53 protein-coding genes and 5 tRNA genes (2 of these 58 cut by a window edge) are annotated in these 57,671 nt (G+C 31.5%); 33 read left to right on the top strand and 25 right to left on the bottom strand.

Features of this window, described 5'->3' with window-relative positions; genetic code table 11:
* Positions 1–377 carry the 5' end (the start) of a 3-hydroxyacyl-CoA dehydrogenase/enoyl-CoA hydratase family protein gene (locus ACQ629_RS11290; protein WP_483705000.1) on the bottom strand. Its footprint begins 2,029 nt before the window's first position, so the window shows 377 of its 2,406 coding nt (coding positions 1–377); its start codon is at positions 375–377; its stop codon lies off the left edge, out of view.
* Positions 378–395: 18 nt separating this feature from the next.
* Positions 396–854 (bottom strand): MarR family winged helix-turn-helix transcriptional regulator, encoded by a 459-nt coding sequence (locus ACQ629_RS11295; protein ID WP_483707221.1) that lies wholly within the window; start codon positions 852–854, stop codon positions 396–398.
* Between the two features lie 189 nt (positions 855–1,043).
* Here ACQ629_RS11295 and ACQ629_RS11300 point away from each other — a divergent pair, with 189 nt between their 5' ends.
* From ACQ629_RS11300 to ACQ629_RS11315, 4 genes are read left to right on the top strand one after another with little or no spacing between them, the layout of a single operon-like run.
* Complete coding sequence (locus tag ACQ629_RS11300) at positions 1,044–1,973, top strand: ABC transporter ATP-binding protein (RefSeq protein ID WP_483705002.1); 930 nt, start codon at positions 1,044–1,046, stop codon at positions 1,971–1,973.
* 5 nt (positions 1,974–1,978) lie between these two features.
* Positions 1,979–3,301: an ABC transporter permease gene (locus ACQ629_RS11305; RefSeq protein WP_483705004.1), complete on the top strand. Its 1,323-nt coding sequence runs from the start codon at positions 1,979–1,981 to the stop codon at positions 3,299–3,301.
* Between the two features lie 13 nt (positions 3,302–3,314).
* A complete protein-coding gene (locus tag ACQ629_RS11310; RefSeq protein WP_483705006.1) occupies positions 3,315–4,160 on the top strand; it encodes a mechanosensitive ion channel family protein in 846 nt (281 codons plus the stop codon).
* A 49-nt stretch (positions 4,161–4,209) separates the two neighbouring features.
* Positions 4,210–5,373 (top strand): sigma-54-dependent transcriptional regulator, encoded by a 1,164-nt coding sequence (locus tag ACQ629_RS11315; RefSeq protein WP_483705008.1) that lies wholly within the window; start codon positions 4,210–4,212, stop codon positions 5,371–5,373.
* Between the two features lie 102 nt (positions 5,374–5,475).
* Here the strand turns inward: ACQ629_RS11315 and ACQ629_RS11320 are convergent, their stop codons facing one another.
* From ACQ629_RS11320 to ACQ629_RS11330, 3 genes are read right to left on the bottom strand one after another with little or no spacing between them, the layout of a single operon-like run.
* Positions 5,476–5,679: a hypothetical protein gene (locus ACQ629_RS11320; RefSeq protein ID WP_483705010.1), complete on the bottom strand. Its 204-nt coding sequence runs from the start codon at positions 5,677–5,679 to the stop codon at positions 5,476–5,478.
* Positions 5,663–6,025 carry a hypothetical protein gene (locus ACQ629_RS11325; RefSeq protein WP_483705012.1) on the bottom strand — a complete coding sequence of 121 codons (363 nt, stop codon included), beginning with the start codon at positions 6,023–6,025 and terminating at the stop codon, positions 5,663–5,665. Before ACQ629_RS11325 ends, ACQ629_RS11320 begins: the two co-directional genes overlap by 17 nt.
* Positions 6,025–6,384 (bottom strand): YtxH domain-containing protein, encoded by a 360-nt coding sequence (locus ACQ629_RS11330; protein WP_483705014.1) that lies wholly within the window; start codon positions 6,382–6,384, stop codon positions 6,025–6,027. The genes ACQ629_RS11325 and ACQ629_RS11330 overlap by 1 nt, the downstream gene beginning before the upstream one ends.
* Positions 6,385–6,537: 153 nt before the next feature.
* On the opposite strand from ACQ629_RS11330, the gene ACQ629_RS11335 reads away from it, so the two are divergent.
* Positions 6,538–8,073, top strand: a complete 1,536-nt coding sequence (locus ACQ629_RS11335; protein WP_483705016.1) for a GH3 family acyl-acid amido synthetase — start codon at positions 6,538–6,540, stop codon at positions 8,071–8,073.
* Here the strand turns inward: ACQ629_RS11335 and ACQ629_RS11340 are convergent.
* Positions 8,070–8,639, bottom strand: coding sequence for a hypothetical protein (locus tag ACQ629_RS11340; protein WP_483705018.1), 570 nt, complete (start codon positions 8,637–8,639; stop codon positions 8,070–8,072). The two genes, ACQ629_RS11335 and ACQ629_RS11340, sit on opposite strands and share 4 nt — an antisense overlap.
* A gap of 264 nt (positions 8,640–8,903) precedes the next feature.
* Between ACQ629_RS11340 and ACQ629_RS11345 the strand changes: the two genes are divergently transcribed.
* The 4 genes from ACQ629_RS11345 to ACQ629_RS11360 all read left to right on the top strand — a co-directional run bounded on the left by ACQ629_RS11345 (position 8,904) and on the right by ACQ629_RS11360 (position 10,962).
* Complete coding sequence (locus ACQ629_RS11345; RefSeq protein WP_483705020.1) at positions 8,904–9,545, top strand: peroxiredoxin; 642 nt, start codon at positions 8,904–8,906, stop codon at positions 9,543–9,545.
* 78 nt (positions 9,546–9,623) lie between these two features.
* Positions 9,624–9,932: a thioredoxin family protein gene (locus ACQ629_RS11350; RefSeq protein ID WP_483705022.1), complete on the top strand. Its 309-nt coding sequence runs from the start codon at positions 9,624–9,626 to the stop codon at positions 9,930–9,932.
* 80 nt (positions 9,933–10,012) lie between these two features.
* Positions 10,013–10,270, top strand: a complete 258-nt coding sequence (locus tag ACQ629_RS11355; RefSeq protein WP_483705024.1) for a DUF6952 family protein — start codon at positions 10,013–10,015, stop codon at positions 10,268–10,270.
* A 362-nt stretch (positions 10,271–10,632) separates the two neighbouring features.
* Positions 10,633–10,962: a hypothetical protein gene (locus ACQ629_RS11360; protein ID WP_483705026.1), complete on the top strand. Its 330-nt coding sequence runs from the start codon at positions 10,633–10,635 to the stop codon at positions 10,960–10,962.
* A gap of 444 nt (positions 10,963–11,406) precedes the next feature.
* Here the strand turns inward: ACQ629_RS11360 and ACQ629_RS11365 are convergent, their stop codons facing one another.
* The 4 genes from ACQ629_RS11365 to ACQ629_RS11380 all read right to left on the bottom strand — a co-directional run bounded on the left by ACQ629_RS11365 (position 11,407) and on the right by ACQ629_RS11380 (position 14,353).
* On the bottom strand, positions 11,407–11,916 hold the full coding sequence (locus ACQ629_RS11365; protein WP_483705028.1) for a DUF3124 domain-containing protein: 510 nt from the start codon (positions 11,914–11,916) through the stop codon (positions 11,407–11,409).
* Between the two features lie 94 nt (positions 11,917–12,010).
* Complete coding sequence (locus ACQ629_RS11370; protein WP_483705031.1) at positions 12,011–12,169, bottom strand: hypothetical protein; 159 nt, start codon at positions 12,167–12,169, stop codon at positions 12,011–12,013.
* Positions 12,162–13,604, bottom strand: coding sequence for a sodium:solute symporter (locus tag ACQ629_RS11375; RefSeq protein WP_483705033.1), 1,443 nt, complete (start codon positions 13,602–13,604; stop codon positions 12,162–12,164). Before ACQ629_RS11375 ends, ACQ629_RS11370 begins: the two co-directional genes overlap by 8 nt.
* Positions 13,605–13,723: 119 nt before the next feature.
* Positions 13,724–14,353, bottom strand: a complete 630-nt coding sequence (locus ACQ629_RS11380; RefSeq protein ID WP_483705035.1) for an NAD(P)H-dependent oxidoreductase — start codon at positions 14,351–14,353, stop codon at positions 13,724–13,726.
* Positions 14,354–14,596: 243 nt separating this feature from the next.
* On the opposite strand from ACQ629_RS11380, the gene ACQ629_RS11385 reads away from it, so the two are divergent.
* On the top strand, positions 14,597–15,868 hold the full coding sequence (locus ACQ629_RS11385; RefSeq protein ID WP_483705037.1) for a DUF2851 family protein: 1,272 nt from the start codon (positions 14,597–14,599) through the stop codon (positions 15,866–15,868).
* A gap of 49 nt (positions 15,869–15,917) precedes the next feature.
* Here ACQ629_RS11385 and ACQ629_RS11390 read toward each other — a convergent pair whose 3' ends face one another.
* The 15 genes from ACQ629_RS11390 to uvrA all read right to left on the bottom strand — a co-directional run bounded on the left by ACQ629_RS11390 (position 15,918) and on the right by uvrA (position 36,662).
* Positions 15,918–18,353, bottom strand: coding sequence for a zinc-dependent metalloprotease (locus ACQ629_RS11390; RefSeq protein WP_483705039.1), 2,436 nt, complete (start codon positions 18,351–18,353; stop codon positions 15,918–15,920).
* Positions 18,354–18,486: 133 nt separating this feature from the next.
* Entirely contained in the window at positions 18,487–20,940 is a 2,454-nt protein-coding gene (locus ACQ629_RS11395) for an alpha-ketoacid dehydrogenase subunit alpha/beta (protein ID WP_483705041.1), read from the bottom strand.
* 117 nt (positions 20,941–21,057) lie between these two features.
* Positions 21,058–23,841 (bottom strand): gluzincin family metallopeptidase, encoded by a 2,784-nt coding sequence (locus ACQ629_RS11400; protein WP_483705043.1) that lies wholly within the window; start codon positions 23,839–23,841, stop codon positions 21,058–21,060.
* 91 nt (positions 23,842–23,932) lie between these two features.
* A complete protein-coding gene (locus ACQ629_RS11405) occupies positions 23,933–24,643 on the bottom strand; it encodes an LOG family protein (RefSeq protein WP_483705045.1) in 711 nt (236 codons plus the stop codon).
* A gap of 474 nt (positions 24,644–25,117) precedes the next feature.
* Complete coding sequence (locus ACQ629_RS11410) at positions 25,118–26,407, bottom strand: HlyD family secretion protein (RefSeq protein WP_483705047.1); 1,290 nt, start codon at positions 26,405–26,407, stop codon at positions 25,118–25,120.
* Positions 26,408–26,475: 68 nt separating this feature from the next.
* Entirely contained in the window at positions 26,476–26,658 is a 183-nt protein-coding gene (locus ACQ629_RS11415; RefSeq protein WP_483705049.1) for a hypothetical protein, read from the bottom strand.
* A gap of 343 nt (positions 26,659–27,001) precedes the next feature.
* Positions 27,002–27,250 (bottom strand): hypothetical protein, encoded by a 249-nt coding sequence (locus ACQ629_RS11420; RefSeq protein WP_483705051.1) that lies wholly within the window; start codon positions 27,248–27,250, stop codon positions 27,002–27,004.
* Between the two features lie 72 nt (positions 27,251–27,322).
* Positions 27,323–27,496, bottom strand: coding sequence for a hypothetical protein (locus ACQ629_RS11425; protein WP_483705053.1), 174 nt, complete (start codon positions 27,494–27,496; stop codon positions 27,323–27,325).
* A gap of 193 nt (positions 27,497–27,689) precedes the next feature.
* The gene (locus ACQ629_RS11430; RefSeq protein WP_483705055.1) at positions 27,690–27,902 is read right to left on the bottom strand and encodes a hypothetical protein; all 213 of its coding nucleotides are present in this window, start codon (positions 27,900–27,902) and stop codon (positions 27,690–27,692) included.
* 218 nt (positions 27,903–28,120) lie between these two features.
* Positions 28,121–30,307: a peptidase domain-containing ABC transporter gene (locus ACQ629_RS11435; protein WP_483705057.1), complete on the bottom strand. Its 2,187-nt coding sequence runs from the start codon at positions 30,305–30,307 to the stop codon at positions 28,121–28,123.
* Between the two features lie 258 nt (positions 30,308–30,565).
* A complete protein-coding gene (locus ACQ629_RS11440) occupies positions 30,566–30,730 on the bottom strand; it encodes a hypothetical protein (protein WP_483705059.1) in 165 nt (54 codons plus the stop codon).
* Between the two features lie 38 nt (positions 30,731–30,768).
* Positions 30,769–30,936, bottom strand: a complete 168-nt coding sequence (locus ACQ629_RS11445; RefSeq protein ID WP_483705061.1) for a hypothetical protein — start codon at positions 30,934–30,936, stop codon at positions 30,769–30,771.
* Between the two features lie 124 nt (positions 30,937–31,060).
* On the bottom strand, positions 31,061–32,647 hold the full coding sequence (locus tag ACQ629_RS11450) for a vitamin K epoxide reductase family protein (RefSeq protein ID WP_483705064.1): 1,587 nt from the start codon (positions 32,645–32,647) through the stop codon (positions 31,061–31,063).
* A gap of 106 nt (positions 32,648–32,753) precedes the next feature.
* Positions 32,754–33,434, bottom strand: coding sequence for a response regulator (locus ACQ629_RS11455; RefSeq protein WP_483705066.1), 681 nt, complete (start codon positions 33,432–33,434; stop codon positions 32,754–32,756).
* Between the two features lie 408 nt (positions 33,435–33,842).
* A complete protein-coding gene (uvrA, locus tag ACQ629_RS11460) occupies positions 33,843–36,662 on the bottom strand; it encodes an excinuclease ABC subunit UvrA (RefSeq protein WP_483705068.1) in 2,820 nt (939 codons plus the stop codon).
* A 108-nt stretch (positions 36,663–36,770) separates the two neighbouring features.
* On the opposite strand from uvrA, the gene ACQ629_RS11465 reads away from it, so the two are divergent.
* The 23 genes from ACQ629_RS11465 to rpoC form a co-directional block, all read left to right on the top strand.
* On the top strand, positions 36,771–36,998 hold the full coding sequence (locus ACQ629_RS11465; RefSeq protein WP_483705070.1) for a PspC domain-containing protein: 228 nt from the start codon (positions 36,771–36,773) through the stop codon (positions 36,996–36,998).
* Entirely contained in the window at positions 36,995–37,999 is a 1,005-nt protein-coding gene (locus tag ACQ629_RS11470) for a potassium channel family protein (protein ID WP_483705072.1), read from the top strand. Before ACQ629_RS11465 ends, ACQ629_RS11470 begins: the two co-directional genes overlap by 4 nt.
* Complete coding sequence (locus ACQ629_RS11475; protein WP_483705076.1) at positions 37,999–38,898, top strand: SDR family oxidoreductase; 900 nt, start codon at positions 37,999–38,001, stop codon at positions 38,896–38,898. The genes ACQ629_RS11470 and ACQ629_RS11475 overlap by 1 nt, the downstream gene beginning before the upstream one ends.
* 86 nt (positions 38,899–38,984) lie before the next feature.
* Positions 38,985–40,565 carry an alanine/glycine:cation symporter family protein gene (locus ACQ629_RS11480; protein WP_483705079.1) on the top strand — a complete coding sequence of 527 codons (1,581 nt, stop codon included), beginning with the start codon at positions 38,985–38,987 and terminating at the stop codon, positions 40,563–40,565.
* Between the two features lie 10 nt (positions 40,566–40,575).
* Entirely contained in the window at positions 40,576–41,475 is a 900-nt protein-coding gene (locus tag ACQ629_RS11485; protein WP_483705081.1) for a helix-hairpin-helix domain-containing protein, read from the top strand.
* A gap of 26 nt (positions 41,476–41,501) precedes the next feature.
* The gene (locus ACQ629_RS11490) at positions 41,502–42,668 is read left to right on the top strand and encodes an acyl-CoA dehydrogenase family protein (protein WP_483705083.1); all 1,167 of its coding nucleotides are present in this window, start codon (positions 41,502–41,504) and stop codon (positions 42,666–42,668) included.
* Between the two features lie 223 nt (positions 42,669–42,891).
* The gene (rpsU, locus tag ACQ629_RS11495; RefSeq protein WP_028888499.1) at positions 42,892–43,089 is read left to right on the top strand and encodes a 30S ribosomal protein S21; all 198 of its coding nucleotides are present in this window, start codon (positions 42,892–42,894) and stop codon (positions 43,087–43,089) included.
* An 87-nt stretch (positions 43,090–43,176) separates the two neighbouring features.
* Positions 43,177–44,064 (top strand): tyrosine-type recombinase/integrase, encoded by an 888-nt coding sequence (locus ACQ629_RS11500; RefSeq protein ID WP_483705087.1) that lies wholly within the window; start codon positions 43,177–43,179, stop codon positions 44,062–44,064.
* Between the two features lie 14 nt (positions 44,065–44,078).
* Complete coding sequence (gene hpf / locus ACQ629_RS11505; RefSeq protein WP_218773122.1) at positions 44,079–44,387, top strand: ribosome hibernation-promoting factor, HPF/YfiA family; 309 nt, start codon at positions 44,079–44,081, stop codon at positions 44,385–44,387.
* A gap of 100 nt (positions 44,388–44,487) precedes the next feature.
* Positions 44,488–44,561 (top strand) — tRNA-Thr (locus ACQ629_RS11510).
* Positions 44,562–44,603: 42 nt separating this feature from the next.
* Positions 44,604–44,686, top strand: a tRNA-Tyr gene (locus tag ACQ629_RS11515).
* Positions 44,687–44,757: 71 nt separating this feature from the next.
* Positions 44,758–44,830, top strand: a tRNA-Gly gene (locus ACQ629_RS11520).
* A gap of 14 nt (positions 44,831–44,844) precedes the next feature.
* A tRNA-Thr gene (locus ACQ629_RS11525) sits at positions 44,845–44,917 on the top strand.
* Positions 44,918–44,993: 76 nt separating this feature from the next.
* Positions 44,994–46,181 (top strand): elongation factor Tu, encoded by a 1,188-nt coding sequence (tuf, locus tag ACQ629_RS11530; protein ID WP_483705089.1) that lies wholly within the window; start codon positions 44,994–44,996, stop codon positions 46,179–46,181.
* Positions 46,182–46,237: 56 nt separating this feature from the next.
* Positions 46,238–46,309: transfer RNA gene (locus ACQ629_RS11535), tRNA-Trp, on the top strand.
* A 53-nt stretch (positions 46,310–46,362) separates the two neighbouring features.
* On the top strand, positions 46,363–46,554 hold the full coding sequence (gene secE, locus ACQ629_RS11540; RefSeq protein ID WP_218773120.1) for a preprotein translocase subunit SecE: 192 nt from the start codon (positions 46,363–46,365) through the stop codon (positions 46,552–46,554).
* A gap of 2 nt (positions 46,555–46,556) precedes the next feature.
* The gene (gene nusG, locus ACQ629_RS11545; protein WP_483705091.1) at positions 46,557–47,105 is read left to right on the top strand and encodes a transcription termination/antitermination protein NusG; all 549 of its coding nucleotides are present in this window, start codon (positions 46,557–46,559) and stop codon (positions 47,103–47,105) included.
* Between the two features lie 65 nt (positions 47,106–47,170).
* On the top strand, positions 47,171–47,608 hold the full coding sequence (rplK, locus tag ACQ629_RS11550) for a 50S ribosomal protein L11 (RefSeq protein WP_483705093.1): 438 nt from the start codon (positions 47,171–47,173) through the stop codon (positions 47,606–47,608).
* A 20-nt stretch (positions 47,609–47,628) separates the two neighbouring features.
* On the top strand, positions 47,629–48,318 hold the full coding sequence (gene rplA / locus ACQ629_RS11555) for a 50S ribosomal protein L1 (RefSeq protein ID WP_218773117.1): 690 nt from the start codon (positions 47,629–47,631) through the stop codon (positions 48,316–48,318).
* A 21-nt stretch (positions 48,319–48,339) separates the two neighbouring features.
* Positions 48,340–48,855, top strand: coding sequence for a 50S ribosomal protein L10 (gene rplJ, locus ACQ629_RS11560; protein WP_483705095.1), 516 nt, complete (start codon positions 48,340–48,342; stop codon positions 48,853–48,855).
* Between the two features lie 49 nt (positions 48,856–48,904).
* Positions 48,905–49,276 (top strand): 50S ribosomal protein L7/L12, encoded by a 372-nt coding sequence (gene rplL / locus ACQ629_RS11565; RefSeq protein ID WP_483705097.1) that lies wholly within the window; start codon positions 48,905–48,907, stop codon positions 49,274–49,276.
* A gap of 236 nt (positions 49,277–49,512) precedes the next feature.
* A complete protein-coding gene (gene rpoB / locus ACQ629_RS11570; protein WP_483705099.1) occupies positions 49,513–53,325 on the top strand; it encodes a DNA-directed RNA polymerase subunit beta in 3,813 nt (1,270 codons plus the stop codon).
* Between the two features lie 107 nt (positions 53,326–53,432).
* On the top strand, positions 53,433–57,671 hold the 5' portion of the coding sequence (rpoC, locus tag ACQ629_RS11575) for a DNA-directed RNA polymerase subunit beta' (protein WP_483705101.1). The gene runs 33 nt beyond the window's last position; 4,239 of the gene's 4,272 nt are visible here — the first part of the coding sequence; its start codon is at positions 53,433–53,435; the stop codon falls past the right edge of the window.

A 57,671-nucleotide genomic window follows, 5' to 3' on the forward strand; every position in this document is an offset into this window, starting at 1 on the left:
CGATATTTTTCTAATTTATCAAAAACGATTTTTTTAATATCTAATCGCTCAACAACAACTTCCATAATCCAATCTACATCGGCAACTTTAGCAATGTCATCTTCTAAATTTCCAGTAGTAATTCTACTTGCAAATTCTTTTTTATAAATAGGAGATGGCTTCGATTTTAAAGAAGCAGTTAAAGCGTCATTAACCAAACGATTACGAACAGCTTTGTCTTCTAACGTAAGTCCTTTTGCTTTTTCTTTGTCGTTAAGTTCTCTAGGAACGATGTCTAATAGTAAGACTTCAACGCCAATGTTAGCAAAATGACAAGCAATACCGCTTCCCATAATTCCAGAACCGACGATTGCTACTTTTTTAATTCTTCTTGTCATTTGTTTATAGGTTTGTTTTTATACAGCTTTTTTATCGGCATCACTATATACCGTCTTTTCTGTAATAAGTTTGTTTATAGTTGTTGTTACTTTAAAAAATAAATTCAATTCTTCTTCAGTAATATGTTTTCGTACTTCGTTGTTAAATTGATAGACATGACCTTTTGAAATCTGGCGCATTTCCTTACCGTAATCTGTCAGTTTTATAATAACACTTCTTCCATCGGTTGCACTTTTTTCTCTGCAAACAACTCCTTTATCTTCCATTGTTTTTAATAAACGAGAAAGACTTGTAGGTTCCATTCCCATTAAAGGGCCAAGAGCGGTAGAAGGTGTACCGTTTTCAAAATCTATATTCAATAAAACAAAAGCAGTTGCCATCGTACTGTCATGCTTTGCAGCCTGCTCATTGTACATTTTTGCAACAGCCTGCCATGTGGCTCTTAATTGATGATCTATCGATTTGTTTTTATCCATGTGAAGCCAAAGATACAGAAATTTATTATGCATGCATAGTATTTTTAAAAAAAGTTATGCATGCATAGTAAATTTAACACTGAGTTAATGTGTAACGTTTGCTTTAAAGATGTTACTAATCAGTATAAAAATATGTAAGTTTGTCATTGCTGGTTTTCGACAAACAGCAGTTAATCAACTATAAAATCGATGAATAATTTATTAGAAATTAATAATGTAGTAAAGCGTTACGGTGATTATACGGCGTTGAATAATGTGTCATTGAAAATTCCTAAAGGAAGCGTTTTCGGACTTTTAGGGCCAAACGGAGCAGGGAAAACGTCTTTGATTAGAATAATTAATCAAATTACGATGCCTGATAGTGGTGAAATTATTTTAGATGGAGAAAAACTAGCTCCCAATCATATAGAATACATTGGTTATTTGCCAGAAGAACGTGGTTTATATAAGTCGATGAAAGTTGGTGAGCAAGCTTTGTATTTAGCACAGTTAAAAGGATTGAGTAAAACCGAAGCAAAAAAGCGATTGAAATATTGGTTTGATAAATTCGATATTGGTGCTTGGTGGAATAAAAAAATTGAAGAGCTTTCTAAAGGAATGGCGCAAAAAATACAGTTTATAGTAACCGTATTGCACCAACCTAAATTATTAATTTTTGACGAGCCTTTTTCTGGTTTCGACCCGATTAATGCACAATTAATAGCAAAAGAAATTTTACAACTTCGCGATGAAGGAGCAACCATAATATTTTCTACACACAGAATGGAGTCTGTAGAAGAAATGTGTGATTATATTGCTTTAATAGATAAATCTAACAAGATTTTAGACGGTAAGTTAGATGATATTAAAAAAGAGTTTAGAACAAATACTTTTCAAGTAGGAGTAAATACGGCAAACCCCAAAGAGGTTGAAACGAAGCTAAAAGAGAGTTTTAATGTGTTGCCAGCTGACTTTAAGTTGTTAAACGACGGTTTAAAATTAAATGTGCAGTTAACCAATGGTAATTCAGCAAATGATTTATTATCATTTTTAACAACCCAAGGACAAGTGCAGCATTTTGTTGAATTAATACCAAGTGCCAACGATATTTTTATTCAGGCAGTAAATAAAAACAGTTAAAAGAGATGAGCAGATTACGATTAATTATAGAACGTGAGTTCATTGCCAAGGTTAGAAATAAATCATTTATAATAATGACTTTCTTAAGTCCGTTATTAATGATTGGTATGGGAGCGTTGGTTTTTTTCTTGATGAAAAAAAATGACGAAAAAGTTAAGAAAATAGTATATGTAGATGAATCTGGATTATTTTCTAAAGATATCTTTAAAGATTCGAAAACAGTTAAATATGAAGATTTTACAGCTTTAGGAATTGAAGCGTCTAAAAAGAAGGTAGAAGATGGCGATTATTATGGTGCGCTATATATTCCCGAACAAGATAGTTTAGAAGTGTTGGCAAATTCAATTGAATTTTTCTCAAAAGATTCACCTAGTATGTCAATCATGGGGAATTTAGAAAGCAAGGTTGATAAAACATTGCAAAACGAAAAATTAACAAGATTCGGAATTGATTTAGCACAAATTAAAGCATCAAAAATGTCGACAGACATAAAAATGTTTAATTTCTCAGGCGAAAAATCATCTAAATTAATAAACGGATTAAAAATTGCAATGGGTGGCTTAGCAGGTTATTTATTGATGATGTTTGTAATGATTTATGGTACTTCGGTAATGCGAAGTGTTATTGAAGAAAAAACAAGCAGAATTATAGAAATTATAGTTTCGTCAGTAAAACCTTTTCAGCTAATGTTAGGTAAAATTATAGGTAATGCATCTGCAGGTTTGTTGCAGTTTTTCATTTGGGGAATTTTATTGTTGATATTTAGTTTAGTAGCTTCATCAGTTTTTGGAGTTGATATGGTAGAAATGCAAACAGCAAAAGTGCCAGCAGAACAAATGGAGGCTATGCAGAAAGCAGCAGGAAGTAAAGGAGAAATGATTATTCAGGAAATACTTAGGTTGCCTTTGTTAAAAATGTTTTTCTTATTTATTTTCTATTTCTTAGGAGGTTATATGTTATATAGCTCATTATTTGCCGCAGTAGGAGCAGCAGTTGATAATGAAACCGATACTCAGCAATTTATGATGCCAATAATGTTACCTTTAGTTTTAGGAGTATATGTTGGTTTTGCAACAGTTATGAACGATCCTCACGGGCCTGTATCCGTAATTTTCTCATACATTCCTTTTACATCACCAATTGTAATGTTAATGCGTATTCCGTTTGGAGTAGCTTGGTGGGAAATAGCAATATCAATGTTAATTCTAATCCTTACATTTATGGTAATTGTATGGTTTGCTGCTAAAATTTACCGTGTGGGTATTTTAATGTATGGTAAGAAGCCAACGTATAGAGATTTATGGAAATGGATTCGTTATAACGGCTAAATAATTTTTTAAAATGAAAGATATATTAAAAGAGATTACAAGTTTTTTAAACCTTAAAGTTCCTTTAGGAGGAAAACAAATAGATATAACAGTAAAAACAATTTTATTGTTAATTATAGCTTTTATAATAGTAAGGTTTATACTTAAGTCTTTTAAAAAGTTTGTAAAGAATAGGTTAGAGAAGGAGGATGAAAATAAGTTTGATACAATCTTTTCTTTTGCAAGTTGGCTTCTTTATCTGATTGTTTTTTCAATAAGTTTATCTTCTGCAGGAGTTAATTTAAGTGCAATACTAGTAGCATCATCAGCATTGTTAATAGGTATTGGTTTAGCATTGCAAACCTTTTTTCAAGACATCATATCAGGTGTTTTTATCATTCTTGATAAAAGTGTTCATGTGGGTGATATTATAGAGTTAGATGACAAAGTTGGTAGGGTAGAAGAAATAAAATTACGTACCACAAGAGCAGTAACGATTGATAATAAAGTATTGGTAATACCTAATCATAAATACTTAACAAATAGTTTATATAATTGGACACAAAACGGAACCACAACTCGTGAAAGCGTAAAAGTAGGTGTAGCTTATGGAAGCGATGTACAGTTGGTTAAAAAATTATTATTAACAGCAGCAACTTCTCATCCAAAAGTTTTTAGTCATCCAGAGCCAGTAGTGTTTTTTGAGAATTTTGGAGACAGTTCTTTAGACTTTAAACTTGTTTTTACATTAAATGATAGTTTTCAGGCACAAATACCGAAGAGTGAAATGCGTTTTAAGATAGATGAATTGTTTAGAGAAAACAATATTTCAATTCCGTTTCCTCAAAGAGATATTCATATTATTGAAAAGAAAGCATAGTGGCTTGGTTCTTGCATTTTAATAATTATTAAAAAGATAATACATACATATGTCGAAAATATTAATAATAGAAGATGAAGCTGCAATTCGCAGGGTATTAAAAAAAATTATTTCAGAAGAGAATGATGCTTATCAGGTTGAAGAAGCTGAAGACGGATTATCAGGATTTGAAATGATTAAAAACAATGATTACGATTTAGTCTTATGTGATATTAAAATGCCAAAAATGGATGGTGTTGAGGTGTTAGAAAAAGCTAAAAAAATAAAACCAGAAACTTCTATAGTAATGATTTCTGGACATGGAGATTTAGATACCGCTGTAAATACGATGCGTTTAGGAGCTTTTGATTATATTTCTAAGCCACCAGATTTAAATCGTTTATTAAATACGGTTCGTAATGCTTTAGATAAAAAAGAATTGGTTGTAGAAAACAAGCGATTAAAAAAGAAAGTAAGCAAGAATTACGAAATGATTGGTGAGAGTGATGCTATTACTCACATTAAAGAAATCATTGAAAAAGTAGCAGCTACTGATGCACGCGTTTTAATTACTGGACCAAACGGAACAGGAAAAGAGTTGGTGGCACATTGGTTACACGAAAAATCAGACAGAGTAAAAGGGGCAATGATTGAGGTTAACTGTGCTGCGATTCCGTCTGAATTAATAGAAAGTGAGTTGTTTGGTCATGTAAAAGGATCTTTTACGGGAGCAAATAAAGATAGAGCAGGGAAGTTTGAAGCGGCAAATGGCGGAACTATTTTCTTAGATGAAATTGGTGATATGAGCTTATCAGCGCAAGCAAAAGTATTGCGTGCTTTACAAGAAAATAAGATTCAGCGTGTAGGTTCTGATAAAGATATAAAAGTAAATGTACGTATTGTAGCAGCTACCAATAAAGATTTAAAAGACGAAATTGCTGAAGGAAGATTTCGAGAAGATTTATACCACCGTTTAGCTGTAATTTTAATAAAAGTACCCGCATTAAACGATCGAAGAAATGACATTCCTTTATTGGTAGATTTCTTTTCTGAAAAAATATCAACAGAACAAGGAATGCCAAGAAAAAGGTTTTCGAAAAGCGCCATTAAACTGTTACAAGAATATGATTGGACAGGTAATATTAGAGAATTACGCAATGTAGTAGAGCGTTTAATAATTCTTGGAGAGAAAGAAGTGTCAGAAAATGATATAAAATTATTTGCAAGTAAATAAGTATATTAAAACTACGGTTAAATATAAATACCTAGAAAGATGTTTTAAAACATTTTCTAGGTATTTTTTCGTTAAAGAAAATTCCTATATACATATAATATGTTATTTCATTATTTTTTTAGCAAAATTATATACACCTAATTTACCAAGATTAATCGCTATTGTTTTTATCCAGTTAGCAATTGATAAATCTTCTTTTAACTGCTCTTTTATCAGCTTAATTTCTTCAATAGAAATATCACGTTTAAGACGTAGTTTTTTTAATTCGGTAGTTATTTCCTGACTGTTTTTATAATGCTTCTTCATCATCAAAATATTTTTCAGATAAACTTTTAATAACAAAGTTATCTATACGGTTTCTTAGCCAATAGGCAATAAGCCCAAAAGCAAAAAAAAGTAATGCGACTAAAATATATCCTAAAAAAGGATTGTTTAAATAATTACCGATAACAGCAGACATTGCAACGGCTAAAAAGATAAAGGCAATTAGTATAAAAATTCCTATAATAGCAAAATTAAAAATCATGCTAAGAGAAGAGGTTAAAACCTGAAAAATTTTTAGTTTATAATATTTTTCAGAATTTTTTATAAACTCTTCACCTTTTTCGATCGCTTTTTCTGAATTGGTATGTAAAGATTTTAAAACAGACATTATTTTGTTTGTAGTTTTTTATTCTTAGCTTTTAATACTTTAAGACGCTGCTCTAGATTTGAAATTACGTCCTCAGCCTTATAGCTAGCGTCTGTAATAATAGTATCTAGTTTTTCTTCTAACGTATTGCTTTTGGTATTTAAAGTATCAGAAACATTGTTTTTTAAAGATTCGGTCTTGGTAATAACTTCATCCTTAATATGGGTAGCTTCACTAACAATAGTGTCTTTTGCAGAAACAGCGCCGTCTGCTATTTTTTGCCTTGTTTTACTTCCTTTATCTGGTGCAAATAACACACCGATTCCGGCACCAACTGCCATTCCTACTAATACTCCAAAAATATTTTTATTATCACTCATTTTTTCTTTTTTTAGGTTAATAATTATTGATGTTACAAAGGTAATTGAGAGATTAAGTGAAGTTTAACTCATAAAAGATTAATGTTAACTCAATAGCTATTTTTATACTGTTTAATACTTTTTCTTGCTTATTTTTGATTAAAATTAAGGTTTATGGCAGTTTTAGGAGGTATTATAAAAGGAATTATTGATGTAGCAAACGTATTAGTAAAGAGTGATAATCATATAGAAAATCAAGAAAAGGTTTTAAATGACTTATTAACTACAGCTAAAAACACACAGTTTGGTAAGCAATATAAATTTGAAGATATTTTAAAAATACCACAATTAGCAATTCCGTTTGCTAAAGAAGTTCCTTATTTTGATTATGACACTATGAATAATAAGTGGTGGTGTAAGTTGCATGAAGGACAAGAAAATGTAACATGGCCGAATAGTCCCGATTATTTTGCGTTAAGTTCAGGTACAACAGGATCAGAAAGTAAAAGGATACCTGTTACTAACGAAATGTTAGAAGCGATAAAACAATCTGGAATTAAACAAGTGTTGGCCCTTAAAAATTTCGATTTACCTTCTGATTTTTTTGAGAAAGAAATTATGATGTTGGGTAGTTCTACCGATTTAAATCAGCGAAAAGATGATAAAGAAGAGGGTGAAATAAGCGGGATAACTGCAAGTAATATTCCTTTTTGGTTTAAGAGTTATTATAAACCAGGTGAAGATATTGCTAAAATAGGTGACTGGGATACACGTGTGCAAAAAATTGCTGAAGATGCCGAAAAATGGGATATCGGTGCTTTAAGCGGAATACCTTCTTGGATAGAATTAATGTTGCAAAAAGTAATAACATATCACAACCTTAATAATATACACGAAATATGGCCAAACCTTAAGGTATATACTTCAGGAGGTGTAGCGTTTGGCCCTTATGAAAAAAGCTTTAGAGCTTTATTAGGAAAAGAAGTTACGGTAATAGATACTTATTTAGCATCCGAAGGGTATATAGCAACGCAAGTAAGACCCGGAACTGATGCAATGCAGTTAAACACCAATGAAGGTATTTATTTTGAGTTTGTTCCTTTTAAACCTGAATATATACTTTCGGACGGATCATTAAAAAATGATGCTCCTTCTGTTACTTTAAAAGATGTAGAATTAAATCAAGACTATGTTTTAATTATAAGTACCGTAAGTGGTTTATGGAGGTACCTTATAGGTGATACAATTGAATTTACTGATATTAAGAGAGCAGAAATAAAAATTACAGGAAGAACTAAATTTTTCTTAAACACGGTTGGCTCGCAATTATCTGTTAATAAAATGGATGCAGGAATGAGACATTTAGAAGAACAGTTTAATACACAAATAACAGAATATACTATTTGTGCAAAACGCCATAAGGATGATGAGTTTTATCATACTTGGTATATCGGAACAGACTTAAAAGAAGATGAAACGCTAGTTGCCGAGAAATTAGATACGTTCTTAAAAGAAGCAAATAAAAATTATAAAGTGGCACGAAGTAAAGCCCTAGAAGGTGTAAAAGTAAACATAATACCTGCTGCTATTTTTCATAATTGGAGCGAGAGAAATAAGAAAAAAGGAGGTCAGGTAAAAATGGAAAGAGTTATGGGAAGCGAAAAATTTGCAGAATGGGAAGCCTTTGTAAAAGAGGAGCTAAAAGCTTAAGGTTTTAATGTAATCTTATTACGATCATTAACCAATTGCATAATTTCTTCAGGAGATAAATAATAGCGCTTTATTCTGTTTTTATATGTTTGTGTTATATCGGCGTGATTTAAAATGAAGTTTTTAGTTTTCATAATATAGTCCTCCATTCCTTGTTGAACAGCAAAATGATCCGCTTTTCTTTCGGCATTAATAATGTGTTTTTCAAGTAAAATATATTTAAAACCAAACCATATTAATTGAGAATTACTCATTTCTTCATAATCCATAATATGGCCAAGTTCATGACCAATCCAACCAACAAATACATCATAAGGAATATCTCTTGTTTTTAATTCTGCGCCAGATATTTTAATTTTTTCGCTGATATAAATAACATAATGCCTAGGTTTTTTATCGAATAAAACTTTTAAAAACTCAGGTTGCGCTTGCATGGTTGATTTTTTAATGTCTTTTTTAAATTTAAAAGTAATAGGTATGTTCTCTAATGAAGGAAAGTAAGAAAGAGCTTTTGCTACTTTTGTTAAAATTTCTTCAGGAATTGTTTTGTTTTTTAAGTTGCTCATAGGTATAATTAAGTTACTCCAAAAATAGTCGAATAAGGGTTGTTAAATTAACGTATTTAAAACGATGATTAACTCTTTTAAGTTTTTTTGTGTTAAAAGTGAAGTAGAATTATAAATAAAACGAATCAATAGTTAGGTTGATTAAGTATAAATAAAATTGATACAAAAATAAATAATTAGCATTAAATTTTTTCTGTTCTACTTGTTTTGCTTGGTATATTTGCACTCGTAAAAAACGAATAATAATTAATAAAAAATATAAAAATGGCAACAGCAGTAGGTAAAAAATTTCCAGATTTAAATGTAGATGCAATGAACGAAATGGGAGATACGTTCAAAATAAATGTTTTAGAAGAAGCAGTAAATAATAAGAAAAAAGTATTGTTATTCTGGTATCCAAAAGACTTTACTTTTGTTTGTCCTACCGAATTACACGCTTTTCAAGCTGCATTGGGAGAATTTGAAAAAAGAAATACAATTGTAATTGGTGCCTCTTGTGATACTCCAGAAGTTCACTTTGCATGGTTAAATCAATCTAAAGATAACGGAGGAATTGAAGGTGTAACTTACCCAATTTTAGCAGATAGCAACCGTAATTTATCATCAATCTTAGGAATTTTAGATATTTCTGATGAGGTTTTTGATGAAGCAACTCAAACAGTACAAGTTGTTGGAGATAATGTAACGTACAGAGCTACTTATTTAATTGATGAAGAAGGAACTGTTTTTCATGAAGGAATTAACCATATGCCAGTAGGTCGTAATGTAAATGAATTTTTACGTTTAATTGATGCATATACTCACGTTCAAAAAAATGGTGAAGTATGTCCTGCAAACTGGGAAGAAGGTAAAACAGCAATGAAGCCAAATGCAAAAGGAACTGCTGAATATTTAGCAGCAAACTAGTAATACTATGAAAGGAACAAGTTCGTGTACTAATTGGGGGATGAAATACACGAACCTCCTTTCTAATAAAATAAAAATATGATACAAGAATTAAATCAAGATAATTTAGCAGATTTAGTAGCAAGCAATAAAAAAGTAGCGGTACAATTTTCGGCAACTTGGTGTGGTAATTGTCGCATAATGAAACCAAAATTTAAGAAGTTAGCTTCTGAAAATGAAGTAATTACCTTTGTGATTGTTGATGCAGAAAAATTTCCTGAAAGCAGGCAATTGGCAGATGTAAGTAATTTACCAACCTTTGCTACATTTGTAGATGGTAAGTTTGTAAATCAAGCACAAACCAATAAGTTTGACGTGTTAAAGGATTTAGTAAACGAAGTAATATAATTTCTTTATCAGCTTGCACAAAGTATTGGTATTATAAAAAAGGTATCGACTTTGCTCGACCTGAAAAAACAGAAAAGCTTATGAAATTACCAGTTATAAAACACCTAACTTCTTTTATTGAAGAAAACGACCAAGACTATATATTAGAAACGATTGAAACATTAGAGGCCTTAACTGAAGTATCGTCATTAAAGGATGAAGAATTAGATGTTATTGGCGAGTTAATATCTAATATGTATGGTGCTATTGAAGTTGATAAAATGATTAAAGAAGGCATCCCTAAAAAAGAAGCGTTAAATAATTTTATGAAACGTGTTTTAGGATCAATAGATAAATAGGTTATAGAAATTTTAAACAAAAACTCCCGAGTATTAATACTCGGGAGTTTTTGTTTTTTAAGGTTTTGCTAACGGAATTTAAAACTCAAATATTTCTAGCTAGCATTAAAAATGAGTTGAATCACTAAATCATTATCACGCTTATATTTTGTTAATCCCTTTTTGGTACTCCCAATCACCTTTCTTATGAATTAAAACCTAAGCTTTATTACATTTTCTCAAAACTAAGTTTAATGTTTTCTCACTTTTGTGTTGTAATTAAAAATAAATTATTCGATTGAGTAGCTACTATCTTTTTTTGATTATAAAGGCGTAATCTGAAAAGCCAATTTTAAATAGAGTAAGAAATTAAATTATAAAATATGTCATTATTATCGACTACCTATTGTGGTTCCCAAAACAACGAAGTGAATCTTGCTATTAGATTTAATGCAAGTAATAAAAACGGACAAACTAAGATTAATGCATTGGTGTATAAAGCAGATCCAAATGATGGGGCATCGCCATTAATAACATGGGAATACGAATTTCCAAGTGGTATAATTAGTATTCCAGTAGATAATGCTCATGAAAACATTAACCTTAAGGGAACCCTTAGATTAGAGGGGAATGTAGTTTCTTTTGAAGGTGATATTGTTCTACCTAGAAAGGTTCGTATTTGTTTTCAATATGGAATTGTAGCTTCATTTTAATTGGATAAGAAAAAACTATTTAGAATGAAAGAATGTAGGCGGAAATGATTTTCGGCTACATTCTTGTTTGTATCTTTACTCTTTTTAACGTCTTTAAGAAGTCGAGTTAATGCAACTAACCGAAAGGTTTTTTTGTTTTAAGAAGCTTCTAAACCTTACATTTATAATTTTCTACTGTATACGTTTTTAGGTAATTGCATCAAGAGCTAGCGAAATTATTTAAAAATTAATTAGGGTAAACTTAGCATTATTCTACTCCATTTAGGGGGTTCATTTTTAAATGGTATTTATTGTGCTGTTTTGAAATTTCACTTTTTTTATACATTATTAAACGTATATTTTGTTTCCCTTTTTAGGTACTATCGCATTGTTATTATTGCTAATGATTCTTAGGAAGGTCTTAGTTTCTTAATAACTAAGCTGAAAAATTAAACTTACTAATAGTTATTTAATTCGTTTGGCACGTGTTGTAAAAGACAAGCCTTGTTGTCCCATAGTTGAATTCATTATTCCTTCAAATAAAGGTTCAGGAGAATTCTTTGGGGTTTTCCATTCAAATATAAAATTAGAGCCTGTTCCTCCAGATACATCAACTTCATCAATTATAATTTCTATGGTTTCCATTGGTGCTAAATAAATAGCATTATCAAAATAGCTTCTAATTGATTTTCCGTGTGTATCATAATATTCGGCTCTTAAAAGATAAATAGTGTCTAAATCACTTGTATTTCTTAAACTTACCATTGCTGTTAAGTTATGAGTTTTATGTTCTGAGCTACTGTAAATTTGAGAGTAAATAGAAAGGTATGATTTACCAAAATTAAGAGAATCTTTTGTGTTTAAATTGGCTGTTCGTTTTGACCAATTTTCAGAATTTATAGAACTAATCTCTTTTTTTTGATTACAGCTACAAATTAGAAACAATAGTACTATAGATAAATATTTTGTTTTCATTTTAGTAAGATGTTTTAAAAGAGTAATATAAGGTTAATATGATTAGGGTGGTTAAGGTATTAAAAACAATAAGAAGCATAATGAAATAATGAAGCTACTCTGTTTCTTTTTGTTCGTTCATTTTTTTTACAAGGGCTTTTAAACGCTCTTTGTTTTGTTGTTTTTCGAGCTTTATCTTATTTTCTTTCTGCTTCATTAAGCGGGTATGCTTCGCTTTGTTAGCTGTGTTTTTTGCTTTTCCTTTTTTAGGCATTTTTAGATTTTTTTATAGCTAATAATCCGAAGAAAGTAATGAATCCGTTTAATACTAATACAAAGAATCCGAAGTCGAAATTTAACTGCGACTTGCTAAAAATACTTATCAAATAAGTAAGGATTGGCGATGCAATACAAATTGCAGGAACCAATTTATCTTTTACATTTAGTTTGGTGAATAACCCGAAGGCATATAAACCTAATAACGGACCATAAGTATAACCAGCAAACTGAAATATTTTAGCGATTACACTAGCATCTGCAATAAAATATTTAAAAACTAAAATGGTAGCTATTAATATGAATGAAAATAGGATGTGTATTTTTTTTCGTGTTTTTATATTTTCTTGCTCATCTCCTTTTTTATCAATTTCTAAAATATCAATACTAAAAGAAGTTGTTAACGAGGTTAGTGCACTATCTGCACTTGAATATGCAGCTGCAATTAATCCTAGTAAAAAGAATAAAGAAGTTGCTAGGCCTAACTCACCACTCATAGCAATCGTTGGGAATAATTGATCTTTGTGCGCGTTAATTTCGTTTGTAGTGGCATAATCAGTTAATAAAACACCCAATGCTAAAAAGAAAAAGTTTACAATTACTAACACAAGCGTAAACCAAAACATATTTTTTTGTGCGTCTTTTAAGTTACGACACGTTAAGTTTTTCTGCATCATATCTTGATCTAAACCTGTCATTACAATAGCTATAAATGCTCCAGAGAAGAATCGATTCCAAAAATAATTTCCAGATTTCCAATCATCAAAAAAGAACATTTTAGATAATTTATTGTCAGATATGTAAGAAGTTAAGCTTTCTATTTGCATTTCATCTTTAATGGTAACAATACAAACTCCTACGGCGATTAGCATAAATAAAGTTTGCAAGGTATCTGTCCAAACAATCGTTTTTATTCCTCCTTTAAAAGTGTACAGCCAAATTAATAAAATAGTAATAGTTACGGTTACCCAAAACGGAATTCCGTAAGCATCAAACAAAATTAATTGCAATACATTGGCTACTAAAAATAATCGAAAAGCAGCGCCTACAGTTCTTGATAGTAAGAAAAAAGAGGCTCCGGTTTTATAGGAATAGCGACCAAAACGATCTTCTAAATAAGTGTAAATAGAAGTAAGGTTTAATCTATAATATAACGGAAGTAATATCAAGCCAATAACTGCATACCCAACAACATAGCCTAATACCATTTGCATATAGCTCATTTGTTGTCCTTCAATCCAACCAGGTACAGAAATAAAAGTAACACCCGATAAAGAAGCGCCAATCATACCAAAGGCAACTAAATACCAAGGAGAAGAGTTATCTGCTTTAAAAAATGTGTTATTGTTTGCCGATTTACCTGTGATGTAAGAGATAAGAATTAGTACCCCAAAATAGGCAAGAATAAGGAGTATTATGTGTAGTGGTTGCATACAGTTTAATTATGAATAACGAATGTACTAAATTGTAATTATAAATTAAATGCAAAGAGTTTAATAAATGTAAAATGAGCGGAATTGAAAGATTTCAATCCCGCTCATTTAATTTAAGATTACATTTCTATAATTACGTCTTCTATATTTTTACGAACCTTTTTTAGATCTTTCATATAATCGTCTTCAGCTCTAAAACCAACTGGTAATACTAAAACAGATGTTAAATTATGTTTGTCTAAACCTAAAATTTCATCGTATTTTTCAGGAATAAAACCTTCCATTGGGCAAGAGTCTATTTTTTCGTTTGCTGCAACAGTCATTAAATTACCCAAGGCAATATATGCTTGGTTTTTGTTCCAAATAGTTAATTCATCTTGCTTTTTGTTAGCTATTGAAGAACTAAGCATTTCTTTAAACGGGTTTAAAATTTTATCAGGAGTATTTCTGATGTTTTTTACCAATGAAAAATAAGAATCAATATCTTTAGTAGTGTATTCTTTCGGAATACATAAAACCAATACATGTGATGCATGTAATACTTGTGGCTGATTCCAAGAATGAGCTACAAGTTGCTCTTGAATTTCTTTATTTTGAATTACCACCATCTTAATAGGCTGTAATCCGTATGAAGTAGCAGTTAAGTTAAAAGCTTCTTTTAAAATGTTTATTTGTACTTCTGAAAGTGATTTATTTTCGTCGAATTTTTTAACAGCATAACGCCATTTTAAATTTTCTATGCTATTCATTTTAATTTATTTAGAATGCAAAATTACAATTGCTTTTAACAAAAATTACTATTTGATTATTATAAAAATTGATGCGCCAATAAATTTAATCTTTTATGCTATTTTATTAGAAGATTGTTAAAGTATGATAAATAGTTTTTTTCTGATTCGTACTTGTAATTTAGCGTGTAAGTTATTGATGAAAAGTTGTTTAGTAATATTTTTATATCTTAATGGTCAAAAAATAATTGCTAACTCCGGATTATGAAAGAAGATTTTCTGCATTTTTTATGGCAAAACAAGTTGTTTCCTTCAAGTAACTTAAAATCTGTAGCTAACGAAACGATTCAAATTGTTAAATCTGGAACCCATAATTTAAATGCTGGACCCGATTTTTTAAACGCACATCTTAAAATAAACAATCAATTATGGATTGGGAATGTTGAAATTCACATCAACTCATCTGATTGGTATTTACACAAACACGAAGAAGATAAAAACTATGATGCCGTAATTTTACATGTAGTTTGGCAACATGATTCAGCTGTTTTTATGAAAAATAATAAGCCATTGCCAACTCTTGAGTTACATGGATTAATTGATAAAAACTTACTTAATAATTATCAATCTTTATTTTCTAAACAACTTCGTTGGATTCCGTGTGAGCAACAAATTAAAGAAGTAGATTCCTTTTTGATGAGTAATTGGTTAGAGCGATTGTATTTTGAGCGATTAGAAAACAAGGCCTTGTTAATAAAAGAGTTATTAGCGAAATCAAATAATAATTTCGAGAGTGTTTTATTTCAGCTATTGGCTAAAAATTTTGGATTGAAAATTAATGGTGAAGCTTTTTTACAGTTAGCGCAATCATTTGAGTTTTCAATTTTAAAAAAAGTCTGTTTTAATGAATTTCAATTGTCAGCTTTATTATTCGGGCAAGCAGGATTTTTAGAAAATGAAGTTGAAGATTCTTATTTTATTCAATTAAAAAAAGAATATGCTTATTTAAAGCATAAATATAAATTACTACCAATTTCTAATGGTTTATTTCATTTTTTTAGAATGCGACCAACAAATTTTCCTACCATTCGAATAGCACAGTTAGTAGCGTTGTTTTTTAAACATCAAAATTTGTTTTCTAAATTGATGGAGTTAAATAAACTAGAAGATTTTTATGATTTGTTTTCAGTAACAATATCTGATTTTTGGAGGACACATTATACATTTGAAACCGAATCAAAAAAATCAGCTAAAAAACTCACAAAATCATTTATAGATCTACTGTTGATAAACACTATTTTACCATTAAAATTTGTGCATGAACAAAGTAGAGGAGGAGTAAATAATGAAGTTTTTTTTAAATTGATGCAACAAATTAAATCAGAGAAAAACTCAATAATAACTAAATTTTCAGATTTAAAAATCACTGCTAAAAATGCCTTTGAAAGTCAGGCTTTATTAGAACTTAAAAACAACTATTGCGTAAAGAAACGTTGTTTACAATGCGCAATAGGTACTAGTTTGTTAAGAAAGTAATAATGTTATATCGAGCGGAATCGATAATTAAAGATTACTCTAGATGCTATTATTTTTTAGGATTTAGAATTGCATCAATTTTAGCGACACAATCTTTGTAATGGTATTTTGTAATACTATTTACAGCTCTTTTACTAGCATTGTTTGTTAAATACTTTAAAGAAGCTAACTCGCCGCGAGAAATTGAAGAAATATCAGAGTTTTTAGCGCTCTTGCTATTCAGTAAAATACCTAGTCTGTCAATAAAATTCTTTTGTAAATTTCTTCTGTAAACAGTTACGTTTTTAGTTGAATTAGCTTCAGAGAAAATACCTTTTCTAAGGTCTTTAACCATATCCGCAGCAGCATAAAAATCATCACTAGTAACTTCAGAATTTGTCATTCTTTGTAAGCGAGATTCACTCAATAAACTACTTAAATGACGGTTTTGATAACGCCCCATTCTTTCAACATAGCCCGTGTGATTAATGTTTGCTAAAATATTTTTATCTAATAACCAATTTGGTGTAGTGAAGGTATTTTTTAATAACCAATTTAACGATTCTTTTTGTTTTCTTTTTGCTAATACAGAATATACATTACCTTGTTGATTAGGTTTTTTGTTATCTTCAAAAACACCACCAATATTACCAACTACATGATTTATATAACGATTCCAAACACTTAATAATTCTCCGTATAATTCATTTAAATCGGCATAATCATTGGTTTGGTCAGAAGTCCATTCAGGTAAATTTTCAGCAACGATTTTTAGGTTTTTAATTCCGTAAGTACTTGCTTTTATTAAATCGTTTCCAATACCTTCAGTTTGAGAAGCTGGATCAAACCCTCCTCTACGTTGATACCCAAATTTATAGATTGGGTTACCCGCTTTTTCATCAATCCATTTATCTAAGGTTTTTACTTCGTCTTTGGGAGTAGTAGCAGTAGGAATTACACGATATCCCCAATTGATAGAGTAGTGGTCATAAGGGCCTAATTGACGAATAAAACGAATATTTTTATCTTCAGGTTGTGCTACGTAATTATAACGAGCATAATCCATAATGGTTGCTGCTATTCCGTTTTTTTGAGTAAAATCACCATCTCGTAAAGATTCTGTTGGGTATGCATAACTTGCAGCCATATTATGAGGTAAACCTAATGCGTGGCCGATTTCATGAGCAATCACCATTCGCATCATTTCTCCAATTTCTTCGGCAGGAGTATCTAAGGTTCTGGCAGAAGGATTTGCGGCACCTGTTTCTAATAAATACCTGTTTCTATATGAACGTAAATGATTGTGATACCAAATAATATCACTTTCAATAATTTCACCAGAACGAGGATCAGAAACACTTGGTCCAACGGCATTTCTTGTAGTACTTGCGACATACCTAATAGAAGAGTATCTAATATCTTCCATGCTAAATTCTGGGTCTTCTTCCTTGCTCGGTGGCATCTTTGCCATAATAGCATTTTTAAATCCAGCAGTTTCAAAAACTCCAGCCCAATCATCTACACCTTGTTTTATGTATTTGCGTAATTTTTTTGGCGTTGCCGGATCTAAATAGTAAACAATTGGCTTAATAGGTTCAACTAATTCACCTCTTGCGTAAGCTTCTTTATCTTTTGGTTCTAACCTCCAGCGACTAATATACCTTTTGCTATCTGCTTTTAATTTTTCTGAATTATAATCTACAGTTCCAACAGTAAAATACCCAACACGTTTGTCAAATAAACGAGGTGTCATAGGTTTTTCTGGTAGTAAAATCATTGATTGATTCATTCTGATACTAATGGTACCTGCGTTTCTACTTGAAGGTGGTTTGCTGGCATCGAAAGTAAAATCTTGTATAACTTCAATATTTTTAGGATAACTTTTTATGGTATTAATAAAGCTTCTTTTACTATCCAATTTTTTTACTTTGTATTCGGTTCTTGACCTACTTCCGATTCCGCTAAGCGCTTTAATATCCGAAGAGAAAAATTTAGTAACGTCAATTAAAACAGCAGAAGAATCTTTGCTTTCTGTTTTGATATCAAACGCATATAAAATGGGTTCTAAATTATTTGATTTCACTGATTTGTAAATTGGTAAAGAATCGTTTGCAATGGCATTATAAGATTTTATTTTTAGGAGGATTTTCTTTTTAAATTGCTCCCAAACGACAACTTGTTCGTTTGTTTTTGAACCCGCATTTATATAACCTCCTCCAAAATTTGAAGGCAATTCTTTAATTCTGCTCACTAATAACATTTCTTTTCCAAACAAACTTTTCGGAATTTCATAAAAATATTCTCCGTCATTTTCATGAACTTTAAATAAACCTTCGTCAGATTTTGTGCCTTTTTTTACAAAATCCGAGTATTTTTTTGTCTTATTTTTAGGTTTTGATTTCTCGGTTGAAGTTTCTTTTTTATTCTTTGATTTTCGTCTTTGCGCATTTATTTCTGAAGGAAAAATAAAAGCAAATAATAAAGACAGTATAAATAATTTTTTCATTGTTTATGTTGAGTTTTTAATATAAAATGCACTAAAATACCAAAAAGGTAGAACTTTTAAACTTATTGTTTTGTTAAAAAAAAATCCCAAACATTTAAGTTTGGGATTTTTAATTATTATCGTAATATTATGCTTAATACAAGCTTTTAAATTTAGCAGGATTTGCTTCGTTCATAATCTCGTATACTTTTTCAAAAATATCTTCAGCAGATGGTTTAGAGAAGTAATCTCCGTCTGTACCATAAGCAGGTCTATGTGCTTTTGCTGTTAAGGTTTGTGGTTTGCTATCTAAGTGTTTGTACCCATTTTGATTTTCTACAATTTCTTGTAATAAGTAAGCAGAAGCTCCACCTGGTACATCCTCATCAACTACTAATAAACGATTTGTTTTAGCAACCGATTTTACCGTATCGTGATTTAAATCAAAAGGTAATAAACTTTGCGCATCTACAATTTCGATATCAATACCTACTTGTGCTAATTCTTTAGCAGCCTCTTCTACAATTCTAAGAGTAGAACCGTAAGATATTACAGTAATATCTGTTCCTTCTTTTATTGTTTCAACAACACCAATTGGCGTTTTAAATTCTCCTAAATTGGTAGGTAATTCTTCTTTTAAACGGTATCCGTTTAAACATTCTACAACTAAAGCAGGATCATCACCTTCTAATAAAGTGTTATAAAAACCGGCAGCTTTAGTCATGTTTCTTGGTACCAAAACATGAATTCCACGAATGTTATTTATAATTCCACCCATTGGTGAACCAGAATGCCAAATACCTTCTAGTCGGTGCCCACGAGTACGAATAATTAACGGTGCTTTTTGTTTACCAAAAGTACGGTAACGAAGTGTTGCTAAATCGTCGCTCATAATTTGTAAAGCATATAATAGGTAATCTAAATATTGAATTTCAGCAATTGGGCGTAAACCACGCATTGCCATTCCGATACCTTGCCCTAAAATAGTTGCTTCACGAATACCTGTATCAGAAACTCTTAATTCACCATATTTTTCTTGTAAACCTTCTAAGCCTTGGTTTACATCACCAATATACCCAGCATCTTCTCCGAAAATTAAAGCTTCAGGGTATTTATTAAAGATGGCATCAAAATTATCACGCATAATAACACGTGCATCTACTAAGTTTTCCTCAGCAGCATATGTTGGTGCTTCAACTGAAATTTTCTCAGTAGCCAATGCTGTTTCACTTAATAGGTGAGCAGAAAATTTTACAGCAGCATTATCTATAGATGATTTAATAAAGTTTTGAAGTGTTGTTTTTTCTGTAAAATCCTCACCCTTTAAATAACGTAATGTCTTACGCGCAGCAACTAAAATATCTTTTCTGATAGGTTCAGAGATAGCAGCTAAATCGTTTTTATATTTATTGATAAACGAAGCGTTGTTACTTTTTTGAGCTACTTTTTCTAGTAAATCTACAGCAGCAGCAACTTCTTCTTTTATTTCATTTGTGTAAGCACTCCAAGCATCACGTTTTGCTTTACTAACTTCTTTTTTAGTTTCTTTTTCTATTTTTATTAAATCCTCTTCAGAATCAATAAATTTTAAAACAGTTCCGTCTTCATTTTGTAATTCGAATTCTAAAATCCATTTACGCATCTGAGCAAGACAATCAAATTCTTGTTCCCATTTTAAACGCTCTGCAGATTTATATCTTTCATGAGAACCAGAAGTAGAATGCCCTTGTGGTTGTGTTAATTCTTTTACATGAATTAAAACAGGTATGTGTTGTTCTCTTGCAATTTTTGATGCTTTATTATAAACATCAATTAATTGCACATAATCCCATCCGTTTACGACAAAAATCTCGTAACCGTTTGTATCTTTTTCTTTTTGAAACCCTTTTAAAATTTCAGAAATACTTTCTTTTGTTGTTTGATGCTTTGCATGTACTGAGATTCCGTATTCATCATCCCAAACATTCATTACCATTGGTACTTGCAACACACCTGCAGCATTAATAGTTTCGAAGAATAAACCTTCAGAAGTACTTGCGTTACCAATTGTACCCCAAGCAACTTCGTTACCTTTATTAGAAAAATCAGTAAAATTCTCTAAACCATCTACATTACGATAAATTTTAGAAGCTTGTGCTAAACCTAATAAACGAGGCATTTGACCTGCGGTTGGAGAAATATCTGCAGAAGAATTTTTCTGAGCAGTTAAGTTTTTCCAATCTCCATTTTCATCTAAAGAATGTGTAGCAAAATGCCCTCCCATTTGACGACCGGCAGACATTGGCTCGGCATCAATATTTGTATGACCATATAATCCTGCAAAAAATTGTTGAGGAGTTAATTGGTTAATTGCCATCATAAAGGTTTGATCACGGTAATAACCAGATCTAAAATCACCATTCTGAAAGGCTTTAGCCATTGCTAATTGTGGTACTTCTTTACCGTCCCCAAAAATTCCGAATTTTGCTTTACCAGTTAAAACTTCTCTACGACCTAACAAACTACATTCTCTACTTAAGCGAGCAATTCGATAGTCGTTTAAAACTTCATTTTTAAAATCTTGAAAAGAAAGTTGTTGAGTATTAGCTATTTCGGTGTTTTGCTTCATTATCTTCTAGTTTTGGTGTGCTTACAAAGATAGTTTTTTTAGTTGAAATTTAAAAATTTCAATTTTTACTGAATATTCTTCAAAAAAATGAAGAAATAAGAAGATTTGTTGAAGTATCTATAATAATCCTCTTCTAATAAAATTGTAAATCCTATCAATACTTGTAGTAATTACAAATCGAACCTTTGTAGGGTAAGCTTCTTTTGTAATGTCAAAACCTTCGTTGGTGTATATAGGAAAGTAAAATTCAAAAATATTAGGTATAAAGTTTAAACGTACTCCGTTTTCGTAAAAATAATTAGGAGAGTTGTCTCGGTTTTTTAACATGGCAAAATCGTTGTAAACTTCTGCCCATTTATATACACTAACACTTGTATTTATAGATGTTATTAATTGATTTGAAAATTGAGGTTTACTATATTTAGATTTAAAACCAGCTTGATCAATTACAAATTGCTGACTAAATATACCTTCGTTTTCAGAACGACCAAATAAGTTTTGTTCAAATAAATAATCAGAACCACGATTTAATCCGAAGCTAAAATAATCTCCTTCAGATTTATTGTGTAAAAAAACTCCTCCAAAAAAACGAACATCAAAACTGTTATCAGCAGAAAAGAACTTACGGTAACGAAAATCGGTTGTAATTTTACTAAAGTTTGAGTTTAACTCTGCATTGATAGCATATTGGGTTCTGTTAATTGCATTGAAGTTAGAATTAATATATCGTAAGTTAATGATATTATACTTGTCACTTTCTTCTTTAGGTTTGTCAATTCCAACTTCTTTATTAACACTAATTAATCTGGCAATTAATAATTTTATTCCATTTTTACGTAACGTATTTCTTCTAAATTGAATGCCAACAGAAGGAGCAAATGTATTGTACTCTAACTCCGGTGCATAATGAAAGCTGCTTCCGCTAAAACCATAACGTACTTTATATATTTTAGTTTTTTTAAAAAAATGATTGTAAGAAAACGCATAAGACCCTGTAAAATTATTGCTTTTTGTACTGTAATTAGGAGTTAAGCTAAATTGGAAATTATGGTTTATAAGAGATTGGTTATTAATATTTACGCCCAAAATTACACCGTCATATAAATTATACTTAAAATCGGGATAATAAAATAGTTGGCTGTAATACGGGTTTTCAACATCTGTAAAAAATCGGAGCTGAAGAGGTTTGTTAATTAGCGTATTATTAATCTTTCTAAAATTATCAAGAGAATTGTATTCGGGATAAATATTTTCGTAATTTAAAGCAAGTTTGTCAAAGCCTCCTTTTTTAATCTTAATCGTTTTTATAGAATCGGTTCCAGTAATCCATTTTTTGAAGATTACGTTCTTTTTTTGTATACCATACAAGGCAATAGGAGAAGAAAAATTTCTTTTATTTTTTATAGTTACCTCTAAAGAATCTTTCTTTTTAGAAGTTTTTATTTTAGATATTTTATAATCTATTTTTTTACTACTCTTTAAATAATCATTAAAAAACCACTCTAAATCTTTAGACGTGTTTTTTTTAAGTAGTGTTTTAAAATATTGACTATTGGTTTCTTTTAGCTGGTTTTTTGAGTAGAATTCTTTTAATGATTGGGCTAAGGTATCACCTCCAATATAGTCTTGAAGATAAAGTAGCCCTAAGCCAGCTTTATATTCACTAACAACTTTTCGATTAAAATTAGAAAGGGAGTCAGAAGGAGTTGTTAATGGTTGATCATAAAATTTCCGAGCACTAAATTGATATACAAAAGAATATTTATCATTCTGTTTTAGTTTGGATAGATTATAAGTTTTAATAGGCCAGTATTTAGAATATTTACCTAAAACAGTTATGTTTGGATAATATTCATTGATATATTTCATCATTAAAAAGGCTTCTAAACCATTTGTAAGCCAATAATCTGTTCGTTGATTTAAAACTAATGCATCATTAATATATCTTTTAGAAAGAGCTTTAAAAAAGTTGATTTCCCATCTAAAATTATCAGGAAAAGGTTTCAACCATCGAGGAAGTCCGTAAATTTCATGTAACGAGTTTTTATTAATAGTAGCAGCATCAATAAAAATTTCATTATGTGGATGTTTTCCTAAAAAACGCTCAATAAAATTAATTTGTTTATTTATTATTTTATTGGTGGTGTCTTTAGGTATACTTTTTAAATGAGTATCTGTTTTTATTTCGTTGTTTTTTGTTTTAAAAGATGTAAACCTACTTAATGAATCAATATGAATAATTATATCTTTTCTTTTTTTACCTTCTAAATAATAATGAGCGTATTTTTTTTGTTTTATTTTCTTTTGATGCAAATTACTTTCTAGAGTATATTTTCTAGGAATAGAGATGCTTATAGTATAATTTGTTAGGCTCTCGTATAAATCATCAATATTTAGATTACTCATTAATTGCCATTTGTCTTTGTAAACGGCAGGTGTAATGTGCCAAAACCGTAAATGATATCCGTTTTTTATTTTTCCGTATCCAGTGAATCTCGCATTTGGAATTTTTACCGTATAATTAATAGATATTGTTAAACTGTCTTTTGGTTTTAGAGCTTTATTGAATGAAATTTCAATTATATCAGGTTGATTTTCTTTTTCTTTAAAAGTAACTTTTTGAAAATCAGCTGTAACTTTATGTATTTTGGTAAAACCTTTTTCTTTTTCGTTAGAGAAGTAGAAGTCCTTTTTATAATCTTCAATAAGGCGTTTTCCTAAAGGAGTGTTTTTGTTCTTATAGCTATTAGACCAATTATGTAAAAAAAATGTATTTATAGTGTCAGAAGAATTGTTATAAAAAACAGTTTTTTGATCGATATGAAGTAAATCATTTTCATCATCTAATTTTGCATCTATTTCAATAGTATTCGTTTGCGCTGTTACTATATAACAGCACATGAATAGTGAAGCAAAAAAAAGGAGTAATTGATGTTTCAAATTAAAGGTAAAAGCTCGTTGAAGAATCAACGAGCTTTTTTGAGAATTATTTTTAAAAGTTTGGTTTTAATTCGTTTTTCTTATAAAATTTATTAAAGTGATCTACCGCTTCATCAGCAGTATCAACAACTCTAAATAAGTCTAAATCTTTTTCACTAATATTACCTTCTTCTAGTAAGGTGTTTTTTATCCAGTCTAATAAACCTGCCCAAAATTTTGTACCTACTAAAACAATAGGAAAACGACCAATTTTGTTAGTTTGAATTAATGTAATTGCCTCAAAAAGTTCATCCATAGTGCCAAAACCACCTGGCATCACAACAAAACCTTGAGAGTATTTTACGAACATAACTTTACGAACGAAGAAATAATCGAAGTTTAAGTTTTTATCACGATCAACCCAAGGATTGTCGTGTTGTTCGAAAGGTAGCTCGATATTTAATCCAACCGAAGTTCCTTTTCCTCTATGAGCTCCTTTATTACCGGCTTCCATTATTCCTGGTCCACCACCAGTGATAACACCAAATCCGTTTTCAGTTAATTTAAAACCAACTTCTTCAGCTAATTTATAATAAGGATCGTCTGTTTTTGTTCTTGCAGAACCAAAGATAGACACGCAAGGGCCAATTTTACTTAATTTTTCGTAACCTTCAACAAACTCAGCCATAATTTTAAAAATAGCCCAAGAATCGTTTGTTTTTATTTCATTCCAAGTTTTTGGTTGTAATTTTTCTTTTATTCTTCTATCATCATTCGGACTCATACTTGTATTTTTTATATTTAATGTAACAATTTATGTTGCTAATTTACATTTTTAGCAAGCTTGCTAATTTAGTTCTTTTTTTAATATAAAAAATAATTTATAGAGGTATTTGTCCAAACAAAATATGCTAATAAAGTATTTATTAAATAATAAGTAACGCTTAATTTTTTTGTGCTCTTTTAAGTATCTTTTTAAAATACAAACAACTAAAAAATAATTTTTTAATTGTTTGTATTTCTGCTTAAAAGTTACCTTTTACAATTTCTATCCCACTCGTAACAATGTCTCTCAATAGGATTCCAGTCGATACAGCATTTAGGAGCTCTACCTCCATTAACTTGTCTTTGTTGAGTTTTGTTTAAAACTTCACCTAGGTTTAAAATTGATTTTTTCATGATTAAAAATTTACTATTTATTAATCCTTGATCATTTAAAGACATTCAAGGTTTATGTCTATTCTTCGCGAAAGAATGTTTATTTAATAATATTTCGTAGTTGATAGAAAAAACGTTCTATTAAACGTAAGTCTTCTGTTATAATATCGGCAGTTCCTTTCATTTCTTGTCTGAAAGAAATTGTTTTACTGTAAGTGGTTTTTAAGTCTTGAGGCAATTCAACATCTATTAAGTAATTACCTTCTTCATCAGGTATTTGCGAGATAGATTTTATTTTTCCGTTTAGCTCGCCAAATTCATCAGCAGGATAATTTGATAACTTTATTTGAACCTTTTGGCCTTTTTTTATTTTACCTGAGTTTGCAGCCGGAGCCTTTATTTTACCAATAAAAGAATTATCTTTAGTAGGGATAACTATAAATATTAAATCACCTGTTTTTACTGTTTGGTTTTTGTTCCAGAATGATAAAAACGAAATTTCACCATCTATAGACGAACTTAAAGCATATTGCTTCTCCCAGTCTTTAATTGATTTTTTTAAGTATAAAAATGATTGAATGGCTTTCTTTTTTAAGCGCATATCATTTTGAGTTTTTTTGATAGAAGTACCTTCTAAATTTTTAGTAGAGTTGTTAATTAACTCTCTAATTTGTGAAATAGAAGATTCTAAGCTTTTATAAGACCTTTTAGATTGTAAAAATTCTATTTCTTTTTGTTCTTTTTCTTTAGCGGAAATAACACCTTGTTGAAACATTTTTTTGCTTCGATCAAGATCTATTTGTTTAAATTCTAATTCTTTTTTGTTAAGTTCTTTTTGTGAGATTAAAATTTGTAATCGCCCTTTAGCTTCAATTACCGACATTCTGTTGGCGAAACTTTCAGATTTATAAGGGGTTAGTTTTTTATTTAAAATATATTCAGAATAGTCGTTTTCAAATTGAGAGAAACTAGTTGTAATATCTCCTAAAACAAGTGGAGGTAATTTATCAATAGGAAAAGAAAACGTTTTTTGATTTCTATCAATAGTATCTACAATGCTTTTTAATAGTAAAACATCTTTATAAGAGGCGCTGTTTTCTATAACAGCCAATATATCATTTTCAGAAACATTTTTACCTTCATTTGTTAAAAACACCTCAAATTGCCCTGTAGATTTTGCATATATTTTTTCAGGAGGAAAAGAGGTTGTTACCATTACTTGTGAAGAAATAACATCTGGGTATTTTACAAACCAAGTTATAAACAACAACATAATAATTAATGTTAAAAGCAAGGTGTTACCCCAACGGATCATCCAATTAGGTACATAGCTCAATATTTCTTGAACTTCTTCGCTTCGTATTTCTATGTTTTGATTATTGTTTGGCATATGTATTTTTAAACTTAAAACAACGAGAGAGAATTTCTCTCTCATTGTAATTTATGATTTACTTATTATTAATTCTCACAAGGAGGCATCAGAACTTCTTCTGTTACACACTTTCCACGATTGTCTATCCAGCAATTACAAGGGCACCCTCCAAAATCTGAATTACACTCAACTATTCTTCTTCCACCATTAATTTGTTTTTGTTCTGCTTTGTTTAAAGCCTTTCCTAAGTTTAAAATTGATTTTTTCATAATTAAAAATTTAAAAATTTAGATTAAACCCTTGATCATTTAAAGACACTCAAGGTTTGTGTCTATTCCTCGCGAGAGATTTTTTTGTTATAAGGAGTGGAGTGAAGCAAGCTAAAGGTTACATACAATTACAACGCCATTCATAAGTTATAGCATCTTACCCTCCTCCCCTAAAAAAACAACAACAAGTTGCATCACAGCTTTCTCTTGTTTTGTGCCTTCCACCATTATTTTTTTCTGCAGAGCTTTAACTAAAGCTTTCCTAAGTTTAAAATTGATTTTTATAATTTAATTTTAATCTTAGTTTTATTTCTTTAGTCTAAAAAGTATTCAAAAGGTTATTTTATGAACAGATAGGTTGTGAACCATCTGGACATGTAGAGCTGCAAAGAACTGTTGTTGTTCCAAAAGCAGTGAAACAAGTACCTGTAGATTCACCACCTCCAGTACCACTACCTATACAAGGGTGTCCTGGGCTAACGTGACAAGGGCATGCTGGAGGAGCAATATCGCATCCACCACGACCACCATTAATAGTTTTTTGTTCTGTTTTGTTTAGAGCTTTCCCTAGTTTTAAAATTGATTTTTTCATAATTAAAGTATTTATTAAGTCCTTAATATTTTTATATACTAAGGCGTTTACTTATTGTAAAAGTTAAAATTTTTATGATCTACAACAAACAGCAGCGCCATATATAGGGTGAGGATAATAGCCACTTTTACAGGTTTCTTGATCGTTAAAATATCCTGCTCGACATGTAGATCCACTTCCTCCACTAATAGTTTTTTGTTCTGTTTTGTTTAGAGCTTCCCCTAGATTTAAAATTGATTTTTTCATAGTTAAAATATTTAAAAATTTTGATTAAATCCTTGATCATTTAAAGATATTCAAGGTTTGTATTTATTCCTCGCGAGTGATTTTTTTGATATTCATACCTTTTTGAAGAAGTATTTTGCTTTAAGTAGAAGAAAAGTTCTATTATCTTTTCTCCTACTTTTAAATAAAAAGCACTTTGTACTTTAGTTGGTTTTTATTGAATTCCAACTGAACATGCCTGACCGTAAACTTCTGACCCATGACTGCTACAATCTCTACTAGATCCAGTGACACATTTACCGCATCCCCAAGCATTACAGCATTGATATCCGCTTTCACCTTCTTGAGCTAAGACTCTTCCTCCATTAACTAATTTTTGTTCTACTTTATTTAAAGCTTTTCCCAAGTTTAAAATTGATTTTTTCATAATTAAAATATTTAATAATTTAGATTAAACCCTTGATCATTTAAAGACACTCAAGGTTTGCGTCTATTCTTCGCGAGAGAATGTTTTTAGTTATTGTTAGTGGAATGAAGCAATTTTGCTCTTATTAATAAGATTACTTCGTCACAAACTCCGTTTGAGTATTTTCAATTAAAAAACATTTTAATTTCAATAATCCTCGTAATGACAGTTTTTATATTTTATTTACCCAAGTCTAATTGATTCTTCACCAAATGGTAATAACTTCCATTTAGTTTAATTAGCTCTTCATGGGTTCCTTTTTCGATGATTTTACCTTTATCTAATACCACTATTTGGTGTGCGTTTTTTACCGTACTTAATCTGTGAGCAATCACTACAGCTGTTTTGTCAGAGAAAAACTCATTTAATTTTCCCATAATTACTTTTTCATTATTAGCGTCTAGTGCAGAGGTTGCTTCATCAAAAAACAAGAATTTAGGATTTTTATACACAGAACGAGCAATTAATAATCGTTGTTTTTGTCCGGTGCTTAATCCGTTTCCTTCACTTCCTATTTTGGTATTATAACCTAACGGAAGTCCTTCAATATAATCAGAAATGTTAGCGACGTTAATAGCATGTGCTAGTTTTTCTTTATCTACATAATCTTCACCGACAGCGATGTTTTTAGCAATAGAATCATTAAAAATATAGCCTTCTTGCATTACTACTCCGCAGTTTCTTCGCCATTCTTTTGGTGAAATATTTTTCAGATTAAAATTGTTAATCATAATATCACCTTTGTCAACTTGATAAAAACCAAGTAATAGTTTCATTAAAGTTGTTTTTCCGCTTCCACTAACACCAACTATTGCAGTGGTTTTGTTGGCAGGTATTTCTAAAGATAGATCGTTTAGTACGGGTTCTAATCCGCCAGTATATCTAAAAGAGATGTTGTTTAATTTTATGGCAGCGTTTTCAGGAATGTGCGTAATTTTTTCATCACCAGGTTTTTCTTCATCTTCCATATTATGAATTTCACCAAGTCTGTCAATAGATATTTGGGCGTCTTGTACATCGCGCATAAAATTAATTAGCTGGGTAATTGGGCCATTTAATTGCCCAACGATATAACTAATGGCCATCATCATACCTAAAGTAATATCTCCATCAATAACTAATTTAGCTGATAGTATGGTAATGAACATATTCTTTAGCTCATTAATGAAATTAGAACCTACACTTTGGGTTTGTTCTAAGGCTAAGCTTTTTGTGGCTACTTTAAATAAACGAGCCTGTACATATTCCCAGTTCCAACGCATGCGTCTTTCAGCATTGTGGAGTTTAATTTCTTGCATTCCGTTAATAAGTTCAATAACTTTACTTTGCTCTTGACTTACTTGCGAGAATCGTTTATAATCTAATTCCTTTCGTTTTTTGAAGAAGAATAATACCCATCCGAAGTATAAAACACTTCCTATAACAAATACTCCAAAGATTTGTAAACTATAAAACCCTAATACTAAACTGAAAATAATTAGGTTGAAAAAAGAGAATAAAACCGTTAATGAAGAGGTGGTTAAAATTCGTTCAATACGCTTGTGATCATTAATTCTTTGTAATAAATCTCCCGTCATACGAACATCAAAATAGGAGATAGGAAGTTTCATTAATTTGATAAAAAAATCAGAGATTAACGAAATATTTATTCGAGTACTTAAGTGTAGTAAAATCCAACTTCTAATAATTTCTAAAGCAGCTTTTCCTATAAATAGGAATAATTGTGCGAAAAGAATGAGGTACACAAAGTTTAGATCTTGATTTTTAATACCAACATCCACAATGCTTTGTGTTAAGAAAGGAAGGATTAGTTGCAATAAGCTACCTGCAAGTAGTCCGATAATTAGTTGGACTATAAATTTTTTGTATTTGAATAAGTACTTGAATATAAATGAGAATCCAAATTTTTCGTCTTCTTCAAATTCTTCACTATAAAAGCGAGGAGTAGGTTCTACCAATAAAGCAATACCTTCTTCTGTGTTTTCATCGGCATTGTTACCAATCCAAGATTGAATAAATTCTTTTTTAGTAAAAGTAATTAACCCGTGTGCAGGATCAGAAATGTAAACAGTATCTTTTTTTATTTTATAAAGTACTACATAATGATTTTTATTCCAATGGAGTATGCATGGCAGTGGTGCTTCTTTAAGTTTGTTATATGATAATTTTATACCTAAAGATTTAAACCCCATAGACTCTACAGCGTCGCTTAAACCAAGTAAACTACTTCCTTCACGAGTGGTTTCACTTAAACTTCGTAACTGTTGTGTATTAATGGTTTTACCATAGTGTTTGGCTATGATTTTTATACAGGTAGGGCCACAGTCTTTGGCTTCTGTTTGTTGGTAATTTGGAAATTTCTTCAAGATTTTTATTTAAAAAAGAGGCTATTTTAAGATAGCCTCTTATTATTCTGCTTTTATAGCAATTCTATTGTTCGCAATATAGTCTACATCTTGGAATTACATAACCGTTGCAATTTAAACCTTTATATAAATCTGCGCAAGAAGCTAACATTGCTCCTCCATTAATAACCTTTTGTTCTGAGTTATTCAAAGCTTTACCTAAATTTAAAATTGTTTTTTTCATAATTAAAGTATATTAATTTTTATAATACTTAGTTCTTACCAAAAAAAACATCTTCCGTTTACACAGCCAACATCACCAGGGCCTAAATATTCTGTATAACAATCTTTGTTTGTTCTACAGTATCCACCACGACCACCGTTAATAGTTTTCTGTTCTACTTTATTTAAAGTTTTACCTAAATTTAAAATTGATTTTTTCATGTTGATATTTTTAATTGTTTTTATAAAGTGTGTTTTTGTTATATCGCTTCCATAGGAACTAATTGACAATAAAATTCAGCACATTGTCTACCTACTTCCTCACATACGCGATCACGGTTTTTGTCACACTGTTTTCTACCACCATTAATTGTTTGTTGTTCCGCTCTGTTTAAAGCTTTTCCAAAATTTAAAATTGATTTCTTCATAATTAAAATATTAAAGTTACTTTTGCGGCGAACATTTAAAGACACTCACCGTATGTGTCTATTCTTCGCGAGAGAATATTGTTCAAAACGCAAAGCCCTTTTGGGCTTTGCTATTTTTATAAAGTTAAGCCAATACTAATGGCTGAGTACTTTCTTCTAGTTCTTCGATAAAAAAGATTAAATCTGTTCTGTTATATTCTTTTGGAAATGATTTTCCGTTTATTAAAATTTCAGGAGTAAAGTTAATACCATTCTCTTTACACCAATTACTTCCTTTTTCTAATTCTGAAACATAATAATTTATATCATTGCAGTTACCCCATTTTTTTAGCCAAACCTCTGTGTTTCCATCTTCGTAAATTTCAGACATTGCTTCTAAGCATGTTGCTTGACTTTTTTTATCGTGTATCTCTAATAATCTACTTGTTATCTTTACCAAATCATCTTCTTTATCATCTGTATTAACAGTAAAACGAATAATTATTTTTACATTTTGATGGTATCTATGTAGTATTTCATCAATATGCTTATGAACGGGTTTACAATGTCCACAAAAAGGATTGGTTACTATTACAATTTCTAAGTTTGAATTTGAATTACCGAAAACGATTTCTTTGCCGCTTGCTAACTGAGTATCTAGTTTTGGTGATTTTTGTAGTAAACTTTCAAATAAAGTATAGTTTCTCTTAAACTTCACGTTTTCAATTTTTTCTTTTTTTAATTGATTAATGGCCGTAAACAATGGTTTTAGGTACGACCAAAATAACCAAGTAGCTAGTGTAATTATACCAAAAATAACAAAGTCAGTAATTATATAATCATTGATGTAAGTAGCTGTAATTATAGGGATTAAAGCTTGCGTCCATAAGACACCAACAATACTTAAACAAAGGAAACACCATTTTTTTACAACTGCATATTGATAGTATAAAGAGTATAAAGTAATAGGAATAGCGATTAAACTTATGGTGTATGGTATTACTGGATTAGAAGATTGAAAAAAAGTTAAAATTGTCAGTCCAACAAAGTACATGATACTAAAATCACTTAATTTATAACCTTTAAAGATTTCCGCTCCTTTTGATGTTAAAACAGCATCACAGTCTTTTTTATCGTCTGTACCTGAGCAAAAAGCATCTCCTATAGCTGTTTTTAATCCTAATTCTTGTTTAACAATTGCAATACTAGCTACAACGCCAATGATAGATAATGCTAAAAAGCTAAGGGTGTACCAAGATGTAGAATTTTTATAAACCAAAAATGCGGTTAAAAAAGCAAAAGAACTTAGAGCAATAATTGTTGATATATTCGATTTTTTTTGTACAGGTGTACTTTCTTCTGATTGTTCTACGGCGACAATAATACCTGTAAATTTTTTAAGAAAATTACTTTCAGAAATTTTTTCTTTCTTGTTCTCTGTATTGTATATGATATAGGTGAGCTTCTTTCTCTCTACAACTACTAAATCTTTGCCTTCTTTAGTAGTAACTTGCGCAATAAAGCAGTTTGGCAACTGTAAGAGCGTTTCTGTATTTATAGGAACATCAGCGGCTACGTTTTCTATATTAAAATGATCCAATACTCCTGTTATAGCATGTAAGCTAGGATATGACGGATGACTTTGTATTTGAAAAGAGAGTTCTTCTTTATCGAATACAATTAGATTTTTCTTTAAAAGTCTTTGAACTAAATTGATTAAGGTATCTTTCAAAAGGTGTTTTTTTAAGGGTAAGTATTTTTTTACTTTTTCAAAGCTATTTTTTTAATTTTTAAAAAGAGGATTAAAAACCGTAAAAATAGTAAGGTAAAACCGTAGATTATATAAAGCCTTTTTCTTTGGCTATTAAAATAAGCTCTCTGTCACCTTTATCTTTTACATTGAAAATTTTTTTTAAATGCCGTTTCCTTTTCTCTATACTGGCTACAGATAAAGGAATGTAATTAGGCATATCTTTCATTCGAGCGCCTATTGAGAGCTCGTAGAGTATTTTTCGGTCCATACCGTCAACTAATAAATTAGAAGAAACTTCCTTTCTTAATAGTTTTAAAATAGATTTACTATAGTAAAGATCATTGTCAATTACAGAATAAATAGCTCTTTTGAATTCGCCAGAGGTTAAATCTCTTTTTAAAATAAACCCTTCAGGATTTATCGTTTTAAAAAGAGAGTGAATTCTAAAATTATCATCTGATCTAGTTGAAAGAATAATTTTTGTTTTAGGTAGTTTTTTTCTTGTGATATTAGCAATGTCTTCTCCAGAAATATTTTTTTTATTGTTGTTTAGGTAGAATTTTAATTCTAAAATTAGTAGATCTAACGTAATTTCTTTTTTTACAATTTCATTAATTATGTCATGACCTTCATCTGGGCAGTTAGTTAAATTTACATCTAAAAGATAATCATTTTTTTTGTTTATCGAGTTGATTATACTTTTATAAGCCTCTACTATTAAAGGGCAGCTATCAATAATTAAAATTGTTTTTTTTTCTTTTCCCATGAGTTATACAACTTGTATGAAAGCAATTTTTACTTGTAAACATAAGTTAAAAAAAATGTCTTGTCAATACCCAATACCCCTAATTGATCGCTAGGGTTAACCCTTAGGTAAATAGGGTTAACCCTATTTTTGTTAACGTTTTGTTAACATTTCTATAGTTTTTATGTTTTTTTTTGTTGGTGATATATAATAGGGTATTGGTATAAAAGTTTATTATATGTAAAATCGAACCAATTAAAAGGGGCTAAGGAGCAATTAGAATTTATTGTTAGGAATAAATATTTTAAATATAAAGAGGCCGAAGAATTATTAGATAAGTTAGATAATTAGTCGTTGCAAAAAAAGACAAATGAACCTGACACTTATTACATGTCTTTATTATTTCAAAAGGCATGTAATAAGTATAAACTAGAGTTCCTTCTTTAAAAACTTAGCGGTATAACTTGTTTTATGTTTCGCTACTTTTTCAGGAGATCCCGTGGCTAAAACGTTTCCTCCATTTCTCCCACCTTCCATACCGATATCAATAATATAATCGGCAAGTTTAATTACATCCATATTATGTTCAATAATTAACACGGTATTTCCTTTGTTCGCTAATTCATTTAAAACATTCATTAAAACACGAATGTCTTCAAAATGCAAACCTGTGGTAGGTTCATCTAAAATATAAAAAGTGTTTCCGGTATCTCTTTTAGATAGTTCTGACGCTAATTTTATACGTTGTGCTTCTCCACCAGAAAGTGTGGTTGATTGTTGTCCTAAAGTAATGTAACCTAAGCCAACATCTTTAATAGTTTTTAGCTTACGATATATTTTAGGTACCAGTTCAAAGAAGTTGGTAGCTTCATTAATCGTCATGTCTAAAATATCAGAAATCGATTTTCCTTTATAACGGATCTCTAAAGTTTCTCTATTGAAACGTTTTCCTTGGCAGGTTTCACATTCTACTTGAACATCGGGTAAAAAATTCATTTCAATAACGCGAACTCCGCCTCCTTGACAAGTTTCACAGCGTCCTCCTTTAACATTAAAACTAAAACGACCAGGTTTGTATCCACGAATGGCAGCTTCTGGAGTTTTAGCAAATAAACTACGAATTTCTCCGAAAGTACCTGTGTATGTTGCAGGATTTGAACGTGGAGTTCTACCAATAGGAGATTGATCGATATCAATTACTTTATCGATATGTTCTAAACCTTCAATCTTCTTATAAGGCATTGGTTTTTTAACGCCACGATAAATATGGGCATTTAAAATAGGATATAATGTTTCGTTTATTAAGGTAGATTTTCCGCTACCAGAAACTCCGGTAACACAAATCATTTGTCCTAAAGGAAATTTCACAGATACATTTTTTAAATTGTTTCCTGTAGCTCCAGAAAGTTTAATGAAATTTCCGTTTCCTGCTCTTCTTTCCTGCGGAACAGCAATTTCTTTTCTTCCTGTTAAGTAATCAGCAGTTAAAGTGTCGTGTGATTTTAAATCTTCAAAAGTTCCTGCACTTACAATTTCACCTCCGTGTACACCTGCGCCAGGGCCAATATCGAAAACAAAATCGGCTTGTTCAATCATGTCCTTGTCGTGCTCTACAACTAAAACTGAATTACCAACATCACGTAATTTAATAAGTGATTTTATTAGTTTTTCGTTGTCTCGTTGATGTAAACCAATACTTGGCTCATCTAAAATATATAAAACGCCAACTAATTGTGAACCAATTTGAGTAGCCAATCGAATTCGTTGCGCTTCTCCACCAGAAAGTGATTTAGAGGTTCTGTCTAAGGTTAAATAATCTAAACCAACATCTAATAAAAACTGAATTCTAGTTCGAATTTCTTTTAATATTTCAGATGCAATTATTAATTGTTTTTCTGAAAGACTACTTTCAATATCTTTAAACCAAGCGGCTAGCTCGGTAACATCCATTTGTGCTAAATCACTAATGTTTTTATCAACAACTTTAAAATGAAGCGCTTCTTTTTTTAGTCTTTTTCCTTCACAAACAGAACAGCTAACTTCATCCATAAAGTCTTTTGCCCAGCGTTTTATAGAAGTGCTTTCTGCATTTTTATATTGATTGTCGATAAAAGCAATAATCCCTTCAAAATCTATTTCGTAGTTTCTAGTTACACCAAGATCTTTAGAATTGATTTCAAATTTATCATTACCACCATGCAAAATAATATGCATCGCATCTTGCGGAATTTTATTTATTGGGTCGGTAAGTTTAAAGTTGTGTCTATCGGCAATGGTTTGTAATTGTTTAAATATCCAACTACTTTTTTGTTCTCCTAAAGGAATAATTCCGCCTTTTTTAATAGAAATAGTATGATCTGGAATTACCTTTTTCTCATTAATTTCATTGGTAATGCCTAGTCCGTTACAATTAGAACAGGCACCTCTTGGTGAATTAAATGAAAATGTATTTGGTTCTGGATTTGGATACGCAATTCCGGTTGTAGGACACATTAATTCGCGACTAAAATAACGAGGCTTTTCATCGTCAACATCAACTACCATCAAAATATTATTCCCGGTATATAAAGCTGTTTTTATAGTTTCTTCTAAGCGTTTTTCTGATTTTTCGTTTACAATTAAACGATCGATAACCACTTCAATATCGTGAGTTTTATATCGATCAAGTTTCATTCCTTTTACAATCTCTTTTATTTCTCCGTCTACACGAACGCGTACAAAACCTTGTTTAGAAATTTGTTCGAAAAGCTCGCGATAATGTCCTTTTCTGGCTCTAATTAAAGGCGCAAGAACTGCGATACGTTTTTCGTTAAAATCTTTTAAAATTAGTTGCCTGATTTGTTCATCAGAATAACTCACCATTTTCTCATTTGTATTGTAAGAATATGCATCCGAGGCACGAGAAAAGAGTAAACGAAGAAAATCGTAAATTTCGGTAATGGTACCCACGGTAGAACGCGGACTTTTATTAGTTGTCTTTTGTTCGATAGAAATTACGGGCGATAATCCATCAATTTTATCAACATCAGGTCTTTCTAATCCGCCTAAAAACTGACGAGCATATGCCGAAAAAGTTTCAATATATCTACGCTGTCCCTCAGCATAAATAGTATCGAAAGCTAACGATGATTTTCCACTACCACTTAAACCAGTAATAACAACTAGTTTTTCGCGAGGTATTTTTACATCAATGTTTTTTAAATTGTGAGCGCGTGCTCCGTATACTTCTATGTACTCTTGTTCTTTCAAAGTGAGATTTTTACGAAAAGCAAAGTTACAGAAACCAAATTTATTTTAAAGCCGATGTTATAAACAAATGATTGTAAATTGGTACCTTGCAATGAAAATAGGTTAATTATGAAATTTATTCATTCTGTGCGTCATTTTTTTGAACGTCATGGTTTTGCGGTATCTTCTAGGTTTGCAGATCGTTTAGGTATGCGAGCCACCAATGTGCGATTGTTTTTTATTTACATATCGTTTGTAACCGTTGGTTTGTCGTTTGGTTTGTATTTAACAATGGCATTTGTATTAAAATTAAAAGATATGATTTACACTAAAAGAACTTCTGTTTTCGATTTATGATAAATACCGTATTAAAATCAAGATTATATAAAGCAATCTTATTTTCAGTATTAATTTTATCAATAGGAGTAGGAGGGTATTTAATGTTATTCAATTATTCTTTTATTGATGCTTTATATATGACCATTATAACCATAACAACTATTGGTTTTGGAGAGGTTCATCCGTTTGGTACAGGAGAAAAAATATTTACAATAGGTTTAATCTTATCAAGTTTATTTATTTTCGGTTATGCAGTATCCTCATTTTCTGAATATTTAATAAGTGGACAATTTTTTCGTCAATTAAAAATAAAAAGAGTGCAAAAAAAAATAGAAAAGTTAAAAGGGCATACTATTGTTTGCGGCTATGGTAGAAACGGAAAGCAAGCAATATCTAAATTAAATAGTTATAAAAAAGACGTTGTTGTTATAGAAATTCATGAAGACATTATTAAGCAATTAGACGAAAAAGGAATATTAAATATAGAAGGTGATGCAACAACAGATGAAGCGCTACTAAAAGCAGGTATTTTAAATGCGGCTAATTTAATTACCGTTTTACCTTCGGATGCTGATAATTTATTTGTGGTGTTAACGGCAAACCAATTAAATAAAAAATGTAAAATAATAAGTAGGGCATCTAAAGAAACTTCTTATAGTAAACTTAAAATAGCAGGAGCAGATAATGTAATTATGCCTGATAAATTAGGTGGTGCGCATATGGCATCTTTAGTGGTTACACCAGATGTTATAGAGTTTGTAGATAGACTAACGATAGAGGGCGATACGACAGCGAATTTAGAAGAAATAGCGATTGATAACTTGCCTAAAGAGTATTTAAATAGCACAATTTTAGATTTAGATTTGCGTAAAAAAACAGGATGTACTGTAATTGGTTATCGAACTACGGATAAAGAATACATTATAAATCCGGATGCTTCGGTAAAATTAACCGCTGGTGCAAATTTAATTGTTTTAGGGCGTCCAGAGCAGATAATTAAATTAAGAGAATTGTTTTAATGAAGAATATAGTTGTTACCGGAAGTAATGGTTTACTAGGCCAAACTTTAGTGAATCTTTTGTTAAAGGATAAAGAAAAATATACTGTAATTGGATTTTCTAGAGGAGAAAACAGAAGTGGTAGAAGTGATTTTAAATATGTTTCTGTAGACCTTACTGATAAAAAAATACTTCTTAAAAAGTTAACAGCATGCAAACCTGATGTTATTGTTAACACGGCAGCAATGACAAATGTTGATGCCTGTGAAGATGATAAAAAAGCTTGCGATCAATTAAATATTGATGTTGTAGAGTCGTTAAAAGAGTATTCAGAAGTAAATAATACACATTTAATACATATATCTACCGATTTTATATTTGATGGAGAAGTTGGGTCTTATAAAGAAACTGACACCCCAAATCCCCTAAATTATTACGGAGTATCTAAATTGAAATCAGAAAATATTTTAACAGCCTCTAAAATAGATTTTACTATTCTTAGAACTATTTTGGTATACGGTAAAGTGTTTGATATGACACGAAGCAATATTGTGTTATGGGTAAAGAAAAGTTTAGAAGAGAAAAAGGAAATTACAATTGTTAAAGATCAGTTTCGTATGCCAACCTACGTTGAAGATTTGGCGAAAGCATGTAAGTTATCTATTGATAAAAAAGCTATAGGAATTTTTAATATTTCATCAAACACGTTATTAAGTATTTATGAAATAGCCCAGCAAATAGCGGATGTTTTTAAATTAGATAAAAGTTTGATTAAGTCAATATCAACAAAAAATTTAAATCAAAAAGCAATTAGACCACCTAAAACAGGCTTTAATTTATCTAAAACAAATAAGGAATTAAATTTTTATCCAAAATCATTTAAAGAAGATTTACAAAAATTTAAAGAAAAACTAACTTAAAAGGTACATTTAACGCTTAAAACTTGTTGAAAGTACATTTTTTTAAGATATTGCGGGTTACAAATCTTAAAAATAATATATTAATTATGAAGAAAAGACTACTAACGTTGTTATTACTAATAGCACCGATGTTAACATTTGCACAAGAAAAAGGTTTAGCTGAAAAGATAAATGAAGGATTTAAACCTGTTGCAGATGCTTGGGGAAGTATTGTCTTTTATCCTATTAATTTAGGAGGTGGAGTGAAAATGCCATTAGTAATCATAATGTTATTATTAGCAGGCTTAATATTTACAATTTTATTCAAGTTTGTAAATATTAGAAAGTTTCCTGTTTCGATAAATATTGTAAGAGGTAAATACGATGATGTAGATCATGCAACATCAGGAGTAATGGCAGGAGATCCTACACCAGGAGGAGATGCTATAGAAACAATAAGAATAGAAGGGGCAGAAGGAGAGGTTTCTCACTTTCAGGCTTTAACTGCAGCGCTTTCAGGTACTGTAGGTTTAGGTAATATTGCAGGTGTCGCGGTTGCTTTATCTTTAGGAGGGCCAGGAGCTACTTTTTGGATGATCGTTGCGGGTTTATTAGGAATGTCATCGAAATTTGTAGAATGTACATTAGGTGTTAAGTATAGAGATGTGGGTGAAGATGGTACCATTTACGGAGGGCCAATGTATTATTTAAGAAAAGGTTTAGCTGATGTTGGTAAAACAGGATTAGGAAAAGTATTAGCCGTTGTTTTTGCTATTATGGTTGTAGGAGGTTCTTTTGGTGGTGGAAACATGTTTCAAGCAAATCAAGCAGCTCAGCAATTTGGAAGTATGATTGGTTCTAATGATTTATCAACAGCCTTAATTTTTGGTGTAGTTGTAGCTGTTTTAGTAGGTATTGTAATTATTGGAGGAATTAAAAGAATTGGTACTATAACAGAAAAGGTTGTGCCTTTTATGGTAGGTATTTATTTTGTAGCTGCTGTTATTATTTTAGCTGCAAATTTCTCTCAAATAGGTAACGCATTTGTTCAGATTTGGGACGGTGCATTTAATGCCAAAGGTATTTCAGGAGGAATATTAGGTGTTTTAATTATTGGATTTCAAAGAGCCGCATTTTCTAATGAAGCAGGTGTTGGTTCTGCCGCAATCGCGCATTCAGCTGTAAGAACAAATTACCCAGCATCTGAAGGTTTGGTTGCTTTATTAGAACCATTTATTGATACTGTTGTAGTTTGTACAATGACAGCTTTAGTTATTATTATAGCAAATGGTGATGGAAGTATTATGACATATGGTGTAAAATCACCAGATGGAGTTTTAGCAACATCAAAAGCTTTTGGATCTGTATTACCTTGGTTTCCTTATGTTTTAACAGTAGCAGTAGTATTGTTTGCTTTTTCAACAATGTTATCTTGGTCTTATTATGGTTTACAAGGATGGATGTTTTTATTCGGTCGTTCAAAAGCATCTGACTATGCATATAAAATCTTATTTTGTTTATTTGTAGTTATTGGTTCAGCAGCAAGTTTAGGTGCTGTAACAGATTTCTCTGATGCGATGATTTTTGCAATGGCAGTACCAAACGTTATAGGTTTATTCTTCTTGTATCCTAAAGTGAAAGAAGAATTATCTAGATATTTAAAGGCGATTAAAGCTAAAAACGCGTAAATAATAAATAATGAAAATATTTAAATCCCATTTCTGGTACAACAAACGCCAAAGAAATGGGATTTTCTTTTTGATACTTATTATAGTTATTCTACAGTTTGTTTATTTCTTTTCAGATTTTTCTTCGGATACACTAACTGACACAAATTCAAAAGAATTACTAGCTTTTCAGAAACAAATAGATAGTTTAAAGAATGTTGAGCTAGAAAAAAGAAAGCCCAAGATTAATTCTTTAAATCCTAATTATATTACAGATTTTAAAGGTGAGCAATTAGGAATGTCTCTTCAAGAAATTGATAGATTACATGCTTACCGAGCACAACGTAAATTCGTAAACTCAGTACAAGAGTTTCAACAAATCACAAAAGTATCAGACAGCTTATTAAATAATATTTCATCTTATTTTAAATTTCCAGATTGGGTTGTAAAAAGAAATAAGTTAGCAGCAAATAATAAATCAAAAGTTAATTCAGTGTATAAAGGGACACCGAGTGAAAGAACTGCAGTAAGAACTGATGATGTAAATAAAGCCACACAGCAAGATTTTGAAACTATTAATGGTATTGGTGAAGTGATTTCAGAGCGAATCATAAAATATCGAATAAAACTACAAGGTTTTTCATTTGCATCGCAACTCTATGAGGTTTGGGGAATTGATAAGTCAACTGCAACTAAGGTTTTACAAAACTTTAAAATTCATCAGAAGCCAAGTATTCAACAAACAAATATAAATACGGCTACTTTTAAGGAGGTTTTGAAAAACCCATATATCGATTACGATCTCTGTAAAAAAATTTTTGAGTATAAAGATGAAATGGCTGAACTTCAAAATATAGTAGAAATAAAAAACATTGACGGTTTCCCTATTGAAAAATACGACAGAATAGTTTTATATTTGAAGGCAGAATAAACAAACAACAAACAGAATATATAATTATGAATAGTATGTACTTTACTGAAGAACATGACTTTTTTCGACAAAGTTTTAAAGACTTTTTGCAAAAAGAAGTTGTTCCTCATATAAATAAGTGGGAAAAAGACGGAACTGTTGAGCGTTTCATCTGGAAGAAATTTGGAGAAATGGGGTATTTCGGATTAAATCAACCAGAAGAATATGGTGGTTTAGGATTAGATCTTTTTTACACAGTAATTTTTTTAGAAGAATTACAAAAAGTAAACTCAGGTGGTTTTGCAGCAAATATGTGGGCACACGCTTACTTAGCAATGACACACTTAAATAAAGAAGGAGACGACAGAATCAAAAAAGAATATTTAACTCCGAGTATTAACGGAGATATGATAGGATGTTTATGTATTTCTGAACCTTTCGGAGGTAGTGATGTTGCAGGTATGAGAACTACTGCAATTAAAAAAGGAGATACCTATGTAATTAACGGGTCTAAGACTTTTATTACAAACGGTATTTATTCTGATTACTTAGTAGTTGCAGCAAAGACAAATCCGGAAGATAAACATAAAGGGATGAGTATTCTTTTGGTAGATAGAAATACACCAGGAATTTCATCAACAAAGTTAGATAAGTTAGGATGGAGAGCTTCAGATACAGCAGAAATTGCATTTGACAATGTAGTAATTCCAGCTGAAAACTTAATGGGTGAAGAGGGGAAAGGTTTTCCGTATATAATGCAACATTTTGCTTTAGAGCGTTTAATAATGGCTATCAATGCCCATGCACGAGCAGAATATGCGGTAGATTATGTGATAACATATATGAGTGAAAGAGAAGCTTTTGGTAAAACATTAGATAAGTTTCAGGCGTTACGTCACAAAGTAGCAGAAATGGCTTCTAAAGTAGATATGTGTAGAGAATATAACTATTCGATTACAAAGAGGTTAAACGAAGGTGTTTATGTGGTAAAAGAAGCGAGTATGAGTAAAATGTTGTCTACCAAAATGGCAGATGAGGTTATATACGATGCGTTACAATTACTAGGAGGTTATGGTTATATGGAAGAGTATCCGTTAGCGCGTTTATTAAGAGATAGCCGTTTAGGGCCAATTGGTGGAGGAACTTCGGAAATCTTGAAAGAAATTATCGCAAAAATGATAATCGATAAAAAAGAATACAAGCCAGCAACCTAATTTTTTAATTACGATATAAAAGATATTTTGGGCATTCCCTTTCAGGTCGCGCTTTACACTATATCTTTTTTATAAAAAAATAAAAAAGGATGCCGTTTCAATCGCTAATGCGGTAATTAACTTTAAAATAAGTGAAAAATTAATTGTTAATTAAAAAAGACTCAGTACATTTGCAGTCCTAAAAATAAAATTTAGAGACTACAATGAAGGGAGGTGCTAACACATGTTAATTATTCCAATTAAAGAAGGAGAGAATATCGATAGAGCGTTAAAACGTTATAAGCGAAAGTTCAGAGACGTAAAAATCTTAAGACAATTACGCGACAAAAAACAGTTTAACAAACCATCTGTCGTTAAACGTGCTCAAATGAAAAAAGCGTCTTACGTTCAAGGATTAAGAACGAAAGAAGAAGTAAGCTAGAAATAGTTTATAAAGAGTAATATAAAACCTGTATTGATTTATCAATACAGGTTTTTTTGTATATTTATTTCAGCAAAAATAAAACCAATGCTTGTAGCAGCTTTCTTAAGATATTTAGAGCACGAAAAAAACTACTCTATAAACACCATAAGTGCCTATCGAACCGATATTATAGCATTTAAAGATTTTTGTGTGATTGAGTTTGAGCAAGAAGAGTTAACGACGATTCATTACAATCAAATTAGAACATGGATAGTTAGTCTTGTAAATAAGGAAATATCAAATAGGACTATAAACAGAAAGATTAGTTCTTTAAAAACGTTTTATACCTTTCTTCAGAAGGTAAAAGAAGTTGAAGTTAATCCGTTAGCAAAACACAAGGCCTTAAAAGTTCAAAAAAAAATACAATCGCCTTTTGATCAAAATGAAATACAACAAGTATTAGGTATTTTAAATAAAGAGGTAGATTTTGAATCGGTAAGAAATAAGTTAATTGTAGAGTTATTGTATTCTACAGGTATGAGAAGAATAGAGCTGATTAATATCAAAGAAAAAGACATCGATTTTACTAGGCAATTAATAAAAGTTTTAGGAAAACGAAATAAAGAAAGGTTTGTGGTGTTGTTACCATCTGTCTTAATTACTTTAAATCAGTATTTAGCGTTAAAAAGAGAAAAAGAATTTAAAGATGTAGAGGTGCTTTTGGTGACCAAAAAAGGGGTTAAAATTTATGAAACTCTTGTGTACCGAATAATAAATTTGTACTTTAGTAGAGTGTCTACAAAAGCTAAAAAAAGCCCTCATATTTTAAGGCATGCTTTCGCAACACATTTATTAAATAACGGTGCGTCGTTAAATTCGGTTAAAGAATTACTAGGACATTCAAGTTTAGCCGCTACTCAAGTATATACGCACAATAGCTTGGAGCAAATAAAAAAAGTGTTTAACAAGGCTCATCCTAGAGAGTCAAAATAAAGATTTTAAAAATTATGAAAGTATTCACGCAGTCAGTAAACTTTACAGCAGATAAAAGTTTGATAGATTACATTGAAAAGAAGATCGAAGGTTTAGAGAAGTTTCATGATAAGATAGTTGATGTTGAAGTTTTTTTAAAAGTTCAAAAAACAAGTGAGAAAGAAAATAAAATTACAGAAATAAAAATAAATATTCCAGGTAGTGAATTGATGGTTAAAAAACAGAATAAAACCTTTGAAGAGGGGGTGAATATTGCTGTTGACTCACTAAAAAGAAGTTTAAAAAAATCAAAAGAAAAGCATAGAGATTCTTTAGTATCATAAAAAGATAAAAAATAATCTAAAAAAGCTTTAAAATATAAAAATTACTTTATACATTTGCAGTCCGTTAGAAATAGCGGATTGTTTTTTTATGACAATAAAAGCCGATGTAGCTCAGTTGGCTAGAGCAGCTGATTTGTAATCAGCAGGTCGGAGGTTCGAGTCCTCTCATCGGCTCAAAATAAAGAAAGTTCTTTAACATAGTTTTAAATTACCAAAGGGGAGATACCAAAGCGGCCAACTGGGACGGACTGTAACTCCGTTGTCTTACGACTTCGCAGGTTCGAATCCTGCTCTCCCCACTTTTTTAAAACCGATTAGTTAATATATCAAGCTTCAACTTTTGATTATTAATGAAAGGTTTTAAAAATACGCGAAAGTAGCTCAGTTGGTAGAGCGTCAGCCTTCCAAGCTGAATGTCGCCAGTTCGAACCTGGTCTTTCGCTCTAAAATTATCCACGCCGGTGTAGCTCAGTTGGTAGAGCGCATCCTTGGTAGGGATGAGGTCACCGGTTCAAATCCGGTCATTGGCTCTTTTTTAGAGTTTATTTAAAAAAGAATTTTAAAGTAACACTAAATATATTTAACTAAGAATTAAAATTAATAATCATGGCAAAAGAAACTTACGATCGTTCGAAGCCCCACTTAAACGTTGGTACAATTGGTCACGTAGATCACGGTAAAACTACATTAACTGCTGCTATCACTAAAGTATTAGCTGATGCAGGATTCTCTGAAGCTAGAGATTTTGATCAAATCGATAACGCACCAGAAGAAAAAGAAAGAGGTATTACAATTAACTCTTCTCACGTTGAATATGCAACAGCAAACCGTCACTACGCGCACGTAGACTGTCCAGGTCACGCCGATTACGTAAAGAACATGGTAACTGGTGCTGCTCAAATGGATGGAGCTATATTAGTAGTAGCTGCAACAGATGGTCCTATGCCACAAACTCGTGAGCATATATTATTAGGTCGTCAGGTAGGTATTCCACGTATGGTTGTTTTCTTAAACAAGGTGGATATGGTTGATGATGAAGAGTTACTTGAGTTAGTTGAAATGGAAGTAAGAGAATTATTATCTTTCTATGAGTATGATGGAGATAATGGTCCTGTAATTTCAGGTTCTGCTTTAGGAGCTTTAAATGGTGAGGAAAAATGGGTTAATACTGTTTTAGAATTAATGGCAGCTGTAGATTCTTGGATCGAAGAGCCTTTAAGAGAAACTGAAAAGCCTTTCTTAATGCCTATTGAAGATGTATTCTCAATTACAGGTCGTGGTACAGTAGCTACTGGTCGTATTGAAACTGGTATCATCAACTCTGGAGAGTCTGTAGATATTATCGGTATGGGTACTGAGAAGTTAACTTCTACAGTAACTGGTATTGAAATGTTCCGTCAAATCTTAGATAGAGGTGAGGCAGGAGATAACGCTGGTATCTTATTAAGAGGTATTGCAAAAGAAGATATTAAAAGAGGAATGGTAATCTGTAAGCCAGGTTCTGTAACTCCACACGCTAAGTTTAAGGCTGAGGTGTATGTATTGAAAAAAGAAGAAGGTGGACGTCACACTCCATTCCATAACAACTATCGTCCACAGTTTTACGTTCGTACAACTGATGTAACTGGAAACATTATGCTTCCTGATGGTGTTGAAATGGTTATGCCTGGAGATAACTTAACTATTACAGTTGATTTAATCCAACCAATTGCATTAAACTTAGGTTTACAGTTCGCTATCCGTGAAGGAGGTAGAACGGTAGGTGCAGGTCAGGTAACTGAAATTTTAGACTAATCAATTAGTTTACACTATAAAAAGGAGTCTCTTAAATGAGAGGCTCCTTTTAAAATACGGGCGTAGTTCAGCGGTAGAGCACTGGTCTCCAAAACCAGGTGTCGGGAGTTCGAATCTCTCCGTCCGTGCATAATCAAAACGAGTTGCGATTAATATTGCAACTCGTTAAAAGGATAAGAAAATGAATAACTTTATACAATATATTAAAGGTTCTTTTGAAGAACTAAATACAAATATGACCTGGGCTTCTCGTGAAGAGGCGCAAAAGTCTACTGTAGTTGTTGCTGCATTTACAATTGTTTTTGCTTTAGTAGTAGCAGGAGTAGATAAAGTTTTTCAAACAGGATTAGATAATTTCTTTAAAATGTTTTAATGATGGCTGATTCAGTAATGAAATGGTATGTAGTTAGAGCAGTAGGAGGACAGGAAAATAAGGTGAAAACCTATATTGAAACTGAAATAGCTCGTTTTGGTTTATCAGACTATGTAAGTCAGGTAATCGTTCCTACAGAGAAAGTTATTCAAGTAAGAAACGGAAAGAAAGTTAACAGAGAAAGAGTTTATTTCCCTGGTTATGTAATGGTAGAAGCTAATTTAGCTGGTGAAGTTCCTCACGTAATAAAATCGGTAACAGGAGTTATTGGTTTTTTAGGTGAAACTAAAGGAGGAGAACCTGTACCAATGCGTAAATCAGAAGTAAACAGAATGTTAGGTAAAGTTGATGAGCTTTCTGTTAGAGATGAAAATATTGCGATTCCTTTTAATGTAGGAGAAACAGTAAAAGTAATCGATGGTCCTTTTAATGGTTTCGACGGAGCAGTTGAAAATATTAATGAGGAGAAGCGTAAATTAGAAGTAATGGTTAAGATTTTCGGAAGAAAAACTCCATTAGAATTAAATTATACGCAAGTAGAAAAAATATAATCGTTACACCTATATTTAGATGTGTTTGAAGCTTCCATTTTAAACATATCATTAAATCTTAAACAATGGCAAAAGAAGTAAGTAAATTAGTTAAACTACAAGTAAGGGGAGGTGCTGCGAATCCGTCGCCACCAGTTGGACCCGCTTTAGGTGCTGCCGGTGTTAATATCATGGAGTTCTGTAAGCAATTTAATGCGCGTACACAGGACAAACAAGGTAAAGTTTTACCTGTCGTGATTACTGTTTATAAAGACAAATCTTTCGAGTTTGTTGTAAAAACACCACCAGCTGCAGTACAATTATTAGAAGCGGCCAAAATTAAGAAGGGTTCAGGAGAACCAAATAGGAAAAAAGTAGCAAGTGTTTCTTGGGATCAAATTCGAGGAATTGCAGAAGACAAAATGGTTGATATGAATGCCTTTAGAGTCGAATCTGCAATGAAGATGATTGCCGGAACTGCTCGTTCTATGGGATTAACAGTAACAGGTGATGCACCTGCTTAAACTTTAAAAGATATTTAGAAATGGCAATTACTAGAAAGCAAAAAGAAGCTCGTTCTAAGGTAGATAGCTCTAAAGTTTACAGCTTAAAAGATGCATCAGCTTTAGTTAAAGAAATTACAACAGTAAAGTTTGACGCGTCAGTTGATTTAGCAGTACGTTTAGGAGTAGATCCTCGTAAAGCAAATCAAATGGTACGTGGTGTTGTAACATTACCACACGGAACAGGTAAAGATGTTAAAGTATTAGCATTAGTTACTCCAGATAAAGAAGCAGAAGCTAAAGAAGCTGGTGCAGATTATGTTGGATTAGATGAATACCTTCAGAAGATTAAAGGAGGTTGGACTGATGTTGATGTTATTATTACTATGCCTAGTGTTATGGGTAAGTTAGGTCCTTTAGGTCGTGTATTAGGACCAAGAGGTTTAATGCCTAACCCAAAGACAGGTACAGTAACTATGAACGTTGCAAAAGCAGTACAAGAAGTTAAAGCTGGTAAAATTGACTTTAAAGTTGATAAAACTGGTATTGTACATGCTGCGATCGGAAAAGTATCATTTGATGCTCAGAAGATTCAGGAAAATGCAAATGAGTTATTACAAACGTTAATTAAATTAAAGCCAACAGCGGCTAAAGGAGACTATATTAAGAGTATTTTTATGTCTTCAACTATGAGTCCTAGTGTTGCTGTAGATGAAAAATCTGTATCATAAGGCAGTTAAAACTTTTTAATTATGACAAGAGAAGACAAATCACAAGTAATACAAGATTTAACAGCAAGATTAGCAGATACAAGTATCATTTATTTAGCAGATATTTCTGCTTTAGATGCAGTAACTACATCTAATTTACGTAGAGCATGTTTTAAAGCTGGCGTAGAATTAGCTGTTGTTAAAAACACGTTGCTTTCAAAAGCAATGGAAGCTTCTGATAAAGATTTCGGAGATTTACAAGATGTTTTAAAAGGTAATACTTCAATGATGATTGCTGAAGTTGCAAATGCACCAGCAAAAGTTATTAAAGAGTTCAGAAAAAAATCAGACAAACCTTTATTAAAAGGAGCATTTGTTGAAGAGGGAGTTTATGTTGGAGATGACCAACTAGACGCACTTGTTAACATTAAGTCTAAAGAAGAACTTATTGGAGATATTATTTCATTATTACAATCACCTGCTAAGAATGTTGTTTCAGCATTACAATCAGGAGGTAATAAATTATCAGGTATCTTAAAGACGTTATCAGAAAAATAATTTCGCGCACTAATAAACTAAATAATAAAAATTTCAAAAAACAATTAAAATGGCAGATTTAAAAGATTTCGCAGAGCAATTAGTTAACTTAACAGTAAAAGAAGTTAATGAATTAGCTGATATTTTAAAAGACGAGTACGGTATTGAGCCAGCAGCAGCAGCAGTAGCAGTAGCAGGTCCAGCAGCAGGAGGTGATGCAGCAGAAGAGAAAACTGAATTTGATGTGATCTTAAAAGCAGCAGGTGGTTCTAAATTAGCTGTAGTAAAGTTAGTTAAAGAATTAACTGGATTAGGTTTAAAAGAAGCTAAAGCAATCGTTGATAGTGCACCAGCACCAGTAAAAGAAGGAGTATCTAAAGATGAGGCAGAAGGTCTTGTAAAGTCTTTAGAAGAAGCAGGAGCAGAAGTAGAGCTTAAGTAAGCTATACTCCCGATTTAAAACGGGATAAAACAATTAAGGTTTAGGTACTAGGAACACATGTTTCTAGTCCTAAACCATTTTGTGTATATATTCGTTCTTTATTTTATTACTGTTTTAAACTAGTGATAATACGACTATAAAGAGCTGATTTTAAGTCAGCAAAGCAATTAAAATTGCATTATTGAAACGAAATAGTTTCAAAAAATAATATTTTTAATTTAAAAATAGCATCTCTTTTGGCAACGATAAACACTACTGAAAGAATTAACTTCGCATCATCGCAATTAGGTACCGACTATCCAGATTTTCTGGATATACAGGTAAAGTCATTCCAAGACTTTTTCCAATTGCAAACTAAAGCAGATGAGCGTGGTGAAGAAGGTTTGTACAAAACCTTCATGGATAACTTTCCGATTACAGATACACGTAATCAATTTGTATTAGAATTTTTAGACTACTTTGTAGATCCACCTAGATATAGCATTCAAGAATGTATCGAAAGAGGATTAACACATAGTGTACCTTTAAAAGCAAGATTAAAGCTTTATTGTACAGATCCTGAACACGAAGATTTCGAAACAATTGTTCAAGATGTGTATTTAGGTACAATTCCTTACATGACTAATTCTGGTACCTTTATTATTAATGGTGCAGAAAGAGTTGTGGTTTCTCAGTTACACCGTTCACCTGGTGTATTCTTTGGACAATCTTTCCACGCAAACGGAACCAAGTTATACTCTGCAAGAGTTATTCCTTTTAAAGGATCTTGGATAGAATTTGCAACAGATATCAATCAAGTAATGTATGCTTATATTGATAGAAAGAAAAAATTACCAGTAACTACGTTATTCAGAGCCATCGGTTTTGAAAGAGATAAAGATATATTAGAAATCTTTGATCTAGCTGAAGAAGTAAAAGTTTCTAAAGCAGGATTAAAGAAAGTATTAGGGCGTAAACTAGCAGCAAGAGTTTTAAAAACTTGGCATGAAGATTTCGTAGATGAGGATACAGGAGAAGTTGTATCTATTGAGCGTAACGAAATAGTTTTTGACCGTGATACAATCATAGAAAAAGAACATATTGATGAAATAATCGATGCAGGTGCTAAAACTATCTTATTACATAAGATAGATAATGACATGGCAGATTATGCAATCATTCACAATACATTACAAAAAGATCCTACGAATTCTGAAAAAGAAGCAGTAGAGCATGTTTATAGACAACTGCGTAATGCTGAGCCGCCAGATGAGGAAACAGCAAGAGGAATTATTGAAAAATTATTCTTCTCTGAACAACGTTATAGTTTAGGTGAAGTTGGTCGTTTTAGAATGAACACCAAATTACAGTTAAACGAGCCGATTGATCAGAAGGTATTAACAAAGAATGATATTATTACGATTATCAAATACTTAATTGAGTTAATTAACTCGAAAGCAGAAGTAGATGATATCGATCACTTATCTAACCGTCGTGTAAGAACTGTTGGTGAGCAATTAGCAGGTCAGTTTGGTGTAGGTTTAGCTCGTATGGCTCGTACTATTCGTGAAAGAATGAATGTACGTGATAACGAAGTATTTACTCCGATTGATTTAATTAATGCGAAGACATTGTCTTCAGTAATTAATTCGTTTTTTGGTACCAACCAGTTATCTCAATTTATGGATCAAACCAATCCATTAGCAGAGATTACCCACAAACGTCGTTTATCTGCACTAGGACCTGGAGGTTTATCTAGAGAAAGAGCAGGTTTTGAGGTTCGTGATGTTCACTATACACATTACGGTCGTTTATGTCCGATTGAAACGCCAGAAGGGCCGAATATTGGATTAATTTCATCTTTAGCGGTATTTGCAAAAGTGAATAATTTAGGTTTCATCGAAACTCCTTATAAAAAGGTAATTGAAGGAAATATTGAATTAGATCAAGAGCATATATATTTAAGTGCAGAAGAAGAAGAAGGAATGAAATTTGCACAATCAAACTTAGAGATTAATGCAAATGGAGATTTCGTTGGAGATAAATTAATTTCACGTGAAGGGGGAGATTTCCCTGTAGTTACACCTAGTGAAATTGATTATATGGATGTTGCTCCTAACCAGATAGCATCTATCTCTGCATCGTTAATTCCTTTCTTAGAGCATGATGATGCCAACCGTGCATTAATGGGATCTAACATGATGCGTCAAGCAGTTCCATTATTACGCCCAGAATCACCAATTGTAGGTACAGGATTAGAGCGTAGAGTCGCAAAAGATTCTCGTATCTTAATCAATGCTGAAGGACCTGGAGTTGTTGAGTATGTTGATGCAAATAAGATTAAAATTAAGTACGATAGAACTGATGAAGAGCGTTTAGTAAGCTTCGAATCTGATGATATATCATATAACTTAATTAAGTTTAGAAAAACGAATCAAGGTACAAACATCAACCTTAAACCAATTGTAAAAGTTGGTGATAGAGTTGAAGAAGGTCAAGTACTTTGTGAAGGTTATGCAACACAAAAAGGAGAATTAGCTTTAGGAAGAAACATGAAAGTAGCCTTTATGCCTTGGAAAGGGTATAACTTTGAGGATGCGATTGTAATTTCTGAAAAAGTTGTTCGTGAAGATATTTTCACTTCTATACATATTGACGAATATTCATTAGATGTTCGTGATACAAAATTAGGAGCTGAAGAATTAACAAACGATATTCCAAATGTTTCAGAAGAGGCTACAAAAGACTTAGATGAAAACGGAATGATTCGTATTGGAGCAGAAGTAAATCCTGGTGATATCTTAATTGGTAAGATTACACCAAAAGGAGAATCTGATCCAACTCCTGAAGAAAAATTATTAAGAGCTATCTTTGGTGATAAAGCAGGTGATGTAAAAGATGCATCATTAAAAGCTTCGCCATCATTAAGAGGAGTAGTAATTAATAAAAAATTATTCAAACGTGCTGTAAAGGATAAAACAAAACGTGCTCGTGATAAAGAAGCAATTGCAACTTTAGAAGCGGCTTATGTACACAAGTTTGAAGATTTAAAAGATGTATTAATTGAAAAATTATTCAATTTAATTACAGGAAAAACTTCTCAAGGAGTATTTAATGATTTAGGTGAAGAAGTATTACCAAAAGGTAAGAAATTTACACAGAAAATGTTAAACTCTGTAGGTGATTTTACACACTTACACGGAACTTGGACTACAGATAAAGACTTAAATAAATTAGTTGTTGAATTAGTTCACAATTATAAAATTAAAGTTAATGATTTACAAGGGTCTTTACGTCGTGAGAAATTTACTATTTCAGTAGGAGATGAATTACCAGCAGGAATCTTAAAACTTGCCAAAATTTATGTTGCTAAAAAACGTAAATTAAAAGTAGGAGATAAGATGGCAGGACGTCACGGAAACAAAGGTATTATTGCTCGTATTGTAAGAGCAGAAGATATGCCTTTCTTAGAAGACGGAACTCCAGTTGATATTGTGTTAAATCCATTAGGGGTACCATCTCGTATGAATATTGGTCAGATTTATGAAACAGTTCTTGGATGGGCAGGTCAAAAATTAGATCAGAAGTATGCTACACCAATTTTTGATGGAGCAAACATCGACCAGATTAACGCCTTAACAGATGAAGCAGGAATTCCACGTTACGGACATACATATTTATATGATGGAGGTACAGGAAAACGTTTCGATCAACCAGCAACGGTAGGTATAATTTATATGATTAAGTTAGGTCACATGATTGAAGATAAAATGCATGCGCGTTCTATCGGACCTTATTCATTAATTACACAACAACCATTAGGAGGTAAAGCTCAGTTTGGTGGACAGCGTTTTGGAGAGATGGAAGTTTGGGCACTTGAAGCATATGGTGCATCAAGTATCTTACGAGAAATCTTAACAGTGAAATCTGATGATGTATTAGGTAGAGCCAAAACTTACGAGGCAATCGTAAAAGGTGAAACTATGCCAGAACCAGGTTTACCAGAATCTTTTAATGTATTAATGCACGAACTTAAAGGTTTAGGATTAGACGTTAAATTAGAGGAATAACAAACAGTGAAATATTAGTAGGTAATTATTGTAATTACCTACTAATAAATCATTTTAAATATACGTCTCATTAGAGGCAAATTTTTAATTCGAATCCATTACTCATTATGGCAAGAAAGAACGAAAAATACACTGTTAAAAAGTTTAACAAAATTTCAATTGGTTTGGCATCACCAGAGTCTATTTTAGGCGCATCAAGAGGTGAGGTTTTAAAACCAGAAACTATAAACTACCGTACACATAAACCAGAAAGAGATGGTTTATTTTGTGAACGTATCTTCGGTCCTGTAAAGGATTATGAATGTGCATGTGGTAAATACAAACGAATCCGTTATAAAGGAATTATTTGTGACCGATGTGGTGTAGAAGTTACTGAGAAAAAAGTACGTAGAGATAGAGTAGGTCACATTAATTTAGTGGTACCTGTAGCTCACATTTGGTATTTTAGATCATTACCTAACAAAATGGGATACCTTTTAGGTTTACCATCTAAAAAGTTAGACATGATTATTTACTACGAACGTTATGTAGTAATTCAGCCAGGTGACGCTAAAACTGTTGACGGAGAGCCATTACAAAAAATGGACTTCTTAACAGAAGAAGAGTATTTAGATATTTTAGATACACTTCCACAAGAAAATATGTATTTAGATGATACAGATCCTACAAAGTTTATCGCTAAGATGGGAGCTGAGTGTTTAATCGATTTATTAGAAAGAATCGATTTAGAATCATTATCATTTGAATTACGTCATAAAGCAAATACTGAAACTTCTAAGCAACGTAAAAACGAAGCATTAAAGCGTTTGAATGTTGTTGAAGCTTTTAGAGATTCGCAAAAAAATAGAGAAAACAATCCAGAGTGGATGATTATGAAAGCGGTGCCAGTTATACCGCCAGAATTACGTCCATTAGTGCCATTAGATGGTGGTCGTTTTGCTACTTCAGATTTAAATGATTTATATCGTCGTGTAATTATCCGTAACAATCGTTTAAAGCGATTAATGGAAATTAAAGCCCCTGAGGTTATTTTACGTAATGAAAAACGTATGTTACAAGAATCAGTAGATTCATTGTTTGATAACACACGTAAATCATCTGCAGTAAAAACAGAATCTAACAGACCCTTAAAATCTTTATCTGATAGTTTAAAAGGTAAACAAGGTCGTTTCCGTCAAAACTTATTAGGTAAGCGTGTTGATTATTCTGCACGTTCGGTAATTGTTGTAGGACCAGAATTAAAATTATTTGAATGTGGATTGCCAAAAGATATGGCAGCAGAATTATACAAGCCTTTTGTTATTCGTAAGTTAATCGAAAGAGGTATTGTAAAAACTGTAAAATCTGCAAAGAAAATTATAGATAGAAAAGAACCAGTTGTTTGGGATATCTTAGAAAATGTAATTAAAGGGCACCCAGTTTTATTAAACCGTGCACCTACATTACACAGACTTGGTATACAAGCATTCCAACCAAAATTAATTGAAGGTAAAGCAATTCGTTTACACCCATTAGTGTGTACAGCCTTTAATGCCGATTTTGATGGGGATCAGATGGCTGTTCACTTGCCATTAGGACCAGAAGCTATTTTAGAAGCACAAATTTTAATGTTAGCTTCTCATAGTATTTTAAATCCTGCAAACGGTGCTCCAATTACGGTACCATCTCAGGATATGGTATTAGGTCTTTACTATATGACAAAAGAAAGAAAGTCTACTCCAGAAGTGCCTATTAAAGGTGAAGGATTAACTTTCTATTCTCCAGAAGAGGTAATTATTGCCTTAAATGAGGAAAAAGTAGATTTAAATGCAGGTATTAAAGTTCGTACTCACGATGTTGAAGACGGGCAAGATGTTACTAAAATTATAGCAACTACGGTTGGTAGAGTTTTATTTAACGAAAAAGTACCTAAAGCTGCTGGATATATTAATGAGGTTTTAACCAAAAAATCATTAAGAGGTATTATTGGTGACATTTTAAAAGTTACAAATATTCCTGCAGTAGGAGATTTCTTAGATGAAATTAAAAACATGGGATATAAATATGCCTTTGAAGGTGGTTTATCATTCTCATTAGGGGATATTATTATTCCACCAGAAAAGCATACAATGATTGCTGAAGCGAATAAAGAAGTAGATGCAATTGTAGGAAACTATAACATGGGTATGTTAACGCAAAAAGAGCGTTATAATCAGGTAATTGATATTTGGGGAAGAACCAATAATCAATTAACAGAATTATCTATGAAGCGTTTACGTGAGGATCAACAAGGGTTTAACTCTGTATATATGATGTTAGATTCTGGAGCACGTGGATCTAAAGAACAGATTCGTCAGTTAACAGGTATGCGTGGATTAATGGCAAAACCTAAAAAATCTACAGCTGGTGGTGGAGAAATTATTGAGAACCCAATTCTTTCTAACTTTAAGGAAGGATTATCAATTCTTGAATACTTTATCTCAACACACGGTGCACGTAAAGGATTAGCCGATACCGCATTAAAAACTGCCGATGCAGGTTACTTAACACGTCGTTTAGTAGATGTTTCTCAAGATGTAATTGTAAACGAAGTTGATTGTGGAACTTTAAGAGGGTTAGAAGTAGCTCCATTAAAGAAAAATGATGAAATCGTTGAATCTTTAAGTGATAGAATTACAGGTCGTACTGCATTGCATAATGTACACGTTCCTAATTCAGATGAACTTTTAGTAGCATCAGGAGAATTAATTACTTTTAAATTAGCAGATGCTATACAAGCAGCTGGAATAGATAAAGTAGAAGTTCGTTCAGCATTAACATGTGAATCTCAAAGAGGTATTTGTGAAAAATGTTACGGACAATCTTTATCAACAGGTAAAAAAGTTCAAAGAGGTGAAGCAGTTGGTGTAATTGCAGCACAATCTATTGGAGAACCTGGTACACAGTTAACATTACGTACATTCCACGTTGGTGGGGTTGCAGGAAATATTTCTGAAGAGAATAAGTTAATTGCAAAATTTGACGGTAAAGTTAAGATTGAAGATTTACGTACAGTAAGTGGTAAAGACAACGATGGTAAAGAGATTGAAATCGTTATTTCACGTACAGCGGAAATCAAAATCATAGATAAAAAGACTGATATCGTATTAAGTACTAACATTATTCCTTACGGATCGATTATCTTTAGTAAAGATATGAAAACCATTAAAAAAGGAGATGCAGTATGTCAATGGGATCCATTTAACGGTGTTATCGTTTCAGAATTTGGAGGTAAAGTGAAGTTTGACAATTTAGAACAGGGTATCAATTATTCTGTTGAAGTTGATGAGCAAACAGGTTTCCAAGAAAAGGTAATGATCGATTCTAAAAATAAGAAAATCATTGCTTCATTAATTATTGAAGATGCTGATGGTAATGCTTTACGTTCGTATAGTTTACCAGTAGGTGCTCACTTAATGGTTAGTGATGGTGATAAAGTAGCGTCTGGTCATACGTTAGTTAAGATTCCACGTAAGTCTGGTAAAGCAGGGGATATTACAGGAGGTTTACCACGTGTAACAGAATTATTTGAAGCACGTAACCCATCTAACCCAGCAGTAATTGCTCAGATTGATGGTGTAGTATCTTTCGGTAAAATTAAGCGTGGTAATCGTGAAATTATTATTGAATCTAAAACAGGAGATATTACTAAGTATTTAGTAAAATTATCAAATCAGATTTTAGTTCAAGAGAATGATTTCATTAAAGCAGGTATGCCGTTATCTGACGGAGCAACAACTCCGATAGATATTTTAAATATTAAAGGACCTTCTGCAGTACAAGAATACTTAGTAAACGAAATTCAAGAAGTATATCGTTTACAGGGTGTGAAAATTAATGACAAACATTTCGAAGTAGTAGTACGTCAAATGATGCGTAAAGTTAGAATTATTGACTCTGGAGATACTTTATTCTTAGAGAATCAATTAATTCATAAGAATGACTTTATTATAGATAATGATGCTATCTACGGAATGAAAGTTGTTGAAGATGCTGGAGATTCTGAGAATTTAAAACCAGGGCAAATGGTTTCAGCTCGTCAATTAAGAGATGAAAACTCAATTTTACGTAGAGCAGATAAAAACTTAGTAGCAGCTCGTGATGCAAAACCAGCAACAGCTGAACAAGTATTACAAGGTATTACAAGAGCTTCGTTACAAACGAAGTCGTTTATATCAGCAGCGTCATTCCAGGAAACTACTAAAGTATTAAACGAAGCCGCAGTAAACGGTAAGATAGATACCTTAGAAGGATTAAAAGAAAATGTAATTGTTGGTAAGCGTATACCAGCAGGAACAGGAATGAGATCTTACGATCGTCAGATTGTA

This window comes from Tenacibaculum sp. SM2510 (assembly GCF_057002845.1).

Coding starts and splice junctions, on each gene's coding strand:
- ACQ629_RS11360 (WP_483705026.1), top strand. CDS start 10,633: ATGTCATTATTATCGACTACCTATTGTGGTTCCCAAAACAACGAAGTG.
- ACQ629_RS11325 (WP_483705012.1), bottom strand. CDS start 6,025: ATGTCTGTTTTAAAATCTTTACATACCAATTCAGAAAAAGCGATCGAA.
- secE (WP_218773120.1), top strand. CDS start 46,363: ATGAATAACTTTATACAATATATTAAAGGTTCTTTTGAAGAACTAAAT.
- ACQ629_RS11365 (WP_483705028.1), bottom strand. CDS start 11,916: ATGAAAACAAAATATTTATCTATAGTACTATTGTTTCTAATTTGTAGC.
- rplJ (WP_483705095.1), top strand. CDS start 48,340: ATGACAAGAGAAGACAAATCACAAGTAATACAAGATTTAACAGCAAGA.
- ACQ629_RS11480 (WP_483705079.1), top strand. CDS start 38,985: ATGAAGAAAAGACTACTAACGTTGTTATTACTAATAGCACCGATGTTA.
- ACQ629_RS11475 (WP_483705076.1), top strand. CDS start 37,999: ATGAAGAATATAGTTGTTACCGGAAGTAATGGTTTACTAGGCCAAACT.
- ACQ629_RS11370 (WP_483705031.1), bottom strand. CDS start 12,169: ATGCCTAAAAAAGGAAAAGCAAAAAACACAGCTAACAAAGCGAAGCAT.
- ACQ629_RS11395 (WP_483705041.1), bottom strand. CDS start 20,940: ATGAAGCAAAACACCGAAATAGCTAATACTCAACAACTTTCTTTTCAA.
- nusG (WP_483705091.1), top strand. CDS start 46,557: ATGGCTGATTCAGTAATGAAATGGTATGTAGTTAGAGCAGTAGGAGGA.
- ACQ629_RS11445 (WP_483705061.1), bottom strand. CDS start 30,936: ATGAAGAAATCAATTTTAAATTTTGGAAAAGCTTTAAACAGAGCGGAA.
- ACQ629_RS11300 (WP_483705002.1), top strand. CDS start 1,044: ATGAATAATTTATTAGAAATTAATAATGTAGTAAAGCGTTACGGTGAT.
- ACQ629_RS11470 (WP_483705072.1), top strand. CDS start 36,995: ATGATAAATACCGTATTAAAATCAAGATTATATAAAGCAATCTTATTT.
- ACQ629_RS11340 (WP_483705018.1), bottom strand. CDS start 8,639: ATGAGCAACTTAAAAAACAAAACAATTCCTGAAGAAATTTTAACAAAA.
- ACQ629_RS11500 (WP_483705087.1), top strand. CDS start 43,177: ATGCTTGTAGCAGCTTTCTTAAGATATTTAGAGCACGAAAAAAACTAC.
- ACQ629_RS11455 (WP_483705066.1), bottom strand. CDS start 33,434: ATGGGAAAAGAAAAAAAAACAATTTTAATTATTGATAGCTGCCCTTTA.
- ACQ629_RS11345 (WP_483705020.1), top strand. CDS start 8,904: ATGGCAACAGCAGTAGGTAAAAAATTTCCAGATTTAAATGTAGATGCA.
- ACQ629_RS11430 (WP_483705055.1), bottom strand. CDS start 27,902: ATGAAAAAATCAATTTTAAACTTGGGAAAAGCTTTAAATAAAGTAGAA.
- ACQ629_RS11415 (WP_483705049.1), bottom strand. CDS start 26,658: ATGAAAAAATCAATTTTAAACTTAGGAAAGGCTTTAAACAAAGCAGAA.
- ACQ629_RS11490 (WP_483705083.1), top strand. CDS start 41,502: ATGAATAGTATGTACTTTACTGAAGAACATGACTTTTTTCGACAAAGT.
- ACQ629_RS11310 (WP_483705006.1), top strand. CDS start 3,315: ATGAAAGATATATTAAAAGAGATTACAAGTTTTTTAAACCTTAAAGTT.
- ACQ629_RS11295 (WP_483707221.1), bottom strand. CDS start 854: ATGGATAAAAACAAATCGATAGATCATCAATTAAGAGCCACATGGCAG.
- ACQ629_RS11320 (WP_483705010.1), bottom strand. CDS start 5,679: ATGAAGAAGCATTATAAAAACAGTCAGGAAATAACTACCGAATTAAAA.
- ACQ629_RS11410 (WP_483705047.1), bottom strand. CDS start 26,407: ATGCCAAACAATAATCAAAACATAGAAATACGAAGCGAAGAAGTTCAA.
- ACQ629_RS11350 (WP_483705022.1), top strand. CDS start 9,624: ATGATACAAGAATTAAATCAAGATAATTTAGCAGATTTAGTAGCAAGC.
- ACQ629_RS11305 (WP_483705004.1), top strand. CDS start 1,979: ATGAGCAGATTACGATTAATTATAGAACGTGAGTTCATTGCCAAGGTT.
- ACQ629_RS11330 (WP_483705014.1), bottom strand. CDS start 6,384: ATGAGTGATAATAAAAATATTTTTGGAGTATTAGTAGGAATGGCAGTT.
- tuf (WP_483705089.1), top strand. CDS start 44,994: ATGGCAAAAGAAACTTACGATCGTTCGAAGCCCCACTTAAACGTTGGT.
- rplK (WP_483705093.1), top strand. CDS start 47,171: ATGGCAAAAGAAGTAAGTAAATTAGTTAAACTACAAGTAAGGGGAGGT.
- ACQ629_RS11400 (WP_483705043.1), bottom strand. CDS start 23,841: ATGTGCTGTTATATAGTAACAGCGCAAACGAATACTATTGAAATAGAT.
- ACQ629_RS11390 (WP_483705039.1), bottom strand. CDS start 18,353: ATGAAAAAATTATTTATACTGTCTTTATTATTTGCTTTTATTTTTCCT.
- hpf (WP_218773122.1), top strand. CDS start 44,079: ATGAAAGTATTCACGCAGTCAGTAAACTTTACAGCAGATAAAAGTTTG.
- ACQ629_RS11465 (WP_483705070.1), top strand. CDS start 36,771: ATGAAATTTATTCATTCTGTGCGTCATTTTTTTGAACGTCATGGTTTT.
- ACQ629_RS11355 (WP_483705024.1), top strand. CDS start 10,013: ATGAAATTACCAGTTATAAAACACCTAACTTCTTTTATTGAAGAAAAC.
- ACQ629_RS11385 (WP_483705037.1), top strand. CDS start 14,597: ATGAAAGAAGATTTTCTGCATTTTTTATGGCAAAACAAGTTGTTTCCT.
- ACQ629_RS11425 (WP_483705053.1), bottom strand. CDS start 27,496: ATGAAAAAATCAATTTTAAATCTAGGGGAAGCTCTAAACAAAACAGAA.
- ACQ629_RS11335 (WP_483705016.1), top strand. CDS start 6,538: ATGGCAGTTTTAGGAGGTATTATAAAAGGAATTATTGATGTAGCAAAC.
- ACQ629_RS11315 (WP_483705008.1), top strand. CDS start 4,210: ATGTCGAAAATATTAATAATAGAAGATGAAGCTGCAATTCGCAGGGTA.
- ACQ629_RS11485 (WP_483705081.1), top strand. CDS start 40,576: ATGAAAATATTTAAATCCCATTTCTGGTACAACAAACGCCAAAGAAAT.
- ACQ629_RS11440 (WP_483705059.1), bottom strand. CDS start 30,730: ATGAAAAAATCAATTTTAAATTTAGGTAAAACTTTAAATAAAGTAGAA.
- ACQ629_RS11405 (WP_483705045.1), bottom strand. CDS start 24,643: ATGAGTCCGAATGATGATAGAAGAATAAAAGAAAAATTACAACCAAAA.
- ACQ629_RS11375 (WP_483705033.1), bottom strand. CDS start 13,604: ATGCAACCACTACACATAATACTCCTTATTCTTGCCTATTTTGGGGTA.
- ACQ629_RS11420 (WP_483705051.1), bottom strand. CDS start 27,250: ATGAAAAAATCAATTTTAAAACTAGGGAAAGCTCTAAACAAAACAGAA.
- ACQ629_RS11380 (WP_483705035.1), bottom strand. CDS start 14,353: ATGAATAGCATAGAAAATTTAAAATGGCGTTATGCTGTTAAAAAATTC.
- rplA (WP_218773117.1), top strand. CDS start 47,629: ATGGCAATTACTAGAAAGCAAAAAGAAGCTCGTTCTAAGGTAGATAGC.
- rpsU (WP_028888499.1), top strand. CDS start 42,892: ATGTTAATTATTCCAATTAAAGAAGGAGAGAATATCGATAGAGCGTTA.
- rplL (WP_483705097.1), top strand. CDS start 48,905: ATGGCAGATTTAAAAGATTTCGCAGAGCAATTAGTTAACTTAACAGTA.